49 protein-coding genes, 1 tRNA gene, 1 pseudogene and 1 riboswitch (1 of these 52 running past the window's edge) are annotated in these 57,245 nt (G+C 69.6%); of the genes and pseudogenes, 29 read left to right on the top strand and 22 right to left on the bottom strand.

What is annotated here, in order from left to right:
• Together IG98_RS0100260 and IG98_RS0100255 are read left to right on the top strand one after the other, a co-directional pair.
• On the top strand, positions 1-363 hold the 3' end of the coding sequence (locus IG98_RS0100260) for a nitric oxide synthase oxygenase (protein WP_245651346.1). The gene continues 831 nt to the left of window position 1, outside the view; only the last 363 of its 1,194 coding nucleotides appear in the window; its start codon lies beyond the left edge, outside the window; the stop codon is at positions 361-363.
• A gap of 190 nt (positions 364-553) precedes the next feature.
• Positions 554-1,327: an enoyl-CoA hydratase-related protein gene (locus IG98_RS0100255; protein WP_030903849.1), complete on the top strand. Its 774-nt coding sequence runs from the start codon at positions 554-556 to the stop codon at positions 1,325-1,327.
• Here IG98_RS0100255 and IG98_RS0100250 read toward each other — a convergent pair whose 3' ends face one another.
• Positions 1,328-1,864 carry a DUF402 domain-containing protein gene (locus tag IG98_RS0100250; RefSeq protein WP_030903847.1) on the bottom strand — a complete coding sequence of 179 codons (537 nt, stop codon included), beginning with the start codon at positions 1,862-1,864 and terminating at the stop codon, positions 1,328-1,330.
• Positions 1,865-1,916: 52 nt separating this feature from the next.
• Positions 1,917-2,029: riboswitch (SAM riboswitch) on the top strand.
• Between the two features lie 125 nt (positions 2,030-2,154).
• Between IG98_RS0100250 and IG98_RS0100245 the strand changes: the two genes are divergently transcribed.
• The 5 genes from IG98_RS0100245 to IG98_RS0100225 are packed head-to-tail and all read left to right on the top strand — an operon-like array spanning position 2,155 to position 9,068.
• Positions 2,155-3,912: an FAD/NAD(P)-binding protein gene (locus tag IG98_RS0100245; protein ID WP_030903844.1), complete on the top strand. Its 1,758-nt coding sequence runs from the start codon at positions 2,155-2,157 to the stop codon at positions 3,910-3,912.
• 26 nt (positions 3,913-3,938) lie between these two features.
• Complete coding sequence (locus IG98_RS0100240) at positions 3,939-5,564, top strand: ABC transporter substrate-binding protein (RefSeq protein ID WP_037969081.1); 1,626 nt, start codon at positions 3,939-3,941, stop codon at positions 5,562-5,564.
• Positions 5,561-6,532, top strand: a complete 972-nt coding sequence (locus tag IG98_RS0100235) for an ABC transporter permease (protein ID WP_030903840.1) — start codon at positions 5,561-5,563, stop codon at positions 6,530-6,532. Before IG98_RS0100240 ends, IG98_RS0100235 begins: the two co-directional genes overlap by 4 nt.
• A complete protein-coding gene (locus IG98_RS0100230) occupies positions 6,529-7,398 on the top strand; it encodes an ABC transporter permease (RefSeq protein ID WP_030903838.1) in 870 nt (289 codons plus the stop codon). Before IG98_RS0100235 ends, IG98_RS0100230 begins: the two co-directional genes overlap by 4 nt.
• Positions 7,395-9,068, top strand: coding sequence for a dipeptide ABC transporter ATP-binding protein (locus tag IG98_RS0100225; RefSeq protein WP_030903836.1), 1,674 nt, complete (start codon positions 7,395-7,397; stop codon positions 9,066-9,068). Before IG98_RS0100230 ends, IG98_RS0100225 begins: the two co-directional genes overlap by 4 nt.
• Here IG98_RS0100225 and IG98_RS0100220 read toward each other — a convergent pair.
• A complete protein-coding gene (locus IG98_RS0100220; RefSeq protein ID WP_037969079.1) occupies positions 9,014-10,270 on the bottom strand; it encodes an MFS transporter in 1,257 nt (418 codons plus the stop codon). The genes IG98_RS0100225 and IG98_RS0100220 overlap by 55 nt on opposite strands.
• Positions 10,271-10,438: 168 nt before the next feature.
• Here IG98_RS0100220 and IG98_RS0100215 point away from each other — a divergent pair, with 168 nt between their 5' ends.
• Both IG98_RS0100215 and IG98_RS53040 read left to right on the top strand, forming a co-directional pair.
• Positions 10,439-11,011: a MarR family winged helix-turn-helix transcriptional regulator gene (locus IG98_RS0100215; RefSeq protein ID WP_051751359.1), complete on the top strand. Its 573-nt coding sequence runs from the start codon at positions 10,439-10,441 to the stop codon at positions 11,009-11,011.
• A 115-nt stretch (positions 11,012-11,126) separates the two neighbouring features.
• Positions 11,127-12,785 (top strand): methionine--tRNA ligase, encoded by a 1,659-nt coding sequence (locus IG98_RS53040; RefSeq protein ID WP_245651345.1) that lies wholly within the window; start codon positions 11,127-11,129, stop codon positions 12,783-12,785.
• A 31-nt stretch (positions 12,786-12,816) separates the two neighbouring features.
• Here the strand turns inward: IG98_RS53040 and galK are convergent, their stop codons facing one another.
• Positions 12,817-13,935 carry a galactokinase gene (galK, locus tag IG98_RS0100205; RefSeq protein ID WP_030903826.1) on the bottom strand — a complete coding sequence of 373 codons (1,119 nt, stop codon included), beginning with the start codon at positions 13,933-13,935 and terminating at the stop codon, positions 12,817-12,819.
• Between the two features lie 150 nt (positions 13,936-14,085).
• On the opposite strand from galK, the gene IG98_RS0100200 reads away from it, so the two are divergent.
• Positions 14,086-14,159 (top strand) — tRNA-Ile (locus tag IG98_RS0100200).
• 396 nt (positions 14,160-14,555) lie between these two features.
• A complete protein-coding gene (locus tag IG98_RS0100195; RefSeq protein ID WP_084195045.1) occupies positions 14,556-14,981 on the top strand; it encodes a cellulose binding domain-containing protein in 426 nt (141 codons plus the stop codon).
• Positions 14,982-15,194: 213 nt separating this feature from the next.
• On the opposite strand, the gene IG98_RS0100190 is transcribed toward IG98_RS0100195, so the two are convergent.
• Positions 15,195-15,944, bottom strand: coding sequence for a neutral zinc metallopeptidase (locus IG98_RS0100190; protein ID WP_157594088.1), 750 nt, complete (start codon positions 15,942-15,944; stop codon positions 15,195-15,197).
• Positions 15,945-16,025: 81 nt separating this feature from the next.
• Here IG98_RS0100190 and IG98_RS50020 point away from each other — a divergent pair, with 81 nt between their 5' ends.
• Together IG98_RS50020 and IG98_RS0100180 are read left to right on the top strand one after the other, a co-directional pair.
• Positions 16,026-16,454, top strand: coding sequence for a hypothetical protein (locus IG98_RS50020; RefSeq protein WP_157594086.1), 429 nt, complete (start codon positions 16,026-16,028; stop codon positions 16,452-16,454).
• A 374-nt stretch (positions 16,455-16,828) separates the two neighbouring features.
• Complete coding sequence (locus IG98_RS0100180; protein WP_030903819.1) at positions 16,829-17,527, top strand: hypothetical protein; 699 nt, start codon at positions 16,829-16,831, stop codon at positions 17,525-17,527.
• A gap of 27 nt (positions 17,528-17,554) precedes the next feature.
• On the opposite strand, the gene IG98_RS46465 is transcribed toward IG98_RS0100180, so the two are convergent.
• The 5 genes from IG98_RS46465 to IG98_RS0100155 all read right to left on the bottom strand — a co-directional run bounded on the left by IG98_RS46465 (position 17,555) and on the right by IG98_RS0100155 (position 25,890).
• Positions 17,555-20,614, bottom strand: coding sequence for an AAA domain-containing protein (locus IG98_RS46465; RefSeq protein ID WP_051751288.1), 3,060 nt, complete (start codon positions 20,612-20,614; stop codon positions 17,555-17,557).
• 178 nt (positions 20,615-20,792) lie between these two features.
• Positions 20,793-21,899, bottom strand: a complete 1,107-nt coding sequence (locus tag IG98_RS44360; protein WP_157594084.1) for a hypothetical protein — start codon at positions 21,897-21,899, stop codon at positions 20,793-20,795.
• A gap of 9 nt (positions 21,900-21,908) precedes the next feature.
• On the bottom strand, positions 21,909-23,855 hold the full coding sequence (locus IG98_RS0100165; RefSeq protein WP_051751284.1) for a hypothetical protein: 1,947 nt from the start codon (positions 23,853-23,855) through the stop codon (positions 21,909-21,911).
• Positions 23,852-24,583, bottom strand: a complete 732-nt coding sequence (locus tag IG98_RS0100160; protein WP_030903811.1) for a toll/interleukin-1 receptor domain-containing protein — start codon at positions 24,581-24,583, stop codon at positions 23,852-23,854. Before IG98_RS0100160 ends, IG98_RS0100165 begins: the two co-directional genes overlap by 4 nt.
• A 14-nt stretch (positions 24,584-24,597) precedes the next feature.
• On the bottom strand, positions 24,598-25,890 hold the full coding sequence (locus IG98_RS0100155) for a helix-turn-helix domain-containing protein (RefSeq protein WP_030903809.1): 1,293 nt from the start codon (positions 25,888-25,890) through the stop codon (positions 24,598-24,600).
• Between the two features lie 294 nt (positions 25,891-26,184).
• Between IG98_RS0100155 and IG98_RS50015 the strand changes: the two genes are divergently transcribed.
• On the top strand, positions 26,185-27,078 hold the full coding sequence (locus IG98_RS50015) for a hypothetical protein (protein ID WP_157594080.1): 894 nt from the start codon (positions 26,185-26,187) through the stop codon (positions 27,076-27,078).
• Positions 27,079-27,134: 56 nt separating this feature from the next.
• Here the strand turns inward: IG98_RS50015 and IG98_RS0100145 are convergent, their stop codons facing one another.
• Positions 27,135-27,695: a riboflavin biosynthesis intermediates N-glycosidase gene (locus IG98_RS0100145; protein ID WP_037969077.1), complete on the bottom strand. Its 561-nt coding sequence runs from the start codon at positions 27,693-27,695 to the stop codon at positions 27,135-27,137.
• A gap of 370 nt (positions 27,696-28,065) precedes the next feature.
• Between IG98_RS0100145 and IG98_RS0100135 the strand changes: the two genes are divergently transcribed.
• On the top strand, positions 28,066-28,422 hold the full coding sequence (locus tag IG98_RS0100135; RefSeq protein ID WP_030903803.1) for an MmcQ/YjbR family DNA-binding protein: 357 nt from the start codon (positions 28,066-28,068) through the stop codon (positions 28,420-28,422).
• Positions 28,423-28,658: 236 nt separating this feature from the next.
• Here the strand turns inward: IG98_RS0100135 and IG98_RS50010 are convergent, their stop codons facing one another.
• The 3 genes from IG98_RS50010 to IG98_RS0100120 are packed head-to-tail and all read right to left on the bottom strand — an operon-like array spanning position 28,659 to position 30,351.
• On the bottom strand, positions 28,659-28,799 hold the full coding sequence (locus tag IG98_RS50010; RefSeq protein WP_157594078.1) for a hypothetical protein: 141 nt from the start codon (positions 28,797-28,799) through the stop codon (positions 28,659-28,661).
• 47 nt (positions 28,800-28,846) lie between these two features.
• Entirely contained in the window at positions 28,847-29,806 is a 960-nt protein-coding gene (locus IG98_RS0100125) for a hypothetical protein (protein WP_030903800.1), read from the bottom strand.
• Positions 29,803-30,351 carry an RNA polymerase sigma factor gene (locus IG98_RS0100120; protein WP_030903798.1) on the bottom strand — a complete coding sequence of 183 codons (549 nt, stop codon included), beginning with the start codon at positions 30,349-30,351 and terminating at the stop codon, positions 29,803-29,805. The genes IG98_RS0100125 and IG98_RS0100120 overlap by 4 nt, the downstream gene beginning before the upstream one ends.
• A 140-nt stretch (positions 30,352-30,491) precedes the next feature.
• Between IG98_RS0100120 and IG98_RS0100115 the strand changes: the two genes are divergently transcribed.
• Positions 30,492-31,241 carry a DUF4184 family protein gene (locus IG98_RS0100115; RefSeq protein ID WP_030903796.1) on the top strand — a complete coding sequence of 250 codons (750 nt, stop codon included), beginning with the start codon at positions 30,492-30,494 and terminating at the stop codon, positions 31,239-31,241.
• Here IG98_RS0100115 and IG98_RS48270 read toward each other — a convergent pair.
• Both IG98_RS48270 and IG98_RS0100105 read right to left on the bottom strand, forming a co-directional pair.
• A complete protein-coding gene (locus IG98_RS48270) occupies positions 31,232-31,585 on the bottom strand; it encodes a glutaredoxin domain-containing protein (RefSeq protein WP_084195044.1) in 354 nt (117 codons plus the stop codon). The genes IG98_RS0100115 and IG98_RS48270 overlap by 10 nt on opposite strands.
• 61 nt (positions 31,586-31,646) lie before the next feature.
• Entirely contained in the window at positions 31,647-32,570 is a 924-nt protein-coding gene (locus IG98_RS0100105) for a TIGR03620 family F420-dependent LLM class oxidoreductase (RefSeq protein WP_030903791.1), read from the bottom strand.
• Between the two features lie 222 nt (positions 32,571-32,792).
• Here IG98_RS0100105 and IG98_RS0100100 point away from each other — a divergent pair, with 222 nt between their 5' ends.
• A complete protein-coding gene (locus tag IG98_RS0100100) occupies positions 32,793-33,164 on the top strand; it encodes a hypothetical protein (protein WP_030903788.1) in 372 nt (123 codons plus the stop codon).
• 55 nt (positions 33,165-33,219) lie between these two features.
• Here the strand turns inward: IG98_RS0100100 and IG98_RS0100095 are convergent, their stop codons facing one another.
• Positions 33,220-34,083, bottom strand: a complete 864-nt coding sequence (locus IG98_RS0100095; RefSeq protein ID WP_051751282.1) for a patatin-like phospholipase family protein — start codon at positions 34,081-34,083, stop codon at positions 33,220-33,222.
• Positions 34,080-34,511: a PPOX class F420-dependent oxidoreductase gene (locus IG98_RS0100090; RefSeq protein WP_030903783.1), complete on the bottom strand. Its 432-nt coding sequence runs from the start codon at positions 34,509-34,511 to the stop codon at positions 34,080-34,082. The genes IG98_RS0100095 and IG98_RS0100090 overlap by 4 nt, the downstream gene beginning before the upstream one ends.
• Positions 34,512-34,877: 366 nt before the next feature.
• On the opposite strand from IG98_RS0100090, the gene IG98_RS0100085 reads away from it, so the two are divergent.
• Positions 34,878-35,420, top strand: coding sequence for an EF-hand domain-containing protein (locus IG98_RS0100085; RefSeq protein WP_030903781.1), 543 nt, complete (start codon positions 34,878-34,880; stop codon positions 35,418-35,420).
• A 75-nt stretch (positions 35,421-35,495) separates the two neighbouring features.
• On the opposite strand, the gene IG98_RS0100080 is transcribed toward IG98_RS0100085, so the two are convergent.
• On the bottom strand, positions 35,496-36,716 hold the full coding sequence (locus IG98_RS0100080) for a cytochrome P450 (protein ID WP_030903778.1): 1,221 nt from the start codon (positions 36,714-36,716) through the stop codon (positions 35,496-35,498).
• Between the two features lie 443 nt (positions 36,717-37,159).
• On the opposite strand from IG98_RS0100080, the gene IG98_RS0100075 reads away from it, so the two are divergent.
• The 7 genes from IG98_RS0100075 to IG98_RS0100045 are packed head-to-tail and all read left to right on the top strand — an operon-like array spanning position 37,160 to position 48,155.
• Positions 37,160-37,972, top strand: coding sequence for a class I SAM-dependent methyltransferase (locus IG98_RS0100075; protein WP_157594076.1), 813 nt, complete (start codon positions 37,160-37,162; stop codon positions 37,970-37,972).
• Between the two features lie 10 nt (positions 37,973-37,982).
• The gene (locus tag IG98_RS0100070; RefSeq protein WP_169750045.1) at positions 37,983-38,858 is read left to right on the top strand and encodes an NAD(P)-dependent oxidoreductase; all 876 of its coding nucleotides are present in this window, start codon (positions 37,983-37,985) and stop codon (positions 38,856-38,858) included.
• A gap of 8 nt (positions 38,859-38,866) precedes the next feature.
• On the top strand, positions 38,867-40,741 hold the full coding sequence (locus tag IG98_RS0100065) for a non-ribosomal peptide synthetase (protein WP_051751278.1): 1,875 nt from the start codon (positions 38,867-38,869) through the stop codon (positions 40,739-40,741).
• Positions 40,742-40,746: 5 nt separating this feature from the next.
• Positions 40,747-45,273, top strand: a complete 4,527-nt coding sequence (locus IG98_RS0100060; protein ID WP_051751276.1) for a type I polyketide synthase — start codon at positions 40,747-40,749, stop codon at positions 45,271-45,273.
• Positions 45,270-46,067 (top strand): thioesterase II family protein, encoded by a 798-nt coding sequence (locus IG98_RS0100055; protein WP_051751273.1) that lies wholly within the window; start codon positions 45,270-45,272, stop codon positions 46,065-46,067. The genes IG98_RS0100060 and IG98_RS0100055 overlap by 4 nt, the downstream gene beginning before the upstream one ends.
• On the top strand, positions 46,064-47,287 hold the full coding sequence (locus IG98_RS0100050; RefSeq protein ID WP_051751270.1) for a cytochrome P450: 1,224 nt from the start codon (positions 46,064-46,066) through the stop codon (positions 47,285-47,287). The genes IG98_RS0100055 and IG98_RS0100050 overlap by 4 nt, the downstream gene beginning before the upstream one ends.
• Positions 47,288-47,318: 31 nt before the next feature.
• A complete protein-coding gene (locus IG98_RS0100045) occupies positions 47,319-48,155 on the top strand; it encodes a class I SAM-dependent methyltransferase (protein WP_051751268.1) in 837 nt (278 codons plus the stop codon).
• On the opposite strand, the gene IG98_RS0100040 is transcribed toward IG98_RS0100045, so the two are convergent.
• Both IG98_RS0100040 and IG98_RS0100035 read right to left on the bottom strand, forming a co-directional pair.
• Entirely contained in the window at positions 48,129-49,379 is a 1,251-nt protein-coding gene (locus IG98_RS0100040; protein ID WP_030903758.1) for an NAD(P)/FAD-dependent oxidoreductase, read from the bottom strand. The genes IG98_RS0100045 and IG98_RS0100040 overlap by 27 nt on opposite strands.
• A gap of 203 nt (positions 49,380-49,582) precedes the next feature.
• A complete protein-coding gene (locus IG98_RS0100035; protein ID WP_030903755.1) occupies positions 49,583-51,112 on the bottom strand; it encodes a PucR family transcriptional regulator in 1,530 nt (509 codons plus the stop codon).
• Positions 51,113-51,494: 382 nt separating this feature from the next.
• On the opposite strand from IG98_RS0100035, the gene IG98_RS0100030 reads away from it, so the two are divergent.
• Positions 51,495-53,981, top strand: coding sequence for a glycoside hydrolase family 3 N-terminal domain-containing protein (locus IG98_RS0100030; RefSeq protein WP_245651344.1), 2,487 nt, complete (start codon positions 51,495-51,497; stop codon positions 53,979-53,981).
• 65 nt (positions 53,982-54,046) lie between these two features.
• On the opposite strand, the gene IG98_RS0100025 is transcribed toward IG98_RS0100030, so the two are convergent.
• Positions 54,047-54,568: a hypothetical protein gene (locus IG98_RS0100025; protein WP_030903750.1), complete on the bottom strand. Its 522-nt coding sequence runs from the start codon at positions 54,566-54,568 to the stop codon at positions 54,047-54,049.
• Positions 54,569-54,740: 172 nt separating this feature from the next.
• Between IG98_RS0100025 and IG98_RS54135 the strand changes: the two genes are divergently transcribed.
• Positions 54,741-54,869: a hypothetical protein gene (locus tag IG98_RS54135; protein ID WP_281178402.1), complete on the top strand. Its 129-nt coding sequence runs from the start codon at positions 54,741-54,743 to the stop codon at positions 54,867-54,869.
• A gap of 2 nt (positions 54,870-54,871) precedes the next feature.
• Positions 54,872-55,768 (top strand): annotated as a pseudogene (locus tag IG98_RS54130) (tetratricopeptide repeat protein); the annotation flags it as partial.
• A gap of 66 nt (positions 55,769-55,834) precedes the next feature.
• On the opposite strand, the gene IG98_RS53030 reads toward IG98_RS54130, so the two are convergent.
• Positions 55,835-56,335: an ATP-binding protein gene (locus IG98_RS53030; RefSeq protein ID WP_030903745.1), complete on the bottom strand. Its 501-nt coding sequence runs from the start codon at positions 56,333-56,335 to the stop codon at positions 55,835-55,837.
• A 341-nt stretch (positions 56,336-56,676) separates the two neighbouring features.
• On the opposite strand from IG98_RS53030, the gene IG98_RS53025 reads away from it, so the two are divergent.
• Positions 56,677-57,245 (top strand): RRXRR domain-containing protein (locus IG98_RS53025; protein ID WP_037969114.1); only part of this gene is annotated, 569 nt, incomplete at its 3' end.

Below are 57,245 nucleotides of genomic sequence, written 5' to 3'. Positions count from 1 at the left end.
TACGACCTGATGCCGTTGATCGCCCGGCGTCTGGGCCTGAACACCGGCACCGACCGCTCGCTCTGGCGGGACCGGGCGCTGGTGGAGCTGAACGTGGCGGTCCTGCACTCCTTCGAGCGGGCGGGGGTGACGATGACGGACCACCACACCGAGGCCAGGCACTTCCTGATCCATCTGGAGCGCGAGGAGCGGGCAGGACGGGTCTGCCCCGCGGACTGGACCTGGATCGTGCCGCCCATGTCCGCCTCGGCCACGCCGGTCTTCCACCGCTACTACGAGGACAGGCGGCTGTCGCCGAACTTCGTCCACCACGCCGACTCCCTGGAGCGGGCGCTCGGTCACCGGACTGCGACGGGAGGTTGACTCAGAGGTAACGTGCCGACGGCCGCGTGGTGGGGCGCATCCCGGCCTGCTCCCGCGGACCGCCCGCTCCTCGGTCCGCTCGCACCTGCTGACACCGGGGAGGGAAAAGGTGTAGAACGATATTCTGTAGCTCTCCGGGTGGGGGGCTCCTGTGCGGGAGCGCCCCGAGGGCTTCCGGGAGGGAGAGGCGATGGCCGACCTGGTGCTGCCGTCGATCGAGCGGGGCGTGTTGACGCTGACGTTCAACCGGCCGGACCGGCTCAACGCCTGGACCGACGAGATGGGCCGCTGCTACTTCGACCGGCTGGCCGAGGCGGAGAAGAACCCAGAGGTCCGGGTGATCGTGGTCACCGGGGCGGGAAAGGGCTTCTGCGCCGGGGCGGACTTCCGGACGCTCACCGCCATCCAGGACGGTTCGTACGCGGGGGAGCCCGACCGGCGTCCCAACACCTTCCCGACCACGATCCGCAAGCCGATCATCGCCGCGGTCAACGGCGCCTGCGCCGGGCTCGGCATGGTCCATGCCCTGGTCTGCGACCTGGTCTTCACCGCCGCCGAGGCCAAGTGGACCACCGCCTTCGCCCGGCGCGGCCTGGTCGCCGAGTACGGCCTGTCGTGGATCCTGCCCCGCCTGGCCGGGCAGGCCAGGGCCATGGACCTGCTGCTCTCCGGGCGCACCTTCACCGGTGCCGAGGCCTGTGAGCTGGGTCTGGCCAACCGGGCGGTGCCGGGAGAGCGGCTGATCGAGGAGACCCTGGCCTACGCCCACGAGCTGGCGACGTACAGCTCTCCGGCCTCGATGGCCGTGATCAAGCGGCAGATCTGGGGCGACTGGCAGCGAACCCTGGAGGCGTCGGAGTCGGCCGCGGCGCGTCTGATGGTCGACTCCTTCACCCGGCCGGACTTCGCCGAGGGCGTCGCCAGCTTCGTCGAGCGCCGCGCCCCCGGCTTCCCGCCGCTGTAGTCACTCCGGCGCATCTCGGCTGACCAGGGTGAGCCAGTGCGGGGCGGCGTCGAAGGGGGCCGTGCGGGCGGTGACGGCCTCCATCAGCCAGGCGGCCGAGGCGCGGGCGCTCCGGACGACCTCGGGCGGGTAGGCGTACCTGACCCTGTGCTCCTCGAACTCGTCCTCGTCGTCCAGGAAGACCCGGGTGGTGCGGCCCTTCGCCAGGTTCCGGCGTGTCCGGATCACGTCGAGGTCCAGGTCGACCATGGTGACCTCGCCGTCGCTCCACCGTGGCACGGTGGAGATGTCGCAGTAGATCTCGTGCTTGTGCGGGGCGGAGTTGAAGGCGGCGGTCCACCAGGCGTCGCGGGGGAAGAGCATCACGAAGGCGTGCGGGGAGGCCACCTCGGGCCCGTGGCCCTTGCGGCTGACGGAGTTGGCCGCGCAGCCGGTCCACACTCCGTGCTCGTCCTCGCCGAGCAGGAGACCGCTGTGGTGCCAGTGCAGTGACCCGTCGTATTTGCGGTAGACCACTTTCACCGTCTCATAGGACATTCCCCAACATTAAGCCTTGACAGAGATCTATGTATTTCCTACCTTCTAAATAGGTTAAGAGTGTCAGTGCGAAGCCCCGGCTGGCTGACCGGCAACCCTCGCACCGCGGCGGGGTGCCCCCGGGGGAGACCTGGCGGCACGGTCGGCGTGCCGCAAGCGCGGACCCCCTCACCGGGGTCACCGAGACATGTCCGGGAGTGCCACATGTCGAAGACCAGCACAATGAACTGCGCGAGCCCCCTCGACCCCGACACCCACGGCCACTACCGGCCGCACCGTAGAGCCGCCGTATGAGCGCCTCGATCGCCGTCGTCGGCGCCGGCCCGACGGGCACCTGCCTGGTGGAACGCATCTGCGCCAACGCCGCCGACCTGCTCGGCTGGCCCTCACTCGACGTTCACGTGATCGACCCCCACCCGCCGGGCGGCGGCCGCGTCTGGCGCCGTGACCAGCCCGAGCTGCTCTGGATGAACTCCGTGGCCGCCGACGTGACGCTCTTCACCGACGAGTCGGTGCGCTGTGAGGGACCGATCCGTCCAGGCCCCACGCTGGCCGAGTGGCTCGGCGGGGACCCCGGCGCCTTCGCCTCCCGCCCGGCACACAACGGCTACCTCTCCCACGTCTTCAGGCACGCGGTGGCGACCGCCCCGCGCGGGGTCCGGGTGCACGTGCACCCGGACCGCGCCGTCGACCTCGCCGACATCCCCGGCGGCCAGGCGGTGCGGCTGGAGGGCGGCCGGACGATCGAGGTCGACGCGGTGATCCTGGCCCAGGGGCACGGCGACGTGACCCCGAACGGGGAGGAACGGGCGCTGGCCGACCTGGCCGCGCGCGGCGGGCTGCGCTACCTGCCCACCGGATACGCGGCCGACCTCGACCTGGACGGCATCCCCGCCGGCGAGCCGGTGATCGTGCGGGGGATGGGGCTGGCCTTCGTCGACCTGATGGTGCTGCTCACCTCGGGCCGGGGCGGCCGCTTCGTGCGCGAGTACGACGGGGAGCTGGTCTACCTGCCCGGCGGGCGAGAACCCCTGCTGCATGTGGGATCGCGGCGCGGCGTGCCGTACCACTCCAAGACCGGCTACCCCTTCGAGGGCGCACGCCCGCCGGTGCCGCGCTTCCTCACCCGCGAGGCACTGGGCGAGGGCCCGTGGAACTTCCGCCGGGACGTGTGGCCGCTGGTCGCCAAGGAGCTCGCCTTCGCGTACTACCACGAGCTCATCACCGCCCACCCCAAGCGCGCCAGGCTGGACTGGGCGGCGTTCGCGGAGGCGTTCGCCGAGGAGGAGTGGCGCAGCCCGGGCATCCGCAAGCTGATCCGTACGGCCGTGCCCCGGCACCTGGACCGGCTCGACTTCGACCGGCTCGACCGGCCGCTGGAGGGCATCAGGTTCGGCGACCGGGCGGGGTTGCAGAAATGGATGCACGGCTACCTCGCGGTCGACCTGGAGCGGCGCGCCGACCCGGCGCACAGCGCCGACCACGCCCTGATCCTCGGGCTGCTCTCCGTCTACGGGGCCCTGGCCGAGCTGGGCATCTCCGACCCGTGGTTCCACGGGTTCTTCAGCCACCTCGCCAGCGGCCCGCCGGGCCCCCGTCTTGCGGAGCTGCGCGCCCTGGCCAGGGCGGGGGTGGTCACCTTCCTCGGCGCCGACCTCAAGGTCGACCATCACGACGGGCGCTGGCGGGCGCAGAGCCCCACCGTGCCCGGCGGCGTGACGGCCACCACCCTCGTGGAGGCCAGGCTGCCCGCGCCCAGCGTGAGCCGGGCCACCGACCCGCTCATCGGCGCGCTCCGCGACCGGGGCGAGCTCGACGAGAAGTCGGGACTGGTGAACGTGCGGGCCGCGGACCGCCGCCTGGTCGACAGGTCCGGCGCCCCGCACTCGCGCAGGTTCGCCTTCGGCCCTTGGGTCGTCGGCGGCCAGGCCACCGGCGGCTTCGCCAGGCCCCGCCTCAACGCCCCGCTCTTCCGCCACGCCGACGCCCTCGCCCGGATCGTCCTGTCCGAGGCCGTCGGCACCCAGATAAGACGGCACGTCGCATGAACCGCCAGGTCTCGAAGGAGAAGACAGTGAAGTTGCGATGGGGCGCCCTGACACTCGCCGGGGTGTTGGCGCTGGCGGCGTGCGGAGCCGAGAGCGAGGCCCCGACCGTGGCGGCCGGCGGCGACGGAGGGTCGCTCGTCTGGGCCGTCGAGACGCAGCCGATCACCTTCAACCCGCACCAGTGGGGCCAGAACAAGGCGCGCCTGCTGGTCCACAACCAGTTCGACGCGTTGATCGCCCGAGGCGGGAACGGCGATTTCCTGCCGTGGCTGGCCACCTCCTGGCAGGTTTCCAAGGACGGTCTGACCTACACCTTCGAGCTCCGTGACGACGTGACCTTCCACGACGGCGAGAGGTTCGACGCCGCCTCGGTGAAGGCCAACCTCGACCAGCTCGTCTCGCCCGGCTACAACGCCGCGGTCAGCGCCATCCAGCTGCGCAACTTCGACCACGCCGAGGTGAGCGCCCCGTACACCCTGAAGGTCACGCTGAAGGCCCCGGACGGACTGTTCCTGGACTTCCTCTCCTCCCCGCTCGCCGGTCAGGTCTCCCCGAAGTCACTGAAGAACGCCAAGGACCTCAAGGCGGGCGGGGTCGACGTGGTCGGCACCGGGCCGTTCATCCTCGACCGGTTCACCCCAGGCCAGGAGGTCCACTACCGGCGCAACCCGAACTACGACTGGCCGCCCGCCGGCGCCGCCCACCAGGGGCCGGCACACCTGGCCGAGGTCACCTACCGCTTCCTGCCCGAGGCGGCGGTACGGGTCGGCGCGCTCACCTCCGGGCAGGTACAGGTGATCGAGGGCGTGCCCGCCACCGAGATCGGCCTCATCAAGGGCGACCCGGAGCTGACGCTGGAGACCAGCCTCAACTCCGGCAGCGCGTTCTCCTACTACTTCAACGTCTCCCGCCCCCCGTTCGACGACAAGCGGGTCCGCGAGGCGTTCCGCGACGCCGTCGACGTGGACGCCGTGCTCGACTCCGTCTACCAGGGCGCCGCCAAGCGAGCCTGGAGCGTCATCGGCCAGGGCAGCCCGCAGTTCTACGACCCCTCGCCGGAGAACACCTTCGGCAACGACCCGGCGCGGGCCAACAGGCTGCTCGACGAGGCCGGCTGGAACGAACGCGACCCCGAGGGCTACCGGGTCAAGGACGGCAGGCGGCTGACGGTCCGCACGATCAGCGCCGCGCCGTTCGTCCGCGACCGCCGTGACATCCTCGCCCAGGCCGTCCAGGCGGCGGTCAAGCAGAGCGCGGGCATCGACTTCCAGGTCAAGCTCGTGGACCAGGGCACCGCGCAGCAGGCCGCCGACGAGAACGAGTACGAGATCTTCGAGAACTCGCGGGGCGACACCGATGCCGGGGCGGCGCTCAACCTGATCCTGCCGAAGGGCGCCGCGATCAACCGTACGAGGTTCGAGAGCGCGGAACTGGACAGGCTGCTCACCGACGCGTCGGCGACCTCCGACCTCGCCGAGCGCAAGAAGCTCTACGCCAAGGTGCAGAAGACCGTGGTCACGGACGAGGCACTGCTGCTCCCGCTGTACGTGCCCGCCGACCAGATCGCCTACGGCGCGGGTGTCACCGGCATCACCTTCGAACCGGTCTCCGGCACCCCCAACAGTGCCTATGACGTCCGGATCGGGACATGAGTCCCCTCACACTCACCCGGCGGCGGGGGCTGGCCGCCGCCGGGTGGCTCGGCCCGGCGGCCAGGCGGCTCGGAGCGGGCGTCGCCGTGCTCTGGGCCGCCGCCACCGCGGCCTACCTCGCGCTGATGCTCGCCCCCGGCGACACGATCGACGTACTGATCGGCGACGGCCTCGACACCCCCGAGCGGCGGGCGCAGATCATCGCCGAGTGGGGGCTGGACCGCTCACCGCTCCAGCAGTACGGCGACTACCTGCTCCGCCTCCTCCAGGGCGACCTGGGCCACTCCTACGTCCTGCAGCGCGGTGTGGGGGAGATCCTGGCCTCCCAGATCTGGCCGACGGTCCAGCTCGCGCTCACCGCCGCGACCTTCGGGGTGCTGCTGGCCCTGGTGCTCGCCCTGGCCACCGCCGGGCGCCGGTCCTGGCTCGGTGGCCTGGTCGGGCTCTCGGAACTGGCCGTCGTCTCGGTCCCGCCGTTCCTCGTCGGCATCCTGCTGCTCGCCGTCTTCTCCTTCACCCTCGGCTGGTTCCCCGTCTCCGGTGACCGGGGGTTCGTCTCGCTCGTACTGCCGGGACTGGCGCTCGGCCTGCAGATCGCCGGGGTGCTCGGCCAGGTGCTCCGCGAGGGCCTGGAACGCGCGCTGGAGGAGCCGTTCGCGGTGACCGCGCGCTCGCGCGGCATCACCGAGTGGCGGCTCGTCGCCGGGCACGCCCTGCGACACGCGCTGCTCCCCGCCGTCACCCTCACCGGCTGGTTCACCGGCGCCCTGCTCGGCGGCGCGATCATCGTGGAGGCGGTGTTCGGCCGCCCCGGGCTTGGCCAGGTCACCGTCGGCGCGGTGAACAGCAAGGACCTGCCCCTGGTGATGGCGATCGTGCTGATCTCCGCCCTCGCCTACGTGACGGCCAGCACGATCGTCGACCTCGCCTACCTCGCGATCGACCCCCGCCTGAGGAGGAGCAGATGACGACGGTCGCCGAGATTCCCGGTGTCGAGGCCGTGGCTCCCGCCCCGGCGCGGCGCCGGTACGCCTTCAGGGTGCCGGCGGCGGTGCCGCTGCTGTTCCTGGCGGTGGCCGCGGTCGCCGCCGTCGCGCCCGGCCTGCTGACCGGCGTCGACCCGCTGGCAGCCGACCCGCTGCACGCGCTCGCCGGGCCGAGCGCCGAACACTGGTTCGGCACCGACCACCTGGGCCGCGACGTGCTGTCGCGCGTCGTCCACGGTGCCGGGCACTCGCTGAGCATCGGTGCCGCGGCCATCGGCCTGGCAGCCGGGGCGGGCGCCCTGCTGGGTGTCCTGGCCGGACTGTCCCCCCGCTACCTCGACGAACTGCTCAGCCGCCTGTTCGACGTGGTGGCCACCTTCCCGGAGCTGCTGCTCGCTCTGCTGGTCATCGCCGTCACCGGTCCGGGAACCGGCAATGTGATCCTCGCGATCGGCATCGCACAGATTCCCAACTACGCCCGGGTGATCCGTGCCCAGACGTTCGTGGTGCGCCGCTCCGGCTACGTCGAGCAGGCGGTCACCTTCGGCCTGGCCAGGCCGGTGCTCGTCGCGCGCCACGTGCTGCCCAACGTGCTGGGGCCGCTGCCGGTGCTCGCCACGATCGGCATGGGCACCGCCATCATCGCCACCTCCGGTCTCAGTTTCCTCGGCATGGGGCCGCAGCCGCCCAGCCCCGAGTGGGGCTCGATGCTGTCGGAGGCCCGTGACTACCTGCGCGTCGCCTGGTGGGCCGTGCTCTTCCCCGGCCTCTCCGTCACTCTGACCGTCATCAGCCTGACACTCGTCGGGCGCCGCCTGCAGCGCCGTTTCGAAGGGAGAGACCGGTGAGTCTCATCGACATCGAGGACCTGCGGGTCGGCTTCCCCCGGGCCGGGGTGGAGGCCGTACGGGGAGTGAGCCTGTCGATCGAGGCGGGCGAGTGCGTGGCGATCGTCGGGGAGTCGGGTTCGGGCAAGAGCGTCACGGCCAGGACACTGGTCGGGCTGACCGGCCCCGGCGCCTCGGTCACCGCCGCCCGGTTCACGGTCGACGGCCGGGACGCGCTCGGGTTCGGCGCCCGCGACTGGCGGCGGCTGCGCGGCCGGTTCGCCGGATTGGTGCTCCAGGACGCGCTGACCTCGCTGGACCCGCTCCGCACCGTCGGCGACGAGATCGCCGAGGCGCTCGCCACCCACGATGTCGTACCCCGTGCGGCCCGGAGGGAAAGGGTGATCGAGCTGCTGGACGCGGTCGGGGTGCCGGAGCCGGAGGTGCGCGCCCGGCAGTACGCCCACCAGCTGTCCGGGGGGCTGCGCCAGCGGGCCCTGATCGCCTCCGCGATCGCCGCAGACCCGCCACTGATCATCGCCGACGAGCCGACGACGGCGCTCGACGTCACCGTACAGGCCCAGATCCTGCGTCTGCTCGCCGCCCGCAAGGCCACCGGGAGCGCACTGCTCATGATCAGCCACGACCTCGCCGTGGTCTCCGCCATCGCCGACCGGGTACTGGTCATGAAGGACGGGGTGATCGTCGAGGAGGGGGAGACAGGACGGGTGCTGGCGCGGCCCCGGCACGACTACACCAGGCTGCTGCTCGCGGCCGTACCCTCCGCGATCTCGCGCGGCACCCGGCTGTCCACCATCGCCGCCGGGGGCATCGCGCTGCGCACCCCGCTGCCGGAACGGACCGTGGACCACGTCGCGCCGATTCTGGAGGCCTCGGGGCTCACCGCCGTGTACGGTTCGCGCACCGTGGTCGACGACGTGTCCTTCGAGGTCTTTCCCGGCGAGACGCTCGGCATCGTGGGGGAGTCCGGTTCCGGCAAGACCACGGTGGCCCGGCTCGTCCTCGGCCTGCTCGAACCCGCCTCGGGAGAGGTGTTGCTGGGCGGTGAACCCTGGTCGGGCATCCCCGAGCGGGGACGACGCACCCGCAGGTCCCGGATCCAGGTGATCTCCCAGAACCCGCTCGGGTCGTTCGACCCCCGCTACACGGTGGGCCACCTGGTCGCCGAACCGCTCCGCGGCGCCTCCTCCGGGAGCGGATCCCGTCGCGGGGCCCCTTTCGGGAGTGGTTCCCGTCGCGGGGCCCCGGCCTCGTGGCGGAAGGACCGGGTGGCCGAGCTGCTCGACCGGGTCGGGCTACCGGCCGACGTCGCGGGACACCATCCCCGGCGCCTGTCGGGCGGCCAGCGCCAGCGGGTGGCCATCGCCAGGGCGCTGGCCACCCGTCCCGACGTGCTCGTCTGCGACGAGCCGGTCTCCGCGCTGGACGTGTCGATCCAGGCTCAGGTGCTCGATCTGCTCGCGGAGATCCAGGCGGCGGACGGAACCGCGATGATCTTCATCTCGCACGATCTGGGGGTGGTCCACCACGTCGCGGACCGGGTGCTGGTCATGCGCTCCGGGCAGGTCGTGGAGGACGGGTACGTGGATGAGGTGTTCTTCCTGCCCGAGCACGACTACACCCGCGAGCTGCTCGGCGCGGTGCCCAAGCCGGTCTCCGCCGGACCCTGACCAAGATTGCGGATGTCGGGCAGGAGCAGGACGCCCAGGCAGGAGACGGCCAGCAGCGCCGCCGCCCCGTAGAGGGTGGCCGCCGCGCCCACCGCGCCGGCCAGCGGCCCGGCCAGGGCCATGCCGAGCGGCGTCAGCCCGATGGAGAGCAGCCAGTCGTAGGCGGACACCCGTGAGATCGCCTCGGCGGGGATGTGCTGTTGCACGGCGGTCTCCCAGAGCGGGGACATGAACGCCAGACCGCCGGTCGCCAGCCCGAAAGCCACGGCGACGGCGAGCGCGGGCGCGCCGGCGGCGAGCAGGGCCAGCGGGAGCGCGCCGAGCGCGAGCGCGAGGTTGGCCACTACCAGGGGGCGCCGGGGCCTCGCCCGGAGTGCCACCAGCGCGCCGCAGAGGGCACCGACCGTGCCGCCCTGCACGATCGTGCCCCAGGCGAGCTCACCGCCGAGGCTCGTGACGGCGATCACCGGTCCGATCGTGATCATGGCGCAGCGGGCCAGGTTCCACAGCGAGTGGCCGATGAGGTTCGTCCAGTACCACCGGTGGCGGCGCAGCAGCGCCCAGCCCTCGGCGAGCTGCCCGAGGAACCGTTCGTGCGGCACGGGCGGGATCGGCCCGAGCCGGAGGCGGCCGAGCAGCACCGCGCTGGCGGTGAAGGTCGCGGCGTCCAGCAGCAGCGCCCAGCCGGGGCCGGCGGTCAGCGCGAGGGCGGTGGCGATCCCCGGTCCGAGCAGTACGGACCCGCGCTGGGCGATCGCCATGAGCGCGTTGGCCCCGGGAAGGTGCTCGGCCGCCACGGTGGCGGGCACCAGACCGGTCGTGGCGGGCAGGAAGAACGCGGAACCGGCGCCGGAGACCGCGGCCAGTGCGGCCAGGTGGACGATGTCGACGGTGCCGGTGACCAGTTCGACGCCCATGGCGGCGTGGGCGAGGCCGCGGACCAGATCCGCGCCGATCATCACGCGGCGGCGCGGCAGCCGGTCGGCCCAGACGCCGCCGGGCAGCATCAGCGCCACCATGGCGATCGACTGGGCGGCCAGTACCACCCCGAGGTCGGTGACCGAGCCGGTCGCGGTGGCGATCGCCAGTGCGAGGGCCACCGAGGTGACGGAGTCGCCGAGGCTCGACAGGGTCTGGCCGGCCCACAGCAGGCGGAAGCGGGGGTCCCGTAAGGGGACCCAGGAGGCTCGCAGGGGGGTCATGGGGCGAAGTTACTACGAAATCGAAATATATGCATCCGTATAAATGATGGGCCGACGGAGCGCCGCGTGGTGTCGCGGGTGTCCGCCGCGATGACGAGGAGGCCTTGGCGTACCGGCCCGTCAGGACCGAGGCCGGTCGCCGCTGCGGGGCCGCGTTACCCTGTGGGCATGTCAGAGCCTGACTCCGTCGATCGGCACATCGCGCACTGGTCCCGTGAGCTGTCCGACCTCGACCCGCAGATCGAGGGGATCTTCACGCGCATGCAGATGCTCGTGAAAGTGCTCAGGCGCACCAAGGACAGATGGCTGGCCGCCGGAGGACTCAAGCACTGGGAGTTCCAGGTCCTGCACCATCTGGTCGCGGCCGGGCCGCCCTACCGGGCGACCCCGTCGCTGCTGGCCGAGTGGCTCGACACCCACCCGGCCACCATGACCAACCGGCTCGACCGGCTGGAGCAGTCCGGCTACGTCGACCGCGTGCCCGACCCCGGCGACCGCCGCCGCCTGCTCGTCGCGCTGACCCCGGCCGGGCGCGCGATCTGGCAGGAGCGGATGGACGACGGCGGTCTGGAGGAGCAGGCCCTGCTCGCCCCGCTCGACCCCGGCGACCGCGAGCTCCTCGACGACCTGCTGCGCCGGATGGTCCGCGCGGCGGAGGCGGACGGACCGCCGCTCATGCCCGACTGGCCGTCAGGCTCGGACACGGAAAACCGCATGTCGAACCGGGGAACGGATGGTTAGCATGAGAGCATGACCTTCCTGCTGATGCGCTTCCCCGCAGCCGGGGTCACCTGACGTCTTCTTGAGGCCCTGAAACGGGGCCTCGATCTGTTTTCGGGCTCCAGCGGAGGTTCCGATGTCCCGAATCCTGCTCACCACCACCATCCCGTACGTCAACGCCCGCCCCCACCTGGGCTTCGCCCTGGAGCTCGTTCAGGCGGACGTGCTCGCCAGGCACCACCGCCTGCTCGGCGACGAGGTCAGGTTCCAGACGGGCACCGACGACAACTCGCTCAAGAACGTGCGGGCCGCCGAGGCCGAGGGGATCGCCGTACGGGATCTCGTCGACCGCAACGCCGCCGAGTTCGCCCGGCTGGCGGGACCGCTCTCACTCTCCTGCGACGACTTCATCCGTACCAGCGCCGACCCCCGGCACCGGTCCGGCGTCGAGCGGTTCTGGCGGGCCTGCTCCGCGGACCTGTACCGCAGGCACTACGAGGGCCTCTACTGCGTCGGCTGCGAGCAGTTCTATCCGTCCGACGAGCAGTGTCCCGAGCACGACGCCCCGCTCCAGCGCGTGTCCGAGGAGAACTGGTTCTTCCGTCTGTCCCGCTACCGCGACGAGCTGTACGGCCTGATCGACAGCGGTCGCATTCGCGTCGAGCCCGCCGAGCGCCGCAACGAGATCCTGGCCTTCATCGCCGCGGGGCTGTCCGACTTCAGTGTCTCCCGCTCCCAGGCGCGGGCGCGCGGCTGGGGCATCCCGGTGCCGGGCGATCCCGGGCAGGTGATCTACGTGTGGTGGGACGCGCTCGGCAACTACCTGACCGCGCTGGACTACGCGAAGGGAGAGCACGGCCACTGGTGGTCCGGTGCCGACCGGCGGATCCACGTGCTCGGCAAGGGCGTCCTGCGCTTCCACGCGGTCTACTGGCCGGCGATGCTGCTGTCGGCGGGGGAGGTGCCGCCGACGGACATCCTGGTCCACGACTACCTGACCGTGGACGGCCGGAAGATCAGCAAATCGGCCCTCTCCGGTGTGGGCGGCGGGCAGGGCGCCCCGGGTGTCCTCAGCGCTGTGGGTGGCGCCTCCGCCGAGGTCTGTCCCGGTGCTTCGGGGAGCCTCGATGTCTCCGGCCGCTCCGGTGGTGGCCTCGCGGGAACCGATCTCTCGGCCGTCGACCCGATCGGGCTCGTCGAGGCGTACGGCGTGGACGCGGTCAGGTGGTGGCTGCTGCGGGAGGTGCCCAGGGTCGGCGACGTCGACTTCACCGCGAGGCGGCTCATCGCCCGTCACGACGGCGAGCTGGCCGACGGGCTGGGCAACCTCGTCAACCGGGTGGTCAGCATGGTCCACCGCTACCGGGACGGGATCGTGCCCGAGGCGCGCGAGACGGCTCTGGACGAGGTCAGAGGTCAGGCCCGAGGCCTGGTGATCGAGGCCCTGGAGGCGTTCGACTTCCGCGCGGCCACCGCCGCCGTCTACGCGGTCGCCGAGGAGGCCAACCGGTACGTCAACCGCGTCGAGCCGTGGCGCCTCGCCCGCGAGGGCTCGCCCCGGCTCGACGCGGTCCTCGGCACCCTGGTCGCCACCTGCCGGGAACTGGCGGACCTGCTGGCCCCCTTCCTCCCGGACGCCTCGGTGCGGATCGCCGGCCAGTGCCGGGGAGAGCGGCTCGCCGACCCGGTCCCGCTCTTTCCGCACCACCGCCCTCGGGGCCCCGCCCCGGCCCGCGCGTCATCAGTACTCTCATCCCACCCGAGCCCCGTCACCGCGGGAAGAGCCGGCGGGTGAAACGGGCGCCGGAAGCCATCAGGCGGGTCGTTCAGACCAGTCGCCGTGCTCCCGCAGCCGGGGTCGCCGGATAGATCTCCGGCGCGGCCCAGCCACGCTCGGCGTAGGCGCGGGTAACGGTCTCCCGTACGGACTCCACCCGCTCGTCGGTGACCAGTGCGATCGCCGAGCCGCCGAACCCGCCGCCGGTCATCCGAGCCCCCCGGGCACCGCCCTTGACCGCCGACTCCACGGCCACGTCCAACTCGGCACAGGACACCTCGAACTGATCGCGCAGCGACAGGTGGGAGGCGTTCAGCAGGGCGCCGATCTCCCGTACCGCCCCGGCCCGCAGCAGTCCGATCACCGCCTCGACCCGGTGGTTCTCCGTCACCACGTGCTGGGTACGCCTGCGTTCGTCGCCGCTCAGCCTGGCGAGGGCGCCACCCAGGTCGGTGACGTCGCGCAGCGCGTCGAGGCCCAGGTGCTTCGCGGCGTTCTCGCAGTCACGGCGGCGGCGGGCGTACTGCCCGTCGGGGAGCTCGTGACGCACCCCGGTGTTGATGATGAGCAACTGGAGGCCGTGGCTCGCCAGGTCGAACGGGATGCTCCTGGTACTGAGGCTCCGGCAGTCCATGAACAGCGCCTTTCCCTCCTCCGCGAGGGCCGAGGCCGCCTGGTCCATGATCCCGCACGGCATGCCCACGAAGTCGTTCTCGGCCTTCTGTGCGGTCAGCGCGATCTCCATCTTGGTGAGGCCGAGCTCGTACAGCTCGTTCAGCGCCGTACCGACGACCACCTCAAGCGCCGCGCTCGACGACAGCCCCGCCCCCTGGGGCACGTCCCCGTCGATCACCACGTCCGCGCCCCCGACCTGGTGCCCGGCCTCGCGGAGCACCCAGAACACCCCGGCCACGTAGCGGGTCCAGCCCTCGGCCTGGTCGAGCGTCGCGAGCGTGACCGGCTCGTCCACCTGCAACGACCGCAGCCGGACCACCTCGTCCTCACGCGGTGAGATCGCCGCGGTCACCCCCCACGGCACCGCGAACGGCAGCACGAATCCGTCGTTGTAGTCGGTATGCTCCCCGATCAGGTTGACCCGCCCCGGCGCGTGCCACACTCCGACGGGCTCCGCTCCGTACGATTCCCGGAAAGCTTCAACAACGCGCATGATCCAACACTCCTCAACAAGGTCCACCGTCAGGGTAGCGAGTCTCCCGGAGCCAGGTTCCGTCAAAGGTCACATCTTGAACCCGTCCCGCCCGGCAAGTGTGCGAACGGCGCCCACGTTTGGTTGAATGCCGCAGTACGGCGTGCACGAGGGGCGGTAGCTCAGCCGGTTAGAGCAGGGGACTCATAATCCCTGGGTCGCGGGTTCGAGTCCCGCCCGCCCTACCCCTTGTGATCACACGAAAAGCGCCCCTCAACCGCGTGTTCGCGGTTGGGGGGCGCCTTTTTCGTGTTCGGCCGTTTGTGGTTGATCCCTCCCGCGGGGGAACTGTTCGAGGCCGCAGCGGCTTGCCGTAGACCACGTCGAGTGGCTTGACGCCAGATCGCTGGACGGCCCCTCGACGCGGAGACGCACCCCGTCCATATCCACACGGCTGCCTTCAGAGGAAAAGATCACGCTGCGGTCGTGATCGAGGGGTGATCTCACCTGGTCTGGCGGTTCCAGGGTCAAGTGTCAGTAAAGAATGCAGAGGTGGTATAGCCAGGTCGGTGTACTCCTTGACCGAAACTATAAGGATTCGGTAGAAAACTCTGTAAATCTGGACGGGGAGGAGTTCGAACATGCGAAGTGGACGGGTGGGCGCCCTGGCCGCGGTGATCCTGGTACCGGTGGCCGTCGCGATCCCAGGGGCCGCGGCCGCCGAGACGGCCAGGGCCTCCGCGTGCGAGGCGAGGTACCAGGAGGTCAACTCCTGGTCCTACCAGGAGAACGGGGACCAGGTGACCGACAACATGGTGGAGATGTCGATCAGGAACACCGGCACCTCGACCATCAACGAGTGGCGGCTGAACTGGACGTGGCCGGGCGACCAGAAGGTCACCGTCTCTCTGGCCGGCCGGATGGACCAGTCGGGGGCCGATGTCACCGTGCACAGCAACGGGTCGTGGAATCCTGTGAAGCCGAACGCCGCGGTCCAGCAGGCCTTCATTCAACGAGGGGCTTCCGCGGTCCCCGTCCCGGTCGTGACCTGCACTCCCGTCCAGTAACCCTCGGGTACGGATGTGGCTCTTACGCACAGTTCAATACAGTCCGGGAAGTCCGGTGCGACGTCGATGGAGAAGGTGAGGTGGCCGACGCCGGAGGCCGTAGTGCGCTGGGCGAGCTGACAACCTCAACAGGTTCATCGTGCCCAATGCGGCGGGATCCACCGGGCGGAGCCATCCCGGCCGTACTCGTCCCCCGAGACGAGTCGGCGGAAGTCAGGCGACCTTCGAGGCAGGAGCCTTCCAGGTGTTGCAGGCGCCCGGCTTCTTCGAGGCGTAGCCCTGCTCGAACCAGTGGAGGCGGTTGGCGGGCTTGCCGTACCAGTTGAACCTGGCGTACTCCTTCGGCGTCTCGGCGGTGAGGAGGGGCTTCCAGTTCCTGGCCGAGTGCCCCAGGCTCCTCATGGAGATTCCGCCCAGGCAGTCGGCCTGCAGGTAGTAGCGGTGCATCTGCTCGTCACCGTCGTCCTGGTTCTCCCCGCCGGCCGGCAGCGCCCACCACGCCGCGCCGATGCCGGTCTGGCCCTGGATGAACACGGCATAGGCCCGGGTGACCTCGACGAGGATGGCCTGGTCGGACTTGGCTTCGATCCAGTCGGAACCCAGCTGTATCTGGATGGAGCGGTGGCAGTGGGCGGCGAAGGAGCCGGACACCTGCAGACCGGTGAGGCAAAGACCGTCCTCGACCTTGGCCTCGATATCCACTCCCGCCGGGACGAAGTCCTTGATGGTCTTGCGCCAGGCGGAGTTCAGACAGCCGACGACCTTGTTGAGGTACTTCGTGGTGGAGGCCTTTGTGGTGCCCTTGGTCGCCTTGCAGGAGACCGAGGGGAGGCTGCCCTGCTTGTAGAGCGGGTTGTGGGTCAGCTCGGGGGCTCCGACGATGGGACCGGCGGATGCGGCGGCCGTACCGGTAAACACCAGGGCGAAGGCTCCGGCAGTGGCCGCCAATGTGCGAATCATCATGAAGCATGATCGTAGGGTGAATGTCACCTGTGAAGCGCCTCTTTCGGCGCGCGTTCCGATCGGGCGTCGTAGAATTCGATCATGATCGGGTCGATTCCTCCCGCTGGGTTATTTCGTTTCTTCCCCGCTCCCTGGCCCGACTCGGGAGCTGGTACGTGGGCGGGGGATCTGGAAGAACGCCTGGTAGCACTGGCGGGTGAGCACGGCTTTCAGCCTGCGCATGCCACCAAGAGTAAAATTGAACTTGTTCATCCCGGCCGACGCCAGGTCGTCTACCTCAACCGTAAGAGGCTTCGGCGGCAGACGATCGCCGTGGTCGTCCCACCCTGGGTAAACTTGGATGATCTACGTACGCTCTCGGGGGTGACTCTCCCTGAGAAGTTCTTCCACAGCTCCAACATGCGGACGTTTCCCAAATACGTGAACAACGGTGAGAACGAGATCTCGTACGGATACTCGCTGGAGTGCGCGAATCTCACCGTCTTCGGTCGCTTGCTCGACCGGGTTTGAGGATCGCCGTACGGATGAACGAGCTGCCGGTGTCGGTTCCGCCCGACGCCAACTCAGAAGAGCTTGGTCGATAGATCTGCGGGTAGCCGATGAACTCTCGGGCCCGCGGTGAGATCCGTGATTTGTGCGGGTTTCTGGGAACACCCGCCGATTCGGCCAACCGAAAACACGAGTGGGCCCTGGAAGGGTGCTGCTCGCCTACGCTCCAGGCTACTTCGTCCTGGAGTTGGCCGACCTTGGACCGCACGTTCTTGTGGTGTGCTTGTCATGGGAGCGTAGAAGACGGACCGGTACGCCCTTGCTCATATTTTCCAGTCGATATCCTCACAGTTCGGCGGACCATTATTAAATCGCATTGCGGATGATGCCGGCGCATGCTGATGATGTTGTTCATCCCTATGGCATGGGTGGTGTATGTGACAACGGACAGCTCGATTCGGCTCGCAGGGAACAGTCTCGTCATCCGTTTTCCCAAGAACCCCGAGTTCAACAGAGAGCTACGACGGATAACCGGCGGTCACGTCCTATTCGACTATCGGCTCGGCGGCTACCGGATGGACGCCGACGAATTGGAGCACTCTACGGTGAGGGAAAGCCTGAGAGGGTTCGCGCGACGCCACGGCCTGTCCTTCCAAGGCGAGGCATGCGTTCGTGCAGGGGCGTTTCTAACGGTCAACGCGGTCGAGCGGGTTCGGGCCGAGATCAAGGCGATCGAGGACATGCTCAGAAGCACTCGTTCCATCGGTCTGAGCACTCGAGGCGAGGACGTCGAGACCTATCGGGATCAGTTGGGCGGTCGGCGCCGTGACCTGTACTCCATGCGCGCCTGGCCCCGTCTGAGTAGCCGCCCCGCCGGATGTGGCTTGGTCACACCGGGCAGCCTCATTCGCATCCGTTACCCCGACGGTGAAGAGGGGGCAGTAGTCGTTTCCGCGGTCGACCTCGACGGCTACGAGCGAGTGTCTCCGTTCACCGAACTCGGACAGGTCCTTACCTCGGCCTCCGTGGGGCAGCACCATGAATTCAAAGGTGGCTTGTTGCGAGCGGTCAGGGTCGTCGCGGTGGATGACTGATACAGCTGGGCAGACCCGTCGACACGGTCAGTGCGTGGCCGGCGGGAGCCATCGTTGAACCAGGTGTCGTGGGACGGTGGCATCGACATGCCACAGCTTCCTTGCCCCGTGCCACTGGGGGCGTATCCCGGCGGCCTGTAGCGCGTGTTTGAACTCGTCCTTCTTGTCGAAGGGGACCTTTATGTAAAGGCGCCCGCCCAGCACATCACCGGCTCTGACATCCGGAGCCGAATTCGGCTCCGGCTCCGGCGACGTCTGCTTCCAGGTACGGGCAGGACGTTCCATCCGTGCGCGGTCGACGATGTGACGGACTTGCCGGCAGGAGGACGGGTCGGTGATCCGCATCATCAGGTCGGTGGCGCCGGTGTTGGCGAGGAGATTGAGCGAGCCGTGCCACAGCACGGTGTCGTCGACGATCATGACCTTCTCGTGCATGCGCTCGCGTACCGCTACCAGGCAACCGGCGGCCTCAAGGTCTCGTACCAGGGCGTGCCTGCGTGGATCGTCGGCCTGGTCCCGGGTATGGACGGTGACCTGTACTCCGTTTTCGATGCGCGGGGTGAGATGCCGCAGCCATCTGCCGACGGGGGCCGGGTCCAGGAAGGCGCAGTAGATCTCGATGCTGCGCTGAGCTTGTTCGATGTCCCAGGCGATGGCGCGGGACACCTCGTCGGCGGGGAAGAACGCAGGCCGGGCCAGCTCGTCCTTGTCCAGCCCGGCCAGGTCGGCCGCGGAACGGAACGGTACGAGCTCGTCCACCGGGAGTAACCGCGCATGGCGCTCCAGGTGGGCGAGCATCTGTGCGGCCTCACTGCCCGGACTGAGGTTGTCGTGCAGGAACCGGGTATCGGCGACGACGACGAGATGGTCCTGCGCCCTGCTGAGGGCCACGTTGAGTAATCGGCAGGTGGAGGATGACAGGCCCGAACCCTCGTAGAAGTAGCCGAGCTTGTCGCCCGCTCCCGCCACGGTATCGATCACCACAATAGGGCGCTGACTGCCCTGGAACCGGTGGACGGTGTCCACCAGCCCTTCGTAGCTCTCGCCGAACCGGTAGGTCAGACTGTTCCGCAGAGCCTTCACCTGGTCTCTGAATGGAGCGATCACAGCCAGCCGGTCGGCTGGCCGCTCCCCGGTGGCCAGGCCCGTCCACTTGCGAGCGGGCAGGACCTCGTCGTACTGCAGGCCTCGGACAAGCTCATGAATGACCGCTTCGTGCACAGTGTTGGTCTTGTGCCCGTTGCGGCGGCCTTTCGGGTTGGGCAGGCGGCGCGGGGTGGTGTCGACAAGGATCAGCGGGCCGTCGATCAGTGGCGAGGGCGGGAGACGGCTGCGGTCGTCGCGCCCGGTGCGCAAGGGTGCGTCGGGGTAGGCCACGACATTGACCACCTCGCAGATCGACGGGCGCATACGGTACTGCGTGTCCAGGCAGACCATCCGCTGGTCCTGACGGGCCGAGCCCACCGGGTCCACCAGCCCGGCCGTGGCGAAGACATCGCGGTCCATCCAGAGCACAGCGTGCTGCCTGTCCTCGGGGGAGGCCTCCCGGTCGCCGGAGGACCTGGTCACGGCGGGCAGTTGCCGGAAGTCACCGGCGACGACGACCCGCCGGGTGGCAAGCCCGGCAGCGCACCAGGCCGAAGGGGTGTTCACCATCCCGGCCTCGTCGATGACCACCACATCGATCGAGTCGAGCAACTTGCGGGACTGCACCGCTTTGGCGACGGTGGCGCCCATGACGCGGCAGTTGCCTCGGACGACTTCGGTAATCTTCTGCTGTTCCTGTTCCAACTCGCTGAGTTGCTGTTGAAGCCTCTCGATGGCGTCCCGAAGAGGACCGGGCGGGGGAACTCCCCGCAGCCGTCCATGCAGCACGGCCAGCTCCGGCTCAAGTTTGGCGACCTCGGTGGCACGGTTTCGCTGTACGGTCAGTGCGGCGTGCAGTTGCTGGTCGAGCGCGGCGACGGTGTTCCGATGTGTCCAGTGCACGCGGCCGAGGTCGTCGAGTTTGGCCTGTTTCTTCTTGGCGAAGAGCCCGGAAGGGGGGCCGATCTCGTGAATCTGCTGCTCGGTCCTGGCGAGGGCGGCCTGCCCGGCCTGGATCTGCCCGCGCAGGGCGGCGGCGTGCCGCCGGGCCTCGTCGTGTCGCGCGCTCAGGTCCCTCAGTTCGCCTGAGACGCGCTCGGCCTCGGTGTGGAGTGCGAGGTCCTGACGCGCTGCGTCCAGCAGTTCGCGCGTTTCGGTGATCCGCGCGGTGATGGCGGCGGCGATCCGTCCGGCGATCCGTCCGGCGTTGATCTGGTCGCCGAATCTGGTGGCCAGGGAGGCGAGCTCGATGTCTCCGGCGCGCTGCACGAGCCCCGTCTTGAAACCCTCCTCACCGGAGAGCAGGTCACAGATCCGCTCCAGCGCCTGGTCCACAGCGACCTTGGTCGGGGCGACGAAGAGCACTCGCATCCCCTGCCGGTAACAGCCCTCGACGATGGAGGCGACAACCTCGGTTTTGCCGGTTCCCGGCGGTCCCCAGATGAAGGTGAGCTCGCTGTCGAGAGCCTGCTCGATCGCCTGCCGCTGCCGGGGATTGAGTTCGCGTTCGCGGTACCCTCGGATGAAACGTTCTGGGGTGGCACAGCGGTTGACACGCGGACTTCCCTGGCCGAGCATCCAGCCCGCCGTGGTGAGATTGACCAGACTCTCGCTCCCGCCAGCGGATTCCAGTCGCTCGGCGAGGGTCTCCATGCCCGCCGACTCGTCCTTGCGTAGCTGAGCGTTGCCTGGCTGGCTGCCCAGATCGGCCGCGGTGCGGACCGTGACCTTGCCATCGGGCATCCGCATGGCCTCGGTGCTCACCCACGGGTCGCGGGAACGTGAGAGCCGGACGAGCAGCTTCTCACCGGAGAACGCGTCCTTCCAGCTTCTGCAGGAGAACATGTACTCCTGGATCTCCCCGTCACCTCCGACTCTGCGTCCGGCGGTCAGCGAGACCTTCTCCCCATCGCCGTCACTGCGAAGTTCAGCGGTGATCTCCAGGCGTACGGCCCGTAAGAGATCATCGACGGGAAAGGGTCTCTGCTGCGTGCCTGTCATCGCGCTCCCTCTGGGGTAAGGAGATCAGCGTGCCGGTACAGATCAGAAACGTACCCTTGCTGAGCAGGGGTTGAGGAGTGCTGGTGTAAGTCCGGTAGCGGACAGAAAAATCTGCCGTGTCCTCGATCTGCCTTCAAGAAACGTATTCGGGATCATTATGGTGAACATCACGACTCGCTCACCCCGGATCGTCGGTGGACGGCCTTTCGTCGAGCTGGTCGTAGGGAGGAATCGCATCCTCGGGGGCGAGGCCACTGGGCGCGTCAAACCGGCCTACCAGGTCGTCAGCCGCATCCTGCCTACCGTGCTTGACGAGATAGTCGGCCACCTGCCGGGTGAACAGGGCACGTTGCGGGTCACCATCCGGGAAGTCCGTCGCCTCAAGGAACGCCTCGAAGTGGTCGACGACGGATGATCCGTGTCCCGGGCCAGGTGTGGACGGCTCATCGTCCACTGACTGTGAGGGGGATGGTTCCGGCACCAGATACCGGAAGCATTCGGGTATGTCCTCGTTGTTTGCGGCGGAGGAGAGCTGGGCGAGGATGCCCAGGTCCTGCACCACCTTCTCTACGCGGTCGTCGTTCCTGGCGAGCCACCAGACCACGGCGCTACCCGGGTCTTTCAGTACGTCCTCTCCTAGATACTCCCGCTTGCTCTGCTCGTACTTCCTCTCGTGCTCCCAGACCGCCTTGTCCTTGCGCACCTCGGCGAGCTTGTCCAGCCGCTGCCGGTCGTGATCGGAGAGAGTAAGCGTGACCGACTCGGCCATCGCTCGTATGTATCCGCTGGCGTCCGACTGCATCCTGCTCAGCGCACCATTCAGCTCGTGTTGAACGAGTGAGGTCCTGCCGGGGAGCCGGTTCTTTGTAATATCCATGGCACGTTCCAGGATCGTGTCGACCGCTAGGCCGCCGAGGTTGGCGACCGGCTCATTCACTGTCCTGCCATCCGGGGACCACCGCACCGTCGCTGAGAACAGGAAGTCGTAGTCCTCCTCCATACTCGGCAGTGCGACTTCGACGACCCGCTGCTCCCGAGGCTCTATCGGTGGCGGTGGAAGGTACGTCGTCTCCACCGGTGGCGTGGAATCCGTTCCGCGGCGGGTTGCCCTCATGGCCAGGACCAGGAGGATTCCGGCTACCACAGCGATCACCACCCATGCCCAGGGCGGTAGTGGAGCGAACAGGATGAGACCGGCGAGAATCAATCCCGCGAAGGCGACAAAGTAAACCGTCACCGTCCTGTGGCCAGAACCCATGGTGTTGCCTCCCTGATCTGTTGTCACGATGGCAGCTCACGCGGCCCCGATACCCATGGCGAAGTTGATCTTCCGTAGGACGCGATCTACGAGAAAGTTGTGGCGTTCCTGTCCGTCCGTCCCGAGGCGTGCCAGGTCTCGGGTGATGACGTGCAGGCGGGCCAGGAGGTCTGCACGTTGCTCGCCTCCGGCGACCAGCGTGTCGAGAAGATGCTCGCGATGCGGTTCTTCCTCGAAGGCCGCTCGGATCCAACGCTCCGCCTGCGTGCGCCAGACCTCGTACGGACGCCGCTGGAAGGCGATGCTCCAGCCGGTGATCAGCTGTTCTCTTAGGGCGGGGTCGGACAGAGGTGCACGCGTGCGTGGCCCGGCGGCTGTGAGCGGTGCCGGATCGGCAAACTCCAGGAACAGGTCGGCGTCGATCGGCCATTCTTCCAGCTGGAGCCGCTTAACTAACCGCTCCAGCATCCGGACCCGAAGTTGGGCGTCGGCGCCCACCAACTGCACGAGCGCGGTGTGGGCATGTGTGGTTCCGCGCTCCCTGCGCGCCAGATGATGGAGCCGGACCATGGCCTGGTCCGGGTGGCGCACGGCCATCACCTGCCAGCACGCCACGACGAGCACCTGGGTGAGTCCCCTGGGCAGGATCGTCTCACGCGACCAGTCGTAGATCTTCTGCCGGAAGAACCGGCCGTGTTGCTCGTGCTGGAGTCCTTGCCGCAGTGCCTGGACGGCCGCGTCCATCCGGAAGCCGTTTCCAATGTCCTTTGCGCACTGCGACACGAGAGTCAGCAGCAGGTCTCGATACCTGTCGTGCAGGCACTGCTCGGCGAACCGCTTGATCAGCTTGTCGCGGTCTTCCGTTTCCAAGCCCGTCAGGCCCACGGTGTCACCGACCCATTTCTGGATGGGCTCCCGTAGTTCCGGTCGGTGGGTCCAGAAGTGGACCCGGACCGCCGAGTCGTATCCGAGCCTGTCGAACCTCACACGGCCGAAGGCGTCGGGTGTCGCCTTGATCTCCTGGAAACGAGTGTCGAGGTCCGCTCGCTCCAGCAGAGGGCGTTCGTCCTGCGGGTGCTCCACCCCTTCCATCATCGCTGCGGTCGCACGGTGGACGACGTCGATGTGAGCTCCGTGCAGCATGGCCGTGGCCAGTAGCAGTGCCCGTTGCGGTCCCTGACGCAGTTCGGCGAGATCTTTGGCGACGAGGTTGCCCTGGTGGTTGTCCAAAACGGCCAGGGCGTTCTCACACCAGGAGGCGAATCCACCCGCTGATCCCGCCGTGGTCCGTGCCTCGACGACGAGTGCGGCGAAGTCGGCGATCTCCTGCATCGAGGGCTTCCTGATCAGGAAGTCCGCGGCGGCCTGAGGCGCCGAATCGGTCTCGGCTACCGGGATGCCCTCCATGCGCAGATAGCGCTGGAGCACCGCTCTGCCTGCTGGGCGGGTGATCTTGACGCGGTAGGCGCCGAGATCCGCCCCGAGCCGCTCGACTCTCCTGGTCGGGAGGACCACCACCAAGTGGGCCCCGTGCTCGTGCACGACCTTGCGGAGGTCAGGAAGCTCGTCTTGTACCTCGGTCCAGACCTGCTCACTGGTGATCGTCGACAGGTCAACCAGCACCAAGGCGCCTTCGCCGACCTGGCTGGTGTTCAGGTAAGGCGCTTTGTCCCTTAGCAGGAGCTCGTGGAACGTCTCGCTCCCGGAGTACAGCTCACCCAGGAGAATCCATGCGGCGGTCCTTCTTCCGGTGCCCGGCGTTCCATCCAGGAATACGGTGCCGCAGGATTCCAGGACCTCGCCCGCCCTGGTGAAGTCTCCGGGGGGTAGGAAACGCTGTCGGAACCATGACAGTTGATCATCGGCAATGCGTCGGGGATCCTTACCCGTGGTTTCGCCCAGCAAGATGATCTGGTTGCCGTTACCCGTGTGCACCGCCGCTTCGCGGCCGATGAAGACGGAGGACCTGATCTGGTCGCTCAACGGCCGTTCTCCTCATTCTTGTGGGAGTCGCCGAACTGGTGACCGATTCCTCCGTGGTTGTCTCCGGCGACGTATGCCGCCCCATCGCCGGAGAAGTGCTGGGAGTCGCGATAGATATTGCCCTTACCGGCGTGAATGGTCCCGTTGTCACCTTTGATGACGGTGCCGACGTCGCCGGTGGTGATGTCGCGGCCCTGGATGGCCGTGCCGTGCACATCGCCCGCCGAGTTGGTGGCGGAGCCGGGAGCCGGCGGCCTGAGATGGTTCACCGCCCTGAATGACGGTACCCAGTCGGCGAGCCTGGCGACGAGACGCGTGAGGTCCGCCTGGAGATCCTCCAGATCCACGTGCACCGACTGGGTATCGGCGAGCCAGGCCAGCTCCACCGGCAACTCCGCCCGGTCCAGCCGTTTTGTCCGGTGCCCTTCGAGAACCGGCACGACCGGTATGCCGAGGGCGAATGCCTCAAGGAGCTCCCGGCGGACCCAGTCGTCCTCGTCATGAAGTCTGGGGGACTGGATCCAGTTGGGGCCAATCACGGCGAGGAGGACGGTACTGCGCCGCACGTTGCCGAGTAGTTCCTCGGGAAAGCGCTGGCCAGGTTTGATGGACCTGGTGGCACGGAAAATCCGTTCCTCTCCCCCGAGAATTGCGGATAGTTCCTTTTCGAGGAGAAGAGCGGTCTTCTCTCCGTCTCCAGTGCGATAGTTGATGAACACGTCGGGCATGGCGGGTTCCCTCTCTACGGGACGATGATCTGCAGGGTCGCGCTGAGTTCAGGATTGAGATCGCGCACTGACCGGTTCTGTCGGTGACGGGCCAGGGCGCGGGCGAGGTTGCGCAGGTCCGCGGCGATGGTGGCCGAACTCACCGTGACAGCGCTGTCGAGCAGTCGGCTGATCACGTCGCACGCGTGGTCGATCTCTCCGGCAGCGGCGTGGGCGAGTGCGCAGCGCACTCCGTAACGGACCTGCGTGCGTAGTGCCCGGGGCGGCACCTGCGCCAATTGTGTCTCCATGATTTCGGCGGCTTCGGCCGGCCGTCCCAGGTCGTAAAGGCACCAGCCGGTGATCATCGCGACCGGATCGGACAGGTTGGTGGTGCCGATGATGGGCGCGTCAGAGTCGGATGCGTGGCCGACGAGCAGTGCACGCGCCCGGTCCAGGCTGTGCATGCAAGCGTCATAGTCACCCGCGAGCGCGTGGCCCTGCGCCTCCCGTTGCGCTGCCAGGCCGCGGATCCGCGGCGGGACCTTGCCGTTCTGTGCTTGCTGGGCCAGCTCAACGGTCTGGGAGGCATCCTCACGGTAGAGGGTGACCAGTGCCTGGCGGACCAGTCCATAGGCGGCAAGGTCATGATCATCACCGGCAGCCGCCAGATCAACGGCGCGTTGCGTCCACCACAGCGCCGCCTGCTCGTTTCCTGTCTCCTGCACCAGCCAACCGACATACTCGGCGTACCGGGAACCGAGCCTCAGCAACCCCTGGCGGGTCCGGGAACCGGCATGGGCGGACAGCTCTCGGAGCGTATGGGTCTGCGCGATGAGCGCGGGGAGCAGGAGCCCGGGACTGACCGTCTGACCGAGTTGTCGATACTGGTCGAACAGAGATCGGGACGCTCCCAGGAGCGTCGTGTCCTCGGCTCCGGGCAAGGCTGCCGGGCCGCCGATGCTCATTCCCGCGATCGAAGCCGCCCCCGCTGCCAGCGCCTGTCTTCGGCTCATGGGGTGGAACCGGTTCTGCCCGTCTGAGGACAACTGCATCAGCCACACCTCATCCTCGTCACCGCTCTTCTCCTGTACGAGTTCTTCTTTGGGAGGCCGTTCGCGGACCAGAGCGGCGAGCTCGCCTCTGGCGTCGAGTGCGACGTCGCAGAGGCGGCCCAACTCGCGGCTCGGCGCTTTGATACCGCGCTCGACCTTGCTGAGCTGGCCTTTGCTGTAATGCACCAGCTTGGATAAATCGGTAAGGGTGAGGCCGGCGGCGAGACGCCGCCTCCGAAGTTCCCTGCCGAAGGTGACTGGCTGCTGGACCACATGAACCTCCGTCACCGCCTGTCCGAGCAGCCGTGAATCACCGCTTGCAAGACTGTGTTAGCCGGTGTCGGACAGACAAGACCTGTTCTGGTGTTTCCTGTTTCCAACTCCGAAGGCAATAGGAAACAGCAGATCTTGTCCAGATGGCTTCGGGGCCTCTATGGGAGTTCTTCCTGATCGAGAACACCGGCCACCCTGCGGGATACGTTGTTGGTAGCCGATCTGGTATTGGTCACCGGAAAACCGTGAATGGCACTTACCGGAAGAAGATTTGGCCGAGACACGACTTGAAGAATGGGCCGCTTCCACGGTCCACCGATTCCAGGGGGGGAGCGTGACATCGTCATCTATGACACCGTCGACACCGGCCACGGTGTTTCCCCGTTACATCCATGGTTCACCAATGGAGGTGCCGGAAGCGAGGGCGCACGCCTTCTCAACGTCGCGGCGAGCCGTGCTCGTGACAACCTGGCGATCATCGGTGCCCTTAACAACCTCCACCCGCCCGGCGCCACACGCGACCCGGTGTGGACGTTCTTCGCTCACTTGCTTGACCGGGCGCAACGTCTGCCGTGGGAGAAGCTCCTCGTAGGTTCCACCGGCGCTACAGAGCATGTTGAAAGTGCGATCGTGGATCGACTCAAGGATGATCTCGCTCGGGCCGGAACCGTCGAGATGTGGCTTCCTCGGGCACTATTGCGCGAACTTCCGGTGCTTCTTCCCGCGCTGCGGTCGATTCGCAATGAGCATCCGGGCACCGAAGCCGTGACGATCTGGGTCGAGCCGGATCCAGACGGCTACTTGTCCGCCGAGGCATTGCGGGCAAGGCGAGAGGGAATCAATGTCCGACCGCTCGTGCCGATTTTGGAATCGGGCGCGGTGATCGGCGACATCGTCTGGTCCTCGACTGGCTCACTGCTCGGAACGGACCCTGGCGTAGTGCTGCGGACGGAGCACTCGGCCTTCGCCGACGCGGTCCGCCGTGCTCAACGACGCAGTCCGGGCGCGGCGCCCGGTAGCGGGCAGCTCGGCGACGACTGCGGCCGCTGCCAGCGCATGTTGATCCGTTACGAAGCAGGCAGACGAGGCCAGCCGGATCTCAAATATGAGTGCCATACCTGTGATCGTCTTGGCAAGACAACAAAGGGCAAGGCATCAATCCGGATCAGCGGCCGGACTGCCGGGTGAGGCGCTCTGGTTCTACCGAACCACCAGTGACAGCGCCGCGAGTGTCAAGCCGTGTTTCAGGGAGTGCCCTCCAGTGCGTCGCGGGTGTCCATCAGGGCGAAGCCGAGCAGGTTCAGGCCTCGCCAGGTGGCGGCGGAGGCGGCGCGTTCGTCATCGGCGGTCAGGCCGATGCCCCAGATCCGGTCGACGGGGCTGGCCTCGACCAGCACGCGGGCCCGGGTGCCGAGCAGGAACTCCTTCAGCTCGGGGTGCGCGCCGAATTTGGCGATGTTGCCGCGCACCACGATCTCGTAGCGGTGCTCGTTCCACACGGTCTCGTCGAAGCCGCGGACCTCGCGGCCGAGTCTCTTCGCCTCGCCGGGGTGTTCGGCGGCGAGGATCCGCGCCGCGGTCTCGTCGTCGCCGAACAGCCACGCCTTGTGCGCCATCATGTAGTGCTCGGCGGACCGGAAGAGGTGCCCCTCCGCGGTGAAGGTGACCTCCCACCACTGGCTGAGGCATCCGGCGCCGACCCCGCCGTCACGTGACGGCCGGTGGCCCCAGAAGAACAGATAACGCGACCGCTCGGCGGCGATGGCCTCGGCGACCGAGCGGGGGAGCCTGGTGAGGTCGGACACCGGTACACCGTGTCATGGTTGGTCACTGTACGGCCAGCGGATAAAGCGAGATGGCACTGATGATCTTCGCGTGGTGGTCGGTCGGGTCGCCTGTCGTCAACGACGCCACGTGGTGAGGTTTCGAAGCCCGTCGTTTCGAGTGGCGTCATGACCGGCGGACACTCTTTCCCCCAATGGAACAGCCATGATCTCGTAGCGTACGGCGGCTGATCTGGTCGCGTGCGGTACCTCGTCGCCGAATCACCCCGGACACTCCTGTGGGAGGTGTTCGCCGGTGTCACATCGGCCGACCCGCCCATCCGGGCGACCCCGCTGACCGCCTGCCCGGCTGAGAGGTAACGGGGACATTTGGGTGAAGTATCGTCTGGTCGTGACCGATGATCCGCTGGAGTCGCTGCGCCGGCTCTGTCTCGGGCTCCCCGAGAGCACCGAACGACCCAGTCACGGTGAGCCGGCCTGGTTCGTCCGAGGCAAGAAGATGTTCGTGATGTACGCCGACCATCACCATGACGACCGGCTCGCCTTCTGGTGCGCCGCCCCGCCCGGCGTCCAGGAGGCCCTGTCGGCCGAGGCGCCCCAGCGCTTCTTCCGGCCGCCGTACGTCGGTCACCGCGGCTGGCTGGGCGTCTACCTCGACGTTCCCCAGGACTGGGCCGAACTCACCGAGATCGTCACCGATGCCTATCGGACCGTCGCACCCAAGCACCTGCTCACCCGCCTGGAGTGAGCACGGCCTGCGTGATCACCTGTCGTGTACCGGGAGCCGGTCCACTGTCTTTCTGCCGGCGCGACTGCGGCGACCGGGCAGCCCTGCGGATGGTGGGGCTCGCTCAGAGCCGCGCGGACGCGTGCGGGCCGCCAAGAGACTGACCGGCCCGCACGCGTCCGCGACGTCGGCGTCGAGCGTACGGACACGCTCGACCTTGTCCGGGCCGCTGACCACGCCGACCACGACGGCCGAGGTCAGAAGGAGCTCGACTTTACCTGTCCGGGGTCGCCACCTGACGTCGACAAGCCGCGTACCACGATCTCGTAGCGGTGTTCGTTTCGGATCGTGTCGTCGAAGCCGCCGACCTCGCGGCCGAGTTTGGTGAGATCGGACACCGCTACACCGTGTCATGGCCGGACGGCGAGATGACACCGATGACCTCTCAGGAGGCGGGCGGTGGTGCGCTTCCGTTGTGGAACGGGTTCTCGGGCAGGCGTTCGGGGGTGACGAGCAACCGGATCACGCCGGCTTTCACCTGCCACGCGTGCCAGACGATCCAGCCGCGTCCGACCCGGTCCGCGGGTAGCGGCTCGAAGGACAGGCCGCCCGTCTCCTCGTCCGTCCGGATGAGGCTGAACACTGCGGTCAGGCCGCGTTCGCGCGCCTCGGCCAGCATGTCGTCCACGGAGCGGCCGTCTCTCAGCCGGACTCCGGCGAACATCTCACCCGGGGCCAGGGCCGCGTCGAAGTTCGCGTACTCCTCTCCTGGCTTCGCCTGGCGTCCCAGTCTGACGTTCACCCCGCCGGTGAAACCGGCGGGGATCCGGATCACCATGACGCAGCGGTCGCTCTGTCCTGGTTGGCATCCCCTGGGTACCGTCTCCACCGAGAGGGTGACACCCCCGAATCGGGGGCCGGAGAGGGCCAGGTCGGGGTCGAGAGAGTCCTTGCCCGTGACGACCATCCCCAGGGTCTTTCCCACCGCGCCCGGTGAGACGGGCACCGGGCGCAGATCGACGTTCAGACCGACCGCGTGGAACGCCTCGACGTACCTGTCGTAGTCGGCGAACGGGTCCTTGATGCGGGCGACATACTGGTCACCCTCCCGGTGGATCTCCACCGCGGAGTTGGCGTAGGAGGTGGCCGCGCCACCCCCGTCCTCCAGCAGGCTCGGACCCACGACGATGCCCGCCGCGAGCACGACCGCGGCGGCCAGGATCGGCGCGAGACGGCGGGGGCCGCGCCGGAGGAGACCGGGTCGACGGGCACGTCCCGGCTCCTGGGCCGTGATCGAGGTCAGCAGCGCCTGTGCCCCCGCACCGGACGCGTGGCTGTCCGGCCGCCCGGGCTCGACCCGGGCCAGCGGCGTCAGCAGCTCACTGATCTCATCGAAGTTCTTCACAGCGACCTCCCCGCCGGAACCATCCGGCTTTCCACGGTGGACCGGACACCGGCTTCGTCGAGCGCGCGGGAGAAACGCCTGCGGGCACGGTGCAGCCTGATACGTACGGCGTTGCGTGACAGACCCAGCATCGTGGCGATCTCCTCGCGCCCCAGCCCTTCCCAGACGACCAGTGAGAGGAGCTCACGGTCGTCGTCGGACAGGCTCCCGAACACCTGGGCGATCACGCTCAGTTCGACGCCGCTCTCGGGTGAACTCCCGTAGAGGTCGGCCATCTCGGCGTCGAGCTCGATGCTGCGTTCCCGGCGCCGGGTCGCGCTCCTGCGGTGGTCGGCCAGCACCTTGCGGGCCACGCCGTACAGCCAGAGCCTGGCCTCTCGTCCCGGTGGTAGCTCGCGTACCCGGCGCCAGGCGATGGTGAAGGTCTCCGCCACGACGTCCGCCGCGTCCTGCGGCGCGTCACAGCGGCGCACGGCGTAGGCCGTGATCTGGTCATATGTCTCCCGATAGACGGCCTCGAATCTGGCCGGCCAGTCGTCATCCACGGGCGCTTCCCAAGGCAGGTCTCCTTTGCGGGTACGAAAAGTTGACACTCCCTACATGGCATGGGCGGTCCCATCATTTCGCGCAGACTCAGGAAATTTCGGGTGTGCGAGCTCACGGCCGCCGACGTCGACAATGGGGCATGCCTTTCACGTTGAGCCATGCCGTCGCGATCCTGCCGCTGCGGCGATGGCTGCCCCCCTCGGCGCTGGCGGTCGGTGCGATGGTGCCCGATCTGCCGTACTACCTGCCGTTGCCCTTCTCCTCGAACACCACCCACGGCTGGCCGGGCGCTTTGCTGGTGACCCTGCCGGTCGGAGTCGCGGTGCTCGTCGTGTTCCAGTGGCTGCTCCGCGCGCCGTTGACGGCGCTGGCCCCGGAAGGAGTACGTGACCGGCTGCCCGACCGGGCGCCCCTGGGGAACGGGGTCGCGGTGTCGGCCGCGCTACTGGCCGGTGTCGCCACACACCTGGTGTGGGACGGGTTCACCCAGGTGGGCGGCTTCGCCGTGGTGCACTGGCCGGCGATGCGCGTCTCGGTCGTCGGGGCGCACCGGGTGTTCAACGTGGTGATGTACGTCAGCTCGCTGGGCGGGCTGGTGGTCCTGGCCGGTTGGTTCGCGCTGTGGTACCGGCGCGCCGCCGTACGGCCGGGACGGTGGCCCGGCGTGACGGGGTGGGTACGCGGGTGGGTGCTGGCCGCCGGGGCGGGTGTCGCCGTCCTCGGCGCGGCCGTGCTGGGGAGCAGTGACCGTGCCGCGGTGAGTCTGTACGACCTGGTGCGTTGTGTGATTCTGGGCGGGATCGGGGGATTCGGCGCGGTGCTGGTCGGTTACACGGTCGCGTGGCACGTGTGGTCGCTACTGCGCTCCGAACAGCGGGGTCAGGCCTGAGGGTCCACCTGCGTCCTGACCGCTTCGAGCACCTGGCTCTTCGACGGGTTCACCATCGCCTTTCCGGCCACGGTCACGGTCGGTACCGTCTCGTTCCCGTCCGCGACCGAGCGGACGAACGCCGCCGCCTCGGGATCTCCCCAGATGTTGACCTCGCTGTAGCGCAGCCGGGTGAAACGCAGGCGGGTGCGCAGCCTCATGCAGTACGTGCAGCCGGGCCGCCAGTAGACGACCACGCCCTGGTGGTCGGCGTCCTGGTGCGACGTGGCCCGGCCTCGGCGAGGCAGGTTCGTGAGGACCAGCACCACGAACGCGATGATGAGGACGAAGGTTGTCGGGGACATGGGAGAAGTATCTCAAGTCCGCCCAATCCGGGCACTCTCCCTTCCTGTGGACGGGCAGTGGTCAGCCGACGAGGAGGGGAGCCAGCAGTCGCAGCTGTTCCAGTTGCTGATCGAGTGTCCGGGCAAGGGGTTGCACGGCGACATGGTCGGCGCCGGCCGGGTAGTGGGCGCGGACCCGTTCGGCGACGGTCTCCGCGTCCCCCGTGGGCACGATCGCGTCGACGAGCGCGTCACTGCCGCCTTCCTCGAAGTCCGCGTCGGAGAAGCCCAGGTCACGCAGGTTGTTCAGATAGTTGGGCAGGGCCAGGTACAGGGCCATGTAGCGGCGCGCGGTGGCACGGGCACGCTCGGAGTCGGTGTCGACCACCACTGCCTGCTCGGGAGCGAGGACGGGGCCGGGGCCGAGGATCCTCCGGGCCCTGGCGGTGTGTTCGGGGGTGACGAAGTAGGGATGCGCTCCCTGGGCCCGGGTCGCGGCCAGCTCCAGCATCTTCGGGCGCAGCGCGGCCAGCAACCTCGGCGCCTCCTCCACCAGGGGCGAGCCGAAGACGGTGGCGTCCATGGCGTCCAGGTAGGCGCGCATGGCGGACACCGGTCTGCCGTAGTCGTGCCCGCGACTCGTGACCAGCGGAGCGTGGCTCACCCCCAGGCCCAGTACGAAGCGCTCCGGCCACGCGTCGATGAGGGTTCTGGCCCCGTTGGCGGCGGCGGTCGCGTCTCGTCCGTAGATGTTGGCGATGCCGGTGGCCAGGATCAGGCGCTCGGTGGCGCACAGCAGCACCGCGGCGTTGGCCAGGGCCTCCTTGCTGTTCGGGGTCTCGCCGAACCACAGTGTGGAGTAGCCGAGCCGCTCGATCGTGGTGGCCGCGCGTCGCGCCTCGGCCGCGGGTGCCGCTGAGATCGACCCCAGCCACACACCGATGCCGCCGAGGCGCCGCTTGAGCGCGGGCAGATCCACCGGGGGCGGTGCCGTGCGTTCGGACATCTTCGTGTTCCTTTCCGGACTCCTGTCACGATCGACAGAGGATCCTCAGGTTGACCGAACGCCACGGAGCCGAGGGCTCCGGGCTGCCGGGTTCGGTGGCCCGGTCTCCGTCACCAGGGTCCAGGAGGCTCTGTACCCGGTGGCGGATCAGGGAATCGGTCGCCGACCTGCGACGGGCCGGTCGATGCTCGCGGGCGGCCAGGCCGGGCTACCTTGGAGGAGATGGAAGAGAACCGGGCCCGGCGGGTGGTCGACGCGTTGCGTGACCGTGGCATCAACGCTCAACTGGCAAGAGGCGGCTACCAGATGGGGGTCCGGGTCCTGCTGCCCGACGGCCGTGAGGCCGACTGGGACACCGACGGTACGGCGGGGCTTGAGGCGCTGGTGATGCGGAACGGGATGCTGGTCGGTTTCGTGCCGGTGATCGAGGGTTCCGAGGACTTCGACGAGGCCCAGGTCGTCGACGCCATCGCGCGGACCGACTACGACCAGCCCATCGCCAGGCAGCGCGCGGTGGCCCCGCCGCCGGCCGAGCCGCTACCCTGGGTGGGCGGCGTCTTCCGCCGTTTCCTCGACGGCTTCCGCTACCGGTGACGGCAGTCGGCCGGGCGTTCCGCACCGTTGACCTGGTAGCTCGTGACGCGAGGCGTCAGGTGCTGCCGGTGCTGTCGCGCCAGACTGCACGGATCCGCCGGGCGGCTTCGGCGGCCTGCCGGACCCCGGCCTGGTAGGCCGGCTCCCAGGTCGTCCGGTCGTGCAGGGTGGGGCCGAAGACGTCCAGCGCCGCCTGGTCCGGAGCGATCGTCACGATCGTGTCCCGGGGCGGGGGACTCGCGGGGAACAGGTGCGCCAGTGGTTCGACGACGACCAGCATGCGGGCGTCGGAGGCGAGGTCGGCATTGCTTCCGGACCGCAGGGCGCCGTCCATGTACCGCCGGCCGTTGACGGTGATCGGCGGGTAGATGCCCGGCATGGCGCAGCTCGACGCCACGACGGCCGGCAACGGCGCGCCGCCGTCCCGGTCCCAGACCTGGGGCTCGCCGGTTTCGATGTCCACCGCGATGATGAGCAGTCTTCGGTCCGGCCATTCGCGTGCGGCGATCAGGGAGCTTATCTGAGTGACGTGCGCGTGCTCGGTGCCCGTCTCGGCGGCGAGCGCGAGGCGGCCGACCCGGCGCCGGGCGGCCGCAGGTTCCAGGCTGGGATCGCCGAGTACGGCGAACACCTCGGCCAGCCGGTCGGGATTCTCCTTGGGAGTGGCGCCGTCGGGATCGGCGGAGGGTGGAAGAGCGGCGAGCCGATCAAGATCCTGGCCGGTGGTGAGCACGGCGCCGACGATCGCGCCCGCCGAGGTGCCGACCACCAGGTCGGCGTCGGCCAGGTCCACACCGTCGCGGCGTAGCCCCCCGGCGAGCCCGGCCATCCAGGCGGTGCCGACCATCCCTCCGGGGCCGAGCACGACCGCCCTCTCGACAGGTCCGGGTGATCCGTCCGGTGTGGTCGGCTCGATCATCGTCCCGCTCCTGTCGTGTTGGGGCCGGAAGTCGCGATATCGCGCGTATGCAGGCCAGGGTGATCCGGATCGACATTCCAGCCGATCACCCGGCGAGGGTGGATCCGGATGAGCCACGTGCTCAGATCCTTGGGGGCGGTCGGCTCCGACATCGTCTCGGCCCGCCCGCGGATCTCCAGGAAACGAACGCCGAACATTCCCTCGGAGACGACATCGTCGACCACGAGTGCGACGTTGGGGTTGGTCTGGACATTGCGGAACTTCGCCGATGTCTCCATGCCGTGCCCGTAGACGTCGACCGTGCCAAGCTGCGCGTTGTAGTGGAATCCGACCGGCTTGTTCTGCGGGGTGCCATCAGGTGCCACCGTCGCCAGCCGCCCGTGCCGCTGGGCCACGAGGTAGTTCCGTTCGATGCCGATGAGAGTCATGTCCGCCAGTTTGAAACCTTAAGTGCCATTGAGGTCAACTGACTCCGACGATTTCGGGTGGCTCTGGCGGGACGATCCGGAGCCCGGCTCCCGGCTGGATCGGTCGGCCGTGGCGGGCGGACCGTGGCGAGGTGGGGCCGGAAGCGCCGCGACCTCGTCGGCATCGTGGATCTGTTTGGGAAGCGCTTCAGAACGAGGCTGGAGCATAGCAGCATACCGGTCAAATATGGATAGCTGTGATTTTTTATGAATAGTCTTATGGTGTGGGTTCAAGGGTGTTGGAATTTTTCGTTCTTTGGTTTTTTTATTGCTCTATGACGGGTATTCCAGCTGCGGAAGTCAGCCGTCATATGAATGGAGCAAATAATGGCTATAGACGCTATTGCCCGCAAATCGGACCACTGGTTCAAGCTGGTCGACGTCAACGGCGACGGCAGGATCCAGCACAGCGACCTGCAGGCTCTGGCGGACAGGACCCTCAAGCACTTCGGCTACGAGAAGGGATCCGCCAAGGGACGCCGCCTCACGGAGGCGTACGACCGGGCCTGGGTGGCCATGGCCGAGGCCATGGACGCCGACAGGAACGAGGAGATCTCCAAGGAGGAGTTCCGCTCCTACATGGAGAACAACGCCAAGAAGGAGAACGCCGAGAAGCTCCTTCGCCCGGTGACCGATGCCGAGTTCGCGGCGGCCGACATCGACGACGACGGATTCCTGTCCCCATCCGAGTACGCGAAGCTGCTGCAGTCCTGGGGGCTGTCCAGCAGCGAGGCGGAGAAGGGGGCGGGCAATATCGACACCAACCGCGACGGCCAGATCAGCAGCGAGGAATACTTCAGGGCCTGCCGCGACTTCTTCGTCGGCGAGCTCACCTCCCGTACCGGCCAGGTCTTCGGTCAGGTGAAATAGCCAGGGTGACGAGGGTGGCGGTCGTGCGGTCGGCGACCGCCACCTTTTTCGCGCGGTCTTTTCCGGTGAGCGGCGTCACCGGGTGACGGGCAGTGTCTCCACGCGGCGGATCAGCAGATCCGAGCGCCATGGCAGTTCGTCGTCCGAGACGGCGAGGCGCATCGGCGGGCCCGCCGACAGAGAGGAGATCGCGACCCCCATCAGCATGCGCACCAGGGGCGCCCCCATGCAGTGGTGCGTTCCGTACCCGAAGGACAGGTGCGGGTTGGCGCCGCGGTGGAAGTCGAGCTCGCCGGGGTCGGCGAACACCGACGGATCGTGGTTGCCCGAGGGGAGGGCGGGGAGCACCTGCTCTCCCGCGCGCACCAGCGTGCCACCCACCTCCACGTCCTCGGTGGCGTAGCGGGCGAAGGTGACGTGCGAGGGGAAGGGCGCGTAGCGGATGAGCTCGTCGACGGCCGCCGGGATGAGCCCGGGATCCGCGCGCAGCTCCGCCAGCTTCCCGGGTGAGGTGAGCAGGAGGTAGAAGGCGTTCGTCAGCTGTGTCGAGACGTTGTCGATCGCCAGCAGGATGTCGTTGACCAGTTCCTTGATCTCCGCCTCGGCGAGCCCCCCGTCCTCGGCGGGGGCGCCGTCGGGACCCTCCTCGTCCAGGGCGTGGGCGAGGACGCTGACCAGGTCGTCCCTTGGCTCCGCGCGCCGGGCGGCGATGAGCCGGTCGGTGTAGCGGGAGATCTCCTCGACCCTGGCCTCCACGACGTCGGCCGCCAGTGCGGTGCTCGCGAACCCCTCGAACCAGTTCAGGAAGATCGCGAGGTCCTGCCTGGGAATCCCGATCAGCGGACACAGCACCTCCACGACCAGCGGCTTGATGTAGTCGCCGACCAGATCGTACGGGGGAGGCGTGTCCGCGAACCCGGCCATGAGCGTGACGGAACGCTGCTCGGCGATCGATCGGAGCAGGTGGATCCGCTCGGTGTTGAACCTGAGCCCGCTCGCCAGGACCCGGCGCAGCCGGGTCTGCTGTGGCGGGTCGGTGTTGAGGATGCTGTCCTGGAGCGGCAGGACGGTGAGACGCGCCTCGTCGCCGCCGGCGGGGGGCGTCCGGACGAAACGGCGGTCGCGCAGCACCGAACGCATGTCGTGGTAGCGGGTCACCAGCCAGGCGTCGTCACCGTAGGGCGGGCGGACCCTGGTCAGCCCCGGCCGCTCGCGGCACCGCGCGTATTCGGAGTCGACGTCGAGACGAATGGGCTTACCGAAAGGGTAGTCGACGGGCTCGGGAATGATGTCCACGGTCTCTCCGGTGAATGACTCGGTTCGCTGGCTTGGGTTCACGTCCGGAATCGGCCACCGCGCCGGACCTCTGCGTCGCCGTTGCCGCCCGTCAGCCTGAGTCGGGTGCCGTCGTTTGGTTCGCCATCCGCGGAGGCGGGCCGGCTTCCGTAGCCGGATTACCCGTGGGGCGGGAAAGGCAAAACCAAGAAAGACAGATCCCCCCTTTGTCGATAAATGGTTTTATGGCGAAAGGGGGGTATGCCGGTACTGCCGTTCGTGGAAGTGTTGACCCGAGTGGGTGGAAAACCGATATTCGAGGTCGTCGACTGTGTCGACCCCCGCTGCTACTGTTTCGCTCGGCCGGGGAATTGATTCGATCGGCAATTTAAGCTTATTGATGCCGGTTCGGGAGGTTTCTCATTTCTGGTCTGGATGCTGAGGACTCCGAACTCCGGGTGGACGTGGGAAACGTCAGAACGGCTCCCTCGGAGATCGAGTCGACCTACAACGAGCTCGCCGCACTGGTGGGCGAGACGGCGGGACCCGACCGGCACTACGGTTTCTGGGCGGGGCCCGACGACGACACCGCGATCTCCGAGGCCACGGAGCGGATGACCGACTTCGTGCTGGCCCGGCTGGACGTGGGCCCCGGCTCACAGGTGCTGGACGTGGGCTGCGGCAACGGCCGTCCGGCGGTGCGCCTGGCCCGGACATCCGGGGCACGGGTCGTCGCGATCGACATCGACCGGCAGGCACTGCGCAACGGGGCCGAGCACGCCGCGGCGCACGGGATGACGGGGATGGTGGACTTCCGGCGCGTCGACGCGCTGGCCCTGCCGTTCGCCACCGCCTCGTTCGACGCGGTGCTGGCCTTCGAGGTCACCCCGCACTTCGACATCGCCGATCTCTACCGGGGCATCGCCAGGGTACTGCGCCCGCAGGGACGCCTGGTGGTCGAGACGCCCTACCTGCGGGTTCCGATGACGGAGGAGATCCGCGGACGCATCGGCCCCTATCTGGCCATGCTGAACGCCGTGTCGCTCGACACGCCCGAGGACCACCTGTCGGCGGCGCGGGAGGCGGGGATGGCGATCACCGAACTCGTCGACATCACGGAGAACGTGCGCGGTTCCTTCTCCCGGCTCGTACGGGCGCTCCGGGAGAGGCTTGAGACCGGGGCCGGCGCCGAGCGGCTGCTCGACACCTTCGCAGCCTGGGCGGACGCCACCGAGGTCGGTGGGGTGGTCATGACCTTCAACAGGATGGAGCACTGACATGGCGGACATGACAGTCATCGGAACCGGCGTGATCGGTTCCGCGGTGGTGCGGGCCTGCGCCGACTCCGGCCTTGAGGTCTCGGTCTGGAACCGCACGCCCGAGCGGTCGGGAAGGCTCGCGGGAAGGAACGTCCACGTCCACGAGAAGGCGGCCGCCGCGATCGAGGACTCCCCGATCGTGCTGTTCTGCCTGCTCAACTACGAGGTCACCCACCGGGTGCTGGACGAGGCCGCGGCCGATCTCTCCGGCAGGCTCGTCGTGCAGAACGCCAGCGGCGTTCCCGACGACGTCCCCCCGCTGCGGGCGCGGGTCGAGGCCGCGGGAGGCAGATACCTGGAGGCGGCGATCCTCAACTATCCGGACGCCATCGGCACCGAGGACTGTTTCACCGTCTACGGCGGGGCGGCCGAGGACTTCAAGGAACTGGCGGGCGTGACCGAGGCGCTCTCCGGCAAGCAGGTGCGTCTGGGCTCCGATCCCGGTTACGCGAAGGCGTACCACGTCGTGTCCAGCGCCTTCTACTACGCGTTCGTCAACGGCTTCCTGGAATGCTCGGCCATCGCGGAGAGCCTGGGCGTCCCCCTCAACGACTTCGCCGAATCCGTGCCGCTCTACGACCCCGGTTTCCAGAACACGATCGGCGTCGGCCTCGGTCTCATCGCGCGCCGTGACTACACCTTCGAGCAGGCTCCGCTGACCTCGCACCTGGACGTCCTCAACAACCTGACCGGCATCGCGGAGCGGGCCGGGATCGACCAGTCCTACCTGGGCGTGATGCGCGAGCGCGTGCTGAAGGCGATGGAGCAGGGCTACCGGCGTGAGCACGTGGCGGTGCTCACCGAACAGTTCCGCAGCCGCCGAGCGGCCGTCCATAACCGCTGAGGGGAAACATGCACGGGTTTGAACCGGTCGGCGGCGCGGCCGGTGCCGACCGTCTCTTCGAGAGATGGGCCGAGGTCGCGCCCGAGCGTGACGCCCTTGTCCACCCGGGCGGGCGGATGACGTACGTGGAACTGCGCGAGCACGCCACGGTCCTGGCCGGTGAGCTCGTGGCGGCGGGGGTGCGGGCGGGCGACACGGTGGGAGTGCTGATGGAGCGCTCCTTCCTGCTGCCCGCCGTGGTCCTGGCCATCTGGAAGGCCGGTGGCGCCTACGTGCCCCTGCCGCCGTCGCACCCGGTGGGACGGAACGAGCTGGTGCTGTCCGACACGGGTGCCCGGATCGTCGTCGCCGACCGGGATCCGGAGGAACTGCTACCGGGACACGGCCTGCGCTCGGTACGGCCGGGTCTCGGCAGGCCGGATCCCGCCGCCGGATCGGCGAAGGGAGGCACCGCACCGGCGACCCGGGCCGACAGCCTCGCCTACGTGCTCTACACCTCCGGATCGACCGGTGCCCCCAAGGGCGTGCTGGTGGACCACGGCGGCGTGACCAACCTGGCGGAGGGGCTGCGGCTGCTCTTCGGCGACCTCGAAGGGGCCCGCGTCCTGCAGTTCGCGCCGTTCACGTTCGACGCCTGGGTCTGGGAGTTCGCGATGAGCCTGCTCAACGGCGCGACCCTGTGCGTCCCCGAGGCCGGGGTGCCGCTGTACGGCCGCGAGCTGAGCCGCATCCTGTGCGAGCTGGACATCACCCACCTGTCCGGCGCTCCGTCGCTGCTGGCCACCCTGCCCGAGGACGTCCCGGTGCCGGTGACCACCCTCACCTCGGGTGGCGAGGCGCTGCCGGAGTTCCTGGTGGAGCGGTGGGCGCGCAGGGTGCGCCTGTTCAACGCCTACGGTCCGACGGAGGCCACCGTGTCCGCGACGGCGGGGCGCTGCCGGCCGGGGGCGGGCAGGCCGTCCGTCGGACGCCCGCTGGCCGGGGTCGAGGTCCACATCCTCGACGCGGCGGGGGACCCGGTCGCGGCGGGGGAGACCGGCGAGTTGTGCGTCGGAGGGCGCGGTGTGGCACGGGGATACCTGAAGCGGCCCGATCTGACACGCGAGAGGTTCGTCCCCGACAGATTCGCGGGGCGCCCGGGCGCGCGCCTGTACCGTACCGGCGACCTCGCCCGGCGGCGGCCAGGGGGAGAGATCGACTTCGTGGGGCGGATCGACGAGCAGCTCAACGTCCGGGGATACCGGATCGAACCCGGCGAGGTCGAGGCGGCCCTGATGCTCCACCCGCGCGTCACCGGAGCGGTGGTGACCACCACCGGTGAGGAGACCGGAACCGCCAGGCTCACCGCGTACGCGCAGCTCTCGCGGGGGCCGGGGGTTCCCGCCGGCGAGTTGCGCGAGCTGCTCGCCGGTCGGCTCCCCCCGTACATGATCCCGTCGCTCTTCGTGACGCTGGACCGGTTCCCGCTGACCTCCCACGGCAAGATCGACCGCGCGGCGCTGCCGAGCCCGGCGGGCGGCCGGCCGCGGCACGGCCACACGGTGTCCTCCCGCCCGGGAGAGCGGGAGGTGGCCGAACTGGTGGGGCTGCTCCTGGGAGTCGACGAGGTCGGCGCGGAGGAGAACTTCTTCGAGCTGGGCGGGACCTCGGTCGACCTCATCACCCTCCAGGCCGACATCCACGAACGCCGGGGGGTCCTGCTCCCCGTCGCCGACCTCATCGCGGCCCCCGACGTGCGGTCGCTCGCGGCACTTCTCGACACGCGCGCCGGGGATCGTGACCGGTCCGGGCGAGACCTCGCGACGGCCACCGCGAGCAGGAGGAACCTGCTCGCCGGAAGCCGGTCACTGGAGGAACGCCGCTGGAAAGGACGACAGAGTTGAAACCGATGAACGCGGACGGTGCCGACATCTCGGGTGTCGGAGTCTCGGGGGCCGACATCGCGGTCGTCGGCATCGCCTGCCGCTTTCCCGGCGCGCGCGACGTCACCGAATACTGGCGCCTCATCGCCGAGGGCCGCCGGGGCATCTCCGAGCTCACCCCGGACGAGCTGCGGGAGGGCGGGGCGAGCGAGGCGCGCCTCGCCGATCCCGAACTCGTTCCCGCCGGGGGCATCCTCTGGGACGCCGACCGGTTCGACGCCGCCTTCTTCGGCTACTCGGCGCGCGAGGCGGCCCTCATGGACCCGCAGCAGCGCATGTTCCTCGAAGCCGCCTGGCACGCCCTGGACGACGCCGGCCACGCGCCCGACCGCTTTCCCGGCACCATCGGCGTCTACGCGGGGCAGACCCTCGGCACACACCGGGACAGGGACCGCGGGGCCTTTCTCGGCACCTCCGCGGACCTTCTGGCGGCCGCCGACGACAAGGACTTCCTCTCCACCCGGGCCTCCTACAAGCTCGGCCTGACCGGGCCGAGCATCACCGTGCAGGCCGCCTGCTCCACCTCGCTCGTCGCGATCCACCTCGCCTGCCGGGCGCTCATCACCCACGACTGTGACCTGGCCCTGGCCGGCGGGGTCTCCTGGACGCCGCTGCGCAGGCAGGGCTACCTGCACCAGGAGGGCGGCGTCTGGTCCGCCGACGGCCATGTCCGGTCCTTCGACCGGGACGCGTCGGGGTTCGTCCCCGCGGACGGCCTCGGGATCGTGGTGCTGCGCAGGCTCGGCGACGCCCTGGCCGACGGCGACCGCATCTACGCGGTGGTCACCGGGAGCGCGGTCACCAACGACGGTTCGGACAAGCTCAGCTACGCGGCACCCGGCGTCCGCGGCCAGCAGGCCGCGGTGGAGGCCGCGCTCGCGGTCTCCGGCGTCGACCCGGACACCGTCGCCTACGTCGAGGCCCACGGAACGGCCACGGCGCTCGGAGACGCGGTGGAGGTCACCGCGCTGACCCGGGCCTACCGGGCGGCGGGGGCGACCGGGCGTGGATACTGCCGGCTGGGCTCGGTGAAATCGAACATCGGGCACACCGACGCGGCAGCCGGAGTGGCCGGTTTCATCAAGGCCGCGCTGATGGTCCGGCACGGCCGGATCCCGCCCAGCCCTGTCGTCTCACCGCACCCCAACCCTGAGATCGACTTTGAGACGAGCCCGTTCCGCCCCGCGGCGGCTGAGGAGGAGGACTGGCCGCTCACGGACGTCCCCCGCCGGGCGGCCGTCAGCTCCTTCGGTATCGGCGGCACCAACGCCCACGTGATCCTTGAGGAGCCGCCGCCGCGCCCGCCCACCGCCCCGGCCCCTCCGTGGCAGCTCGTCGCGCTGTCCGCGCGTGACGAGACGGCCCTCGCCGAGATGACCGGAGCCTGCGCGGACGCCCTCTGTGACGTCTCCGATCCCGAGTTCGCCGACCTCGCCCGTACCCTCGCGGCCGGCCGCCGCCATCTCCCCTTCCGCCACGCCGGAGTCTTCCGCGACCGCTCCCACGCCGTGGCGGAGCTGCGCGGGCGCGCGACCGGCAAAACCGCCTCCGCCGTCCGTGCGGGCAACGCCGACGTGGTGTTCATGTTCCCCGGCGGAGGAACGCGCTATCCCGGGATGGGGCGCGAGCTCTACCACGAGGAGCCGGTCTTCCGCGCGGCCGTGGACGAGTGCCTGGAGCTGCTGCCGGACCGCTCCGCCGCCGGGCGGTTGGGCGCCCTGTGGACGGACGAGCCCGGCGCGATGCCGGTCACCGTCCCGGACGAGGAGAGCGATCCCGCCCTGGCGCTGCCCGCCGTGTTCGTCATGGAGATCGCGCTCGCCCGGCTCCTCATGTCGCGGGGGGTGATCCCCGCCCTGCTGATGGGACACAGCCTCGGTGAGTACGCGGCGGCCTGCGTCGCGGGCGTCATGTCGCTGCGCGACGCCCTCGCCGTCGTGTCCAAACGCGGTGAGCTGCTGGCCTCGCTGCACGACGGGGCGATGCTGGCGGTTCCGGCCTCCGAGCGGGAGGTCGAGCCCTTCCTCGGAGAGGGGGTGTGCCTGTCGGTGGTCAACGGCCCGGCGTCCTGCGTGCTCGCCGGCCCCGCCGCCTACATCGCCGAGGTCAGGGAGCTGCTGGACCGGCGCGGAATCACCGGACGCCTCCTGCCGCTCGGCACCGCCGCGCATTCGGCCCTGGTCGACCCCGTACTCGGGGAGTTTCGCGGCTTCCTCGCCGGGATCGAGCTGCGTGCCCCCTCGACGCGCCTGATCTCAGGTGTGACGGGGACCGGCGACGCCGACTTCGCCGACCCCGAGTACTGGGTCACCCATCTGAGGGCGACGGTCAGATTCGACGCCGCGCTCGGCCATGTCCTGGCCGACGGGCCGAAGATCCTCGTCGAGGTGGGTCCCGGTACGACGCTGAGCACGTCGGCCCGGGCGGGAGCGGGCCCGGACTCCGTGGTCGTCAACGTCACCCGCCACCCGATGGAGGAGCGGGCCGACCGGGAGGTCCTGCTCCGCGCGCTGGGCCGGTTGTGGGAGGCGGGCGTCGAGGTCGACCTGCCCTCGCTCTGGCCGGAACGGCGGCTCCGGCTGCCCGCGGTGCCCTACCCCTTCGCGCCCACCGTCATCCGCCCGCCGGACCCGGCGCGCGGCACGGAGCCCACCGCCTTCTCCGGTGCGGAACGCTCACCCGACGGCCTGTACGGGGTCACCTGGAGGAGGGCCGTGGAGGTGCCGGCGGATCCGGGGCCGGTGGTGCGGGAGCACCGCTGGATCCTGCTCTCCGACTCGTCGTCCCTCGCCGAGGCGATCGTCGTGAAGCTGGCGGAGTACGGGGCCGGCACGGTCGTCGTCACCCCGGGACGGGCGTTCCAGCGCGCGGCCCCGGACCGGATCACGATCGACCCCGGGTGCGGGGAGGACTACGAAAGGCTCCTGAAGACGGTGGAGGCCGACGCGGCCGGACCGCTGCGGATCGTCTGCCTCTGGGGAGCGTCACCGCTCTCGCGGACCTGCCCGCCGCTGGGCCACGTCGTCGGCCTGGCCCGCGCCCTGAGCGGCCGGCCGCGGGCCGATCTCTCCCTGGTCACCAGGGGTGCCCTGGAGATCACCGGAAGCGAGCGGCTCGACCCGCGCGAGGCCCTCACGATCGGAGCCGCGGGGTCGCTCCGCCACGAGCTGGCCGACGCGCGCATCCGGCTCGTGGACTTGGATCCCGGTACCGGAAAGGAGCACGGAACCCGAGCCGCGGAGCTCCTCGCCGAGCTCTGCCGCCCTTCCCCGGAGAATCCATGCGGGGACCCGGGTGAGGACCCGATCGGCCTGCGGGCAGGACGCCGCTGGCTGCGCCACTTCGAGCCGCTGCGGATGACACCGGGAACGGGCCCCCGGATACGCCGGGGCGGGACCTACGTGATCACCGGGGGGACGAGCGGGATCGGGCTGCGGCTGGCCGGGCACCTCGCGGACACCTACTCGGCACGGCTCGTCCTGATCGGGCGCGGAGCGTCCGGGGAGTTCCCGCCGCACGGTGGCGAGGCGACGGCTCTCCTCGCGGGCCGGGGAGACGAGGTACTGGTACGCGGCGCGGACGTCGCCGACGCCCGGCGCCTGAAGGAGGTTCTCGACGAGACGCGGTCGCGGTTCGGCGAGATCCACGGAGTGATCCACGCCGCCGGTGTGCCGGGGGGCGGCATGGCGGAGTTCCTGAGCGAGGACGACGTCGCCGCCGCGCTGCGGGCCAAGACCGAGGGGACCTCCATCCTGGTCTCCGCCCTGCGGGAGGTCGGCGCGCTTCCCGACTTCGTCGCGCTGTTCTCCTCGCTGGCCTCGTTCTCCGGGGTTCCCGGGCTCACCTGCTACGGGGCGGCCAACGCCTTCCTCGACACGTTCGCCCTCTGCGCGCGGCGGGACGGCCTGCCGGTGCTGTCGATCAACTGGGACCGCTGGAACGGGGTGGGGATGGCCCGTGACATGGAACGGCGCCACCGTGAGCTCACCGGTGAGGGGCTGAGCGGCGGGTTGAGTCCCGAGGAGGGAGTCGCGGCCTTCGAAAGGTGCCTGGCGGCCCTTCCCCTGGGACAGGTGGTCGTCTCCTCCCGGCCGCCGGGGAGCGCGGGGCAGGCCGCGCGGCGCCCCGCCGTGCCCGCCGCCCGGTCACGGCCTCCTCACCCGCGCCACCCCGCGGTGCCACCCGCAGGCGGCATCGACGAGTGGAGCCCTCACGAGCTGGAGCTGCTGGCCGTCTGGCAGGACGTGCTCGGCGTCGAGGTGATCGGCAGGCGCGACGACTTCTTCCTTTTGGGCGGGCACTCACTGAGCGCGCTGCAGGTGGTCCAGCGCTGCAAGGAGCGATTCGGGGTTCAGCTTCCCGTCAAGGCACTGTTCGTCGCTCCGACGATCGAGGGCCTGGCGAAGGCACTCGCCGTGGCCTGGGCGGACGGCGAGGGAGAGACCGGGGCGGGCGGTCCGCGCCCGGTTCTCGAAAGGAGTGATCTTTCATGACCGAGACGATCCCGGCCGATCAGTGCATGTGGCTGCGTCGGCGACAGGTGCTCGACGAACCTCGGCTGCGCCTGGTCTGCTTTCCCCACGCCGGGGGGTCGCCGAGTTTCTACCGGGGATGGCAGGACCACCTGCCCGAGGACGTCGAGCTGTCCGCCGTGTGCTACCCGGGCAGGCAGAATCGCATCAACGAGCGGCCGATCGACCGGATGGAGCCTCTCGTCGACCATGTCTGCCGGGTGCTCCTCCCCCTGGCCGGCCGCCCGCTCGCCCTGTTCGGGCACAGCATGGGCGCCGTGGTCGCGTACGAGGTCGCGGTCAGGCTCGCCGGGGAGCACGGGATCTCCCCGGCGTCGCTGCTGGTGTCCGCGCACGCGCCGCCGCACCTGTGCGCGAGCGACGCGCGGCGGATTCCCATCGGTGACGATCAGCTCGCCGAGCAGGCCGCGGCCGCGGATCCGGCGCTGCTGCGCTTCCCCGAGCTGATGGACCTGGCGATGATCGCGTTGCGGGCGGACCACGACCTGCTGCACGCCTACCGGCCCGCCTCCACCACGAGGATCGCCGCTCCGATCACCGCCTACCTGGGCACGGACGACCGGCGGGTGAGCCACGACGAGATGCGCGCCTGGAACCGCGTCGCGGCCGCGGGGTTCGAGCTGCTGACCTTCCCCGGGGATCACTTCTACCCGGTGGACGCGGAGGCGGCCCTGGTCGCCGACATTGTGACCCGCCTCGGCGACATCGGCGCGCAGCGCCGCGACGACTCGCTCTCCCCCTCCCCGCCCGCGTGACCGTCGTGATCGACGACAGCCCGCCGGTGCCGCTCTTCGTCCGCCGCTCCAGCGCCTGCCCCCTCGACCCGGCCGAGGAGTTCGCCCGATTGCGGGCCGAGGAACCGGTGGTCCGGGTCACCCTCTCGACCGGGGCGAGCGCGTGGCTGGTCACCCGCTACGCCGACGCCCGCCGCGTGGTCGCGGACCAGTGGCGGTTCAGCTCCAGGGCGGTGGTCGACGGCCCGATCCCGCCGCCGGAGCCGCCGGGAGGGTTCCCGCCGCCGCGCCCCGGCTTCTTCTCGACGTACGCCCCCCGTGAGCACGCGCGCCTCCGGCGGATGCTCAACGCGGAGTTCGGTGCCCGCCGGCTGCGGGCGCTGCGCCCGCGCGTCGAGGTCGTGGCCGACGAGCGGATGGCGGCGATGCGCCGTTCCGGGCCCGGCGCCGACCTGATCGCGGACTTCGCGCTCCCGGTTCCGGCGCGGATCTTCCTCGAACTCCTCGGGATCCCCGAGCCCGACCGGGAGCACCTGCGGCGCAATGCCGACGTCCTCCTCGACTTCACTCCGAGGCCGCTGGAGCAGGCGGTCGCCTTCGCCGAGCTGGACACCTACCTGAGCGCGTTCGTCTCCCGATGCCGCCGTGATCCCGGCGACGGCGACGGTCTTGTCGGCAGGCTGATCTCGTCGTACGGCGCGGATCTCTCCGACGACGAGCTGGCCGGGATCGCCGCCCAGTTGCTGCTCGCGGGGTACGCGACGACGACCGGCACGATCGGGCTGGGAGCCCTGCTCCTGCTGCGCCACCCCGACCAGGCCGCGGCGCTGCGCGACGGTTCGGCCGACGTGGACCGCGCGGTCGAGGAGATGCTCCGCCACCTGTCGGTGGTCTCCTTCGGCAAGGTCTTCACCGCCGAGGAGGACGTCACGGTCGGCGGCCAGGAGATCCGGGCGGGGGAGTACGTCCTGTGCTCCCTGCCGTCGGCCAACCGCGACGCCGTCCTGGGGCCCGACGCCGACCGGTTCGACATCACCCGCGAGCCGCTGCCCCATCTCGCCTTCGGGCACGGTGCCCGTTACTGCCTGGGCGCCGAGCTGGCCAGGCTGGAACTACGGGTCTGCGTTCCCCGCCTGCTGAACCGCTTCCCCGGCCTGCGGCTGGACGTCCCGTTCGAGGAGCTCCGGTTCACCCCGATGAACGCGGCCTACAGCCTCGAATCACTGCCGGTGTCCTGGTAGCCGGTGAGCCGGCTCAGCGTACGGAGGAAAGATGACCAGCACGACGGGTTCCTACGACTACCTGGCCTCGCTGACGGAGAAGGTCGGCGGGCTCGACCTGCACTACGGCTACTGGTCGGGACCCGACGACGACACGCCGATCGAGGAGGCCACCGACCGGCTGACCGGGATCGTGGTCGACCGCCTGGCCGCGCGGGCCGGTGAGCTGGTGCTGGACGTGGGCTGCGGGAACGGGCGTCCCGCGGTGACGGTGGCGAAACGCACCGGGGCGCGGGTGACGGCGATCGACGTCGACGAGCGGGCGCTGAAACGGGGGAGGGCGTGGGCGCGTGAGCGGGGTGTGGAGCCGCTGGTCTCCTTCGAACGGTGCGACGCGCTGGCCATGCCCTACCCCGACGGCGCGTTCGACGCGGTGCTGGTCTTCGAGTCGACGCCGCACTTCGCGCCGGAGCCGCTCTTCGCCGAGCTCGTCCGGGTGCTGCGGCCCGGTGGCCGGTTGGTGGTGGAGGCTCCGTGCCTGCGCGTTCCCGTCACCGACGAGCTGCGGCCTCGGCTGGCGGCGTACTTCGAGATGTTCCAGGTCCACTCCATCGAGCAGGCCGGGGTGTACCTGGAGACGTTGCGCGCCGCCGGTCTCGGCGTCGACGCCGTCGAGGACCTCACCGAGTACACCGAGCCGTTCTACCGGCGGATCCTGGAGCGGCTCGACGCCCATCGCACGGAGCTGGCGGCCGAGTACGGCGCGGGGACCGTGGCCTGGATCCGCGACGGCATCGCCGACTGGGCCACGATCCCCTCGGGTAGCGTCCTGATCACCGCTCGCGGGCCGGACCGTCCCGCCTCAGCGGACGGGGTCGAAGTCCCGTAGGGCCGCGGGCTGCTTTCCGGTGGTGATCTGCTCGGCCAGCATGCGGCCGGTGACCGGCCCGTGGGTGAATCCCCACATGCCGTGGCCGCCGGCGACGTACCTGCCGGGGGCGCGGGTGGCGCCGATCAGCGGCCTGCCGTCGGGGGTGACGGGGCGCGGGCCGACCCAGGTGTCGGTGCGCTCCTCCCAGGAGACGCCGCTGAGCAGCGGCCGGGCGGACGCGATGATCGCGTCGACGCGCCTCTGGTACAGGGGGGCGTCGGCGTCCCGGAACTCCATCGTGCCGGCGACGCGCAGCTTGCCCTGGTAGGGCGTGCAGGCCACCCGCACGGCGGGCAGGTAGATCGGCCCGGGCACGGGCTCGTCCGTCGGCACGGTGAACGAGTAACCGCGTCCGGCGCGTACCGGCACCCGGACGCCCCAGGAGGCGCCGAGCTGGTTCAGCCAGGCGCCGGTGGCCAGCACGACGGCGTCGGCGCTGACGGAGTCCCCGTCAGCCGACCGGACGGCGGTCCCGCCGGAGTGGGAGTAGACGTCGATCACCCGGAAGCCGGACCGGATGGTGGCGCCCCGGGCGACGACGGAGCGGGCGAGCGACCGGGTGAACTCTCCGGGGTCGACGTAGCGCTGCCCGTCCAGCCGGATCCCGGCCCGCGCGCGCGAGGAGAGCTGCGGCGCCTGCCTGCCGAGATCGTCACCCTCGAACGCGGTGTACTTGATCTCCAGGCCGGAGTCGTTGATGCGCCGAAGCTCGTGCAGGAGCGCCACCGCCTGCCGCGGGGTCTCGAAGGCGGCCATGATCGGGGCCTCGACCGTGGGGGCCTCGACGCCGTTCGCGGTGAGCACGTCGAACGCCTCCAGGCACTCCTCGTTGAACGGGAGGTTGGCCCGTACGGCGCGGCCCCAGGACTTCCAGTTGCAGTTGGCGGCGAACCGGGTGAGGAACGACAGCAGCGCCGGGTCGGGGGTGGCCGGGATGTGCAGCGGGGCGCCCGGGTCGAGCAGGGAGCGCAGGCCGTAGCGGAGGATGCCGGGCTCGTTCAGCGGGATGGCCAGACCGGGGGAGAGCCAGCCCGCGTTGCCCCACGACGCGCCCGCGGCCACGTCGTCCCGGTCGACGACCGTGACCTCCACGCCGCGCTCCTGCAGGAACCACGCGGTGGACAACCCCACCACACCGGCGCCTATCACCACTGCCGTACGCGGCCCACCGTCGATGCCCATGACCATTTTCTCCACTCTGACATTCATTGCCTCTTTCGAGGATCGCTGGCCTGGCCGGAGAGCGGTGTGTGCGTTTCGGACAAGCGCAATGGTGTGTTTTGTCGTGGCAGGACAAGCGCCGGGGGCCGGGCTCCGGATCTGGCGCCCGCTGCGGCTCTCGCCGGCCCCGCGAGGCGCCGGCCGACCGGCGCCTCGCCGCGGGTCTAGGTCCGGCCGACGGCCAGCGCGATGATCATCGCCAGCCGCTTCTCCGGCAGTTCGAGCTGGAGGTTCGTGATCTCGGCCATCTTCCGCAGCCGGTAGCGGACGGTGTTCGGGTGGACACCGAGGCGACCGGCGGCGACGGCCAGATCACCCTGCGCCTCCAGCCACGCGCGCAACGTCGCGATGTACTGGGTGCCGTGCTCGGAGTCATGCCGGGTCAGTTCGGCGACCGGCCCGCGGGCGGGGGTACGCCCTGCCGAGGCGGCGGCCCGGAGGCGTTGCAGCAGGATCTCGTCCCATGCCTCGTCGTAGACGACCGCCGGGGCGCCGGCGGGCCGCACCGCCCGGAGGGCGAGGCTCTCGTCGGCCTCCTGTCTGCTCGCGGCCAGCTGGGTGGGTTCCGCCGGGCCGCCGACACCGGCGAGCACGGTGACCCGCCGCGGCAGGACGTTCGCGATCGCGGCGAGCCAGTCCAGGGCGGGCGTGGCATCGTTGTCGCAGGGCAGCACCGTGTACAGGGTGTTACCGAACAGTGCGCTGCGTCCCGGTCGTGACCAGCCGAAACCGGTGGTCGCGCGTTCGAAGGCCAGCAGGATCGCGGCATGTCGCTCCTCGGCGATGTGCGCCTGGAGCGCGATCACCCGGAACCGCTCCCGGGGCAGACCGAGCCTGCTGATCACCGCGGCCGTGTCGGCGGTCCCCTCCAGCAGTTGGATGACGAGATCGGACTCCACCTGACGCTCCAGGTCCGCACTGACCCGGGAGCGCAGCAGGTGCAGCGCGACCGCCCGCGCCCCGTCCTCCAGGATGGTCCGGCGTGTGCCGGACAGCGGGCTTTCGCACTCGACCCAGATCGATCCCAGCAGCTCGCGCCCCGCCCGCACCGCGACCACCATGCGACCTCTGAGGCCGTGTGCCGGTGAGGGGTCGACGAACAGCGGCTCGTCGGAGGTCGCCAGATGGGCGAAGACGCCCTCCCGCTCGAACAGCCGGCGCATGGCGTCCGGCACCCGCCTGCCCAGGATCGTCTCCAGCCGTGCCGGATCGGCGGTCTGCTGCGAGCCGGAGTAGGCCAGGACCCGCGACATCTGGTCCTCGATCGTCACCGCGTAGCCGATTTCGGCCGCGAGCGTGTCCGCGAAGGCCAGCAGATCGTTCGGCCCCCGCCCGGCCTGGCTGCCTTCGAGCACCAGGCCGTACACCACGCCGAGGAGCTGGCTCCAGGACACCGCCGGTTCGACGAGCAGCACGGCGATCCCATCGGCGAGGGCCTGTTCCAGCGCGCTCTCGTCGAGGGGAGGGTTCCCGTGCACCAGCACAGTGACGGCCCGCGCCGCCCGCGCCAGACGTACGGCGTCGGACGCCGACTCCACGCCCACCGCCAGGAACACGTCACCGGTCGTGGGGCGGGTGTCGGTCGGATCATGCACCACCACGCTGCGCAGCTCGACGTCCCGCGACGCCGGAGCGCAGCACAGCCGAGCCCCGTAGCCACCGAGAACGTTCACCAACCGGTCCAGCTTCAACATCTACCCGACCTCTGCATGCCCTCTGCCCTGCCCGCCTGCCGACGGGCTTGTGGCATGAACACCGTTCTAGCAGTTCGACGGTACGGCGATCCGCCGGGAACCGCCGAAGGCGGGGTCCGTCGGTGCCTGACCGCGGACCCGTGCCGCCTGGCCCGGCGGTGAAATTTTCACCGGGCGGTGGGCGGGCCGGGGGAAGTCCGTCCAGGTGGCCCGATGAGTGCCGGGCCGGCAGGCCGGTGGGGAGGTGGAGGTCCCTTGGCCCGGGGGAGGCCGCATTCTATGGTGCGAGATGTGGGAGCGCTCCCACAAAGGCCTGTGCAAGCCGTGCCGCCCTGCACCGTCCGATCCGCTTTTCCGGAAGACCTCCCCGAAGGGGCCTGATGTGCGCACCTCCCTCCTGACCGATCGGCTCGGCCGGCCGGGCCGCCGTCTCCGCGTCGGGCTCGCCGCGCTGCTGCTGGCGGCCGGGATGTCCGTCCCGACGACGGCCACGGCGGCTGTGAATCCCTACCAGGATCCCGGCCTGCCGGTGGCGACCAGGGTCGCCGACCTCCTCTCGCGGATGACGCTGGATGAGAAGATCGGCCAGATGACCCAGGCGGAACGTGGCTCGGCCGGCAACTCCGACGTCACCGCCTACCGGCTCGGCTCGGTGCTGTCCGGCGGCGGTTCGGCGCCTTCGCCCAACAACGCCACCTCCTGGGCGAACATGTACGACGGCTATCAGAACGCCGCCCTCGCGACGCCGCTGGGCATCCCCATGCTCTACGGGGTGGACGCGGTACACGGCCACAACAACGTGGTCGGCGCGACGATCTTCCCGCACAACATCGGGCTCGGTGCCACCCGGGATCCCGCCCTGGTGCAGCAGATCGGCCGGGCGGTCGCCGAGGAGGTCACCGGGACGGGCGTCGACTGGAACTTCGCACCCTGCGTGTGCGTCGCGCGCAACGACCGGTGGGGTCGCACCTACGAGTCCTTCGGGGAACTGCCGGATGTCCCTTCGTCGATGACGAGCTTCATCACGGGCACGCAGGGCGCGGCGCTGAACGGGCCGGCCTCGGTGCTGGCCACCGCCAAGCACTATATCGGCGACGGAGGCACCACGAACGGCGTGGACCAGGGCGACACGCAGCTGACCGAGACCGAGCTGCGGGCGGTCCACCTGCCGCCGTTCAGGGCCGCGGTGGACCGCGGGGTGGGGTCGGTGATGGTCTCGTTCAGCAGCTGGAACGGCAGCAGGCTGCACGGGAACCAGTATCTGGTCACCTCGGTGCTCAAGGGCGAGCTGGGATTCACCGGCTTCGTCGTCTCGGACTGGAACGGCGTCGACCAGATCGACGGCGCTCTCGGGCTCTCCGCCGTCGACGTGCGAACCGCGATCAACGCCGGCATCGACATGGTGATGGAGCCCGAGGCCTGGCGGCAGTTCATCGACCTGCTCCGCGCCGAGGTGCAGGCGGGGCGGGTGCCGCTGTCCCGCGTCGACGACGCCACGAGGCGCATCCTGACCAAGAAGTTCGAGCTGGGACTCTTCGAGAGGCCACTGGCCGACCGGACCTACATCTCGACCGTGGGCAGCGGCGCGCACCGCGCCCTGGCCCGCCAGGCGGTGGCGAGGTCGCAGGTGGTGCTGAAGAACGGCGGGAACATCCTGCCGCTGGCCACCGGCGGAGGCAAGATCTTCGTCGCGGGCAGGAGCGCCGACAACATCGGCTACCAGAGCGGCGGCTGGACGATCTCCTGGCAGGGCTCGTCGGGGAACATCACTCCCGGCACCACCATCCTGCAGGGAATCCGCAACACCGTCGGCTCCGCCACGACGGTGACCTACAACCAGAACGGCAGCGGCATCGACTCCTCCTACCGGGCGGCGATCGCGGTGGTGGGTGAGACTCCGTACGCGGAAGGTCAGGGAGACCGCACCGGAGCCATGGGGCTGGACGGCGCGGACCTGAACACCATCAACACGCTGCGCGCCTCCGGCGTGCCGGTGATCGTGGTCCTGGTCTCCGGCCGCCCGCTGGACATCTCCTCCCAGCTCTCCGGGTGGAACGCGCTGGTGGCCTCCTGGCTGCCGGGCACCGAGGGGCAGGGCGTCGCCGACGTGCTCTTCGGCCTCACCCAGCCCACCGGCAGGCTCCCGGTGACCTGGATGAACAGCGCCGGCCAGCAGCCGATCAACGACGGGGACGGCAAGACCCCGCTTTTCCCCTACGGCTACGGGCTGGCCTACGAGTCCGCCGCGGACACCAGCCCGCCGACGGCGCCGGGCACCCCGACGGTGTCGAACGTGACCTCGTCGTCGGTGCACCTGTCGTGGACGGCGTCCGGCGACAACGTCGGCGTGACGGGTTACGACGTGGTGCGGGTGCAGGGCACGACCGAGACCACGGTGGCGACGTCGACGACCGACTCGGCATCCGTCACCGGGCTGTCGGCGAGCACCGCCTACACGTTCGCGGTGTACGCGCGTGACGCGGCGGGCAACCGCTCGGCCCGCTCGGCCACGGTGACCACGACCACGGGCGGCGGTGGCGGCGAGGGCGGCACCTGCAAGGTCACCTACACGGTCAACGACTGGGGAGGTGGCTTCAGCGCCAACCTGACCATCGCCAACACCGGCACCTCGGCCGTCAACGGCTGGACGCTGCGGTTCACCTTCCCCGGCGGTCAGAAGGTCACCCTGCCGGCCTGGTCGGCGACCTGGTCGCAGTCGGGCGCCGCCGTTACCGCGACGAACCTGTCGTGGAACTCGAGCATCGCACCCAACGCCTCGACCGGCATCGGGTTCAACGGCACCTACACCGGCGCCAATCCCAGGCCGACCGAGTTCACCCTGAACGGCACACCCTGCACGGTGGGCTGACCCGCACCTTCCCGCGGCCGACCGGCGGATCCACGCGGCCGAATGCGTGGATCCGCCGGCCCCGGTCACTTCCCGGTGGTCGCCTCGATCCTTACCGCCACCCCGCCCTGGAGCGTCACCTTGGCGTTCAGGGACTTTCGCGCGTTGAGCGCCTTCTCCAGTTGTGCGGCGGTGCACCTGTGCGGGACCTTGTCCGTGGTGCAGATCGTTCCCCGCGCGTCGAGCACCACCGCGTCCGGGCTGAGCATGACCGACTGCACATCGCCGTCGCCGGTCTGCACAGTGATCCAGCCCGGCTGTCCCGGACTCGTGCCGAGTGGTCCGAGCAGGTAGGTGGCCGGTCCGGTGTCCCCGGCGCCGTCGCCCGGTTCGTCCCCCTCGGGTTCGGCGGGGGAGTCGGTCGAGTCGGCCGGAGACGAGGGCTCCGCGGTGACGGTGACGGTGACGGCGGGGACGGGGGCGCTCTCGGGTCCGGAGGGGGCGGAGACGGCTGGAGCGGTGGAGGGGGCGGACGAGCCGTCCTCCGCCGAACAGGCGGAAAGGCCGGCGGCGAACGCGGCCACCAGCAGGATGTGTGTCATCTTCAACGACCTACTCATAAGCCGCAACACTCCCACGGAGTCCCGCACAACAACGAACCCGCCGAGATCCTCCCTGGCGGTTCCTCCGGCACCGGGTGTATTAGTCGCCTCCAAGCGGACCCCAAGTGTTCGGGATCATGATGAGGACGTCCTGACTCTCCGGAAAGAAGGAGTGGCAATGCGAAAGATCGCACGCCTGTACACGCTGATCCTCACGGCGGCGGTACCCGTCCTCCTGGTGCTGCAGACCGGCACCGCCACCGCGGAGTCCATCCGCATCGCCAACCACTGCGAGCCGTCCGTCTGACGGTGTTCGAACGAGTCGTCCGCCGTCATCGGATCAAGACGATCCACCGGTGCCTGCTGCGCGGTGCGTACTGCCGAAGGCGCGGCTGGTACGCCGAGGGTGAGCGGTGGGCGCGGCGGGCGGGTGAGGTGGCGGGCCGGGTGGATCTCACCGGACACACCGCGCTTCTGGTGGATCTGGCGTCGCTCTGGCACGGGCTCACCGGCTACCCGCAGGCACACGAATGGGCCCGGCGGGCGGTGGAGTCGCTGACCTCGGCGCCCGCCGGGAGCGGACGCGACGCGTCACTCGCCGACGCGCTGATCCGGATGGGTGACATCGAGCGCAGACAGGCCCGGCACACCACCGCGGAGGCGCACCTGCGCCGGGCCTTCGAGCTGGTGGACGAGGCGGACCGGCCCCGGGGCGCGGCGGTGCGGCTGGCCCTGGGAGTGCTGTGCAAGGAACTCGGCCGCTACGGCGAGGCCGAGACCCACTACCGCGGAGCGCTGGCCTGCCTGGAGCGGCACGAGGTGGACGACCCCCTGGCACGCGCCGACGTTCTGCACAACCTCGCGGGACTCGCGCATGCCCGGGGTGACGACGGCCCCTCGGGAGAACGGCACGCGCGAGCCGCGATCGAGATCCGGCGCGGGGTGCTCGGGCCCCGTCACGACCAGGTCGCGGCGGACCTGGCGGTACTCGGCGCGGTACTCGCGAAGCAGGGCAGGCTCGCGGCGGCGGAGGAGGCACTGAGCCGGGCCCTGGACATCTTCGTCGAGCGCCTGGGAACCGATCACTACGAGGTGGCGGTGTGCCAGGTGAATCTGGCACACCTGGACGATCTCCAAGGCCGCCCGAAGGAGGCGGGGCGACGCTACCGGGACGCGCTGCGTGTCAAACACCTCGCCCTCGGAGCCGATCACCCTGAGGTGGAGCGCCTGTCCACGCTCCTGAGAGCGAGGTCCGGCCCCGCAGGGGCGCGTTCAGGTCCGGGGACGGTGCGCCGGAAGGTCGAACCAGACGCCGGTTCCGATCTGCCCGGTGCCGCACAGCCGGGTCCAGCGCGCCCCGCAGCGCCCGGAGGTGAACTCCTCGACGATCCGCAGGCCCCGTCCGCCGAGTGACAGCTCGTCCACGTGGCAGGGGAGTGTGAACGGGCGACGCAGCAACCGCTCGATCAGCGGGACCCCGCCGCCGGCGTCGGCCACCTCGGCCCTGATCGGCAGGTCGCGGTCGTGCAGGACGCGCAGCTCGTAGGGGCCGGGGGCGTAACTGCCGGCGTTCGTGGCGAGCTCGGTCACCACGACCTCCAGGTCGGCGACGTCGTCGGGGGCGAAGGGCGGCCGGGACAGCAGGTCGTGCAGCAGCTTGCGGGCCCGGCGGGCGGCGTTGCCCGGGGGGAGACACCAGGCGGTCACTCGAAAGCGTCCGCGGTGCCTGCCGCGCACGCCGACCTCCAGAGCTGGAGCGTGCTCGGTGAGCATCGTTGCTCCTATCGAGTAGGACACCAGGGCCGCGGGATCGCGCTCGCTGGTCTGAATCCCCCATCCTGAGGGACAAGGCCGATATACGGAGAGTCGCAGGACCAATACTGTCCGCAGATCGGTCGGGTGATAGGCCGAGCCGATCACCTTGGGTGATCGGTCGCACCGATACGGCTCCGGCGACGCCCCGTCGCCGATTACCTTGGCGGCAAGGAAACTCGGCCGTGGAAAGATCGGGGTCAACGACCCCCTCCTGAAGGAGGGGGCTTGAAGTGCATTAATGCGCTTGACAAGCCCCGCGTTGACCAGCCCTGGCCATCAGCTCAAGGAGGTGCGTTGTGATGGCTACGTTGAACACAAGATCGCAGACCGACCTTGGGGTGCTTCCTCAGCCCCAGGCTCTCGAATCCGTGGGAGCAGACACGCCCGGGGGTGGGCACGAAACGGCTCACGGACACCGCCGCCAGGCGGTACCTGGTGTTCAACCTGGGCGAGGGGAGATCGAGCCGACCGGCACCCGGTCTACTCGGCGTCACCCCGACCCGGCTTCGGCTGGGAAGGGAGCGGGCACTCCAGCCCACCCGGTCGTGTTCGTCCTGGACAGGCACGGCCAACCGCTGCAACCCACGAGCCCTGCCTACGCGCGGAAACTCCTGCGTTCCGGCCGGGCCGTGGTTCACCGGCATACCCCGTTCGTTATCCGACTGAAGGACCGCACGGCAGCTGATTCCGTCGTGGCAGGCGTACAGGTCGGGATCGACCCCGGCTCCAAGCACACCGGCCTGGCGGTGTTCACCGAGCGCGACGGGAGCCGGACCGGACGGTACGCGATCCAGCTCGACCACCGGGGCGCGGCGATCCGCGACAGGCTCACCGCCCGCTCGCAGTATCGACGGCGACGCCGCAGCGC

Source organism: Streptosporangium amethystogenes (genome assembly GCF_000721075.1).
Classification (GTDB): Bacteria; Actinomycetota; Actinomycetes; order Streptosporangiales; family Streptosporangiaceae; genus Streptosporangium; species Streptosporangium amethystogenes.
The sequence above is the reverse complement of the archived record's forward strand: the minus strand, read 5'-3'. Positions and strand labels throughout refer to the sequence as shown.

Bases quoted from the DNA above. Each gene is read 5' to 3' on its own strand.
- IG98_RS0100255 (WP_030903849.1), top strand. From the start codon at position 554: ATGGCCGACCTGGTGCTGCCGTCGATCGAGCGGGGCGTGTTGACGCTG.
- IG98_RS0100250 (WP_030903847.1), bottom strand. From the start codon at position 1,864: ATGTCCTATGAGACGGTGAAAGTGGTCTACCGCAAATACGACGGGTCA.
- IG98_RS0100245 (WP_030903844.1), top strand. From the start codon at position 2,155: ATGAGCGCCTCGATCGCCGTCGTCGGCGCCGGCCCGACGGGCACCTGC.
- IG98_RS0100235 (WP_030903840.1), top strand. From the start codon at position 5,561: ATGAGTCCCCTCACACTCACCCGGCGGCGGGGGCTGGCCGCCGCCGGG.
- IG98_RS0100230 (WP_030903838.1), top strand. From the start codon at position 6,529: ATGACGACGGTCGCCGAGATTCCCGGTGTCGAGGCCGTGGCTCCCGCC.
- IG98_RS0100220 (WP_037969079.1), bottom strand. From the start codon at position 10,270: ATGACCCCCCTGCGAGCCTCCTGGGTCCCCTTACGGGACCCCCGCTTC.
- IG98_RS0100215 (WP_051751359.1), top strand. From the start codon at position 10,439: ATGTCAGAGCCTGACTCCGTCGATCGGCACATCGCGCACTGGTCCCGT.
- IG98_RS53040 (WP_245651345.1), top strand. From the start codon at position 11,127: ATGTCCCGAATCCTGCTCACCACCACCATCCCGTACGTCAACGCCCGC.
- galK (WP_030903826.1), bottom strand. From the start codon at position 13,935: ATGCGCGTTGTTGAAGCTTTCCGGGAATCGTACGGAGCGGAGCCCGTC.
- IG98_RS0100195 (WP_084195045.1), top strand. From the start codon at position 14,556: ATGCGAAGTGGACGGGTGGGCGCCCTGGCCGCGGTGATCCTGGTACCG.
- IG98_RS0100190 (WP_157594088.1), bottom strand. From the start codon at position 15,944: ATGATGATTCGCACATTGGCGGCCACTGCCGGAGCCTTCGCCCTGGTG.
- IG98_RS50020 (WP_157594086.1), top strand. From the start codon at position 16,026: ATGATCGGGTCGATTCCTCCCGCTGGGTTATTTCGTTTCTTCCCCGCT.
- IG98_RS0100180 (WP_030903819.1), top strand. From the start codon at position 16,829: ATGCTGATGATGTTGTTCATCCCTATGGCATGGGTGGTGTATGTGACA.
- IG98_RS46465 (WP_051751288.1), bottom strand. From the start codon at position 20,614: ATGACAGGCACGCAGCAGAGACCCTTTCCCGTCGATGATCTCTTACGG.
- IG98_RS0100160 (WP_030903811.1), bottom strand. From the start codon at position 24,583: ATGCCCGACGTGTTCATCAACTATCGCACTGGAGACGGAGAGAAGACC.
- IG98_RS50015 (WP_157594080.1), top strand. From the start codon at position 26,185: ATGGGCCGCTTCCACGGTCCACCGATTCCAGGGGGGGAGCGTGACATC.
- IG98_RS0100115 (WP_030903796.1), top strand. From the start codon at position 30,492: ATGCCTTTCACGTTGAGCCATGCCGTCGCGATCCTGCCGCTGCGGCGA.
- IG98_RS48270 (WP_084195044.1), bottom strand. From the start codon at position 31,585: ATGTCCCCGACAACCTTCGTCCTCATCATCGCGTTCGTGGTGCTGGTC.
- IG98_RS0100105 (WP_030903791.1), bottom strand. From the start codon at position 32,570: ATGTCCGAACGCACGGCACCGCCCCCGGTGGATCTGCCCGCGCTCAAG.
- IG98_RS0100100 (WP_030903788.1), top strand. From the start codon at position 32,793: ATGGAAGAGAACCGGGCCCGGCGGGTGGTCGACGCGTTGCGTGACCGT.
- IG98_RS0100095 (WP_051751282.1), bottom strand. From the start codon at position 34,083: ATGATCGAGCCGACCACACCGGACGGATCACCCGGACCTGTCGAGAGG.
- IG98_RS0100090 (WP_030903783.1), bottom strand. From the start codon at position 34,511: ATGACTCTCATCGGCATCGAACGGAACTACCTCGTGGCCCAGCGGCAC.
- IG98_RS0100085 (WP_030903781.1), top strand. From the start codon at position 34,878: ATGGCTATAGACGCTATTGCCCGCAAATCGGACCACTGGTTCAAGCTG.
- IG98_RS0100070 (WP_169750045.1), top strand. From the start codon at position 37,983: ATGACAGTCATCGGAACCGGCGTGATCGGTTCCGCGGTGGTGCGGGCC.
- IG98_RS0100065 (WP_051751278.1), top strand. From the start codon at position 38,867: ATGCACGGGTTTGAACCGGTCGGCGGCGCGGCCGGTGCCGACCGTCTC.
- IG98_RS0100060 (WP_051751276.1), top strand. From the start codon at position 40,747: ATGAACGCGGACGGTGCCGACATCTCGGGTGTCGGAGTCTCGGGGGCC.
- IG98_RS0100055 (WP_051751273.1), top strand. From the start codon at position 45,270: ATGACCGAGACGATCCCGGCCGATCAGTGCATGTGGCTGCGTCGGCGA.
- IG98_RS0100045 (WP_051751268.1), top strand. From the start codon at position 47,319: ATGACCAGCACGACGGGTTCCTACGACTACCTGGCCTCGCTGACGGAG.
- IG98_RS0100040 (WP_030903758.1), bottom strand. From the start codon at position 49,379: ATGGGCATCGACGGTGGGCCGCGTACGGCAGTGGTGATAGGCGCCGGT.
- IG98_RS0100035 (WP_030903755.1), bottom strand. From the start codon at position 51,112: ATGTTGAAGCTGGACCGGTTGGTGAACGTTCTCGGTGGCTACGGGGCT.
- IG98_RS54135 (WP_281178402.1), top strand. From the start codon at position 54,741: ATGCGAAAGATCGCACGCCTGTACACGCTGATCCTCACGGCGGCGGTA.
- IG98_RS53030 (WP_030903745.1), bottom strand. From the start codon at position 56,335: ATGCTCACCGAGCACGCTCCAGCTCTGGAGGTCGGCGTGCGCGGCAGG.